Below are 46961 nucleotides of genomic sequence, written 5' to 3'. Positions count from 1 at the left end.
TCTTCCTGATTGCAAATTACTTACAAAATCAAAAAGTAGGTGAATGATACATTTTTCGGAGTTTGACACTTTATAGAAGCCAAAAGATTCTAAAACATTGCTTTAACAATGTTTTAGGAGCCTTGTTTTCGTTTAAAAAATGCCTATTTTTTCTATTGCTTAGTAAATTTGAAAATATTTTTCATATTTTTTCGTTAATAATTTCAAAATCAGTTGAGCGTTTTTTGTCGAATGCTGAAGGATACTTTAATTTATCTGGTTTATTTATATATCTACGTTGAATCATTTTACTTACGTTTGCTATGAATATGATGATAATTATAGTTAGGATTACGTTTTTTAATATTTTGATGTTTGCGGGAATAGAGTAAACGGCACACAAAAAAATAAAAAAATAAAAACAGAAAAAGTTGGAGCGCTGTAGCTTTGGTACTATAAGCCACAAGGGCTTATAGTACGGGAAAAATTGAGACCGAGGCTCAATTTTTAGCCATGAGATTCGCATAGCGAAGCTGCTGGCGTCCCTAGCTACTCAAGCGTAGACTTTTTCTGTTTTTATTTTTGTCTAATTGTCTAACTGTCTAGTAGTCTTTCAAATCTTCCACTTCAGCAATAGAGAAGTCTTTTTTCTCTAGAGCTGTAATAATTTGATTCAATGTTTCGTTTGAAACTCCTGCTGGAAGCGTAATTAACAAACGTCGAAGTGTACGATCTTTCTCTGTATCTAATGTCATAACATTGGCAATAGAAGCATATTGATTAATGATCTTAGAAATTTGAGCTAATGAACCCTTTTCACCAGCAGAAATAATCGTTAAAACATAAGAACCATTATTCACACTCCAAGACTCTTGAAGCATATTTAATAAACTACTATGCGTTAAAATACCATAAAAACGTTGCGAATCATCTAACACAGCAATATAAGGTAATTCCTTAATCGTAAAGAACACTTTGAAGAACGAACTCGTAATATTAATAAATTTCGTAGTGTTTTTAATTAAATGAGTAACCGGTAAGCTCATATCGCCTCCATTTGCTTTATGACGATAGATGTGCATTTTATAAATATTTCCACGGAAGAAAGTTTCTGTTTCATCTAAAACTGGAACGCAACGATATCCAGAGTTTTCTAAAATAACAATCGCTTCTTCAAGAGTACAAGATTCTTTAACAACCGTTAAACTCTTTTTAGGAATAACAAGTGATTTTAATAGCATAGACATGCCCCTTTCTTGAAATCAATTTTCGTGTTTTGTAAAATATAGACACGTTTTCATTATTGATAATACCACTTTTTGATTAAAAAGTAACGAGAAATTTATTAAAATAGGGGGCAAAAATCTCTATATAATGGACATATCTTGCATTTTCACACAAAAGTGAGTATGATATTTGTATATTTTTAAAAAATTAACAAAGTAAAGGGGATAACTGAATGATGACAGCAGATTCTGATGGGAGTTCGCTGGGAATCCAGATTTTAATTATTGTACTATTAACTGCCATAAATGCATTTTTCGCAGCAGCTGAGATTGCCTTTGTATCAGTCAATCAAGGAAAGATGAGTCAAAAAGCGAGCGAAGGAGATAAAAAGGCGCAACGAGTGATGCGTTTATTAGAAAATTCAGATGAATTTTTAGCAACCATTCAAGTAGCGATTACGTTAGCAGGATTCTTCTCGAGTGCTTCTGCAGCAACAAGTTTTGCTTCTCGTATTCAACCATTATTGGAGAATGTACCGGGTGCAGAAACATTAGCAATTTTGATTGTGACTATAATCTTATCTTATTTAACATTAGTGTTTGGGGAATTGTATCCAAAACAAGTTGCCTTACAATTGGCGGAACCGATTGCTTTACATACGGCAGGAATTATTTTATTTGTCAAAAAAATTTCCAAACCATTTGTTTGGATTTTAACTGTTTCAACAGGTATTTTAAAACGAATGACGCCGATTGAATTTAATAATGAACAAGAAAAATTAACACGTAGTGAAATGAAGTCTCTTCTAGCGAATAGTCGCAATGATGGTGCGATTGATAAAGAAGAATTTACCATGCTTCAAGGGGTTTTATCTCTTGATTCAAAACTAGCTAGAGAAGTGATGGTGCCAAGAACGGACACATTAATGCTTGATGTGGAAGATGATTTAGCAGAAAATATCGAAATCATTTTAAGCAGTTCTTATTCTCGTTTCCCAATTTATGAAGAAGATAAAGATAATGTCATTGGAGTTTTACATTCTAAAGACGTTTTAAGAGCAGCAAAAGAACAAGGATTTGATCAAATCCAATTAATGGATTTAGCGCATCAGCCATTATTTGTTCCTTCAACAATTTTCGTAGATGATTTATTAGTGGAATTTAGAAAAACACGTCAACATATGGCGATTTTAAAAGACGAATATGGTGGAGTCGAAGGTGTTGTGACATTAGAAGACTTAATTGAAGAAATCGTCGGAGAAATTGAAGATGAGTATGATGTGGAAGAAATGAGTTACCGTGAAATTGATGAGAAGAATTTCTTAATTGATGCGGGAATGACATTAGAAAAATTCAATCAAACGTTCCAAACAACCATTGATTCAGATGAAGTGGATACGATGGCGGGAATTATTTTAGAAGAATTAGGGTATTTCCCTGAAGATGACGAAGTAGTAGAAGTTCGTCAAGAAAATGTTCTATTAAAACCAACTTTAGTAGAAAATGGAAGAATTCGTCGTATTCATGTTCACTTACTAACTCCAGAAGAAGTAGAAGCATACGAACAAGAAGAAAACGAAGAAGAAACAGAAGAATAATAATCGTAACTATCGGGTCAATGGGCTCGGTAGTTTTTTACATTTATGGGCGCTAATCTCGCCAAATTTAGTTTTTCTACGCCAAAACGTCAAAAATGGCGTAGATTATTCTCGCCATTATTAGTTTTTCTACGCCAAATATGCTATAATGGCGTAGAAAAAAGATGGAGGGGATATTTTGAGACAATTTAATTATGTAAAACTAATGGAACTATCTTTACCTGTAAATATTTATCATCATATTGCTAAAATTCATGAATATAAAGGGAAACAAGAGCTTTATGTAGAAAATTATCCAGATGTACTGGAAAAAATGATGGATGTGGCTAAAATTCAAAGTACAAAATCTTCTAATGCTATTGAAGGGATTTATACGAATGATGCAAGACTGAAGGAATTGATGAATCAAAAGGCAGAGCCTCAAAATAGAAATGAAGAAGAAATTGCAGGATATAGGCATGTGCTTGATTTAATTCATGATAACTATGAATATATAGAATTTAGTAAAAACGATATTTTAACACTGCATAATCAGTTGTATTCTTATTCTTTCGTGAATCATAACGGGAAGTTTAAGAAAATGGATAATAGTATTATAGAAGTAGATGCTTTTGGAAATAAAAAAATTCGATTTCAACCGGTAAGTAGCTTTGAAACAGAGATGTATGTTGATGCAATGGTGAAGGCTTATGACGAAGCTATAAAAGAAAATGTTCCTCCCCTTATTTTAATTCCAGCACTCATTCATGATTTTTTATGTATTCATCCTTTCGATGATGGAAATGGAAGAATGAGTAGAATTTTAACATTACTATTACTCTATAAGTTTGGATATTTTGTGGGACGGTATATTAGTATAGAAATGCTGATTGAAGAAACAAAAGATTCTTATTATGAGGAATTGCAACATTCAAGTGCAAAATGGCATTCTGGGGAAAATGATGAATTACCATTTATTAAATATATGTTAGGAGTTATCTTGAAAGCTTATAAAGAATGTGATGACAGATTCAGATTAATAGGAGAAAAACAATTAACATCTCCTGAAAGAGTATTGACAGTGATCCAAAAATCATTATCGCCTCTTTCTAAAAAGGATATTATGATTCTTTGTCCAGATATTTCCCAAAGAACAATCGAACGAGCATTAAAAGAATTACAGCTTGCTGAAAAGATACAATCAGTAGGAAATGGTCGTTCTACAAAATATATGAAAATCTAGATTTAAACTAAAAAACTATCGGGTCAACGTCTCGATAGTTTTTATTTTAGTGATTGGATAATTTCTGATAAATTGGGGCGTGGCTTTGGATTCTTTGGTAAATTCTCAATAATTTTTTCTGCCATATTCTTTACTCCTTTTTAAAAATGATTATAATAAAAACTAAAATATTGTGTAAAAAGTAATCTTATAGGATGACTTGGGGGAGAAGGTATGGGACATGGAGAATTTATTAAAAAAATTAGACAAGAAAAGCATTTAACTCAAAAAGAGTTAGCTGAAGGTATTTTAAGTAAAAATTTTTTATCAAAGTTTGAAAGAGGAGAAAGCAAAATAACGAGTGAAATATTTTTGAATTTGTTAGAACGATTAAATGTCTCCTTAGATGAATTCGAACAATTAGTGACTTCAAAACATTCTCAAAAAGAATTTCTACAAAAATTAGAAACTGTTAAAAGTCAAAAAGATGGATATTTATTAGAAAATTTAAAGACAGAAGAGAAGCAATTGTTTCAAAGCGATAGAAATAGACGACATCTTCATAATCAAATTTTGGTGGAAGCTCATTTACAGTATTTACAAGGTAAAAATATTGACGTGAAACAAAAAAGAGTGATTCAATCTTATTTATTTGAAGTAGAAGAATGGGGAGATTACGAATGGGAGTTATTTGGAAATATTGTTTTCTGTCTTTCTACTGAAGAGACACATTTATATCTGGATTCTATCTTTAGAAAAGCTCGTTTAGGAAAACGTGACACAATGCATAAACGAATGTTGTGTCGAATTTTATTAAATATTTTTTTAGAAGATATTGAAGCAAATTCATCTGAAGCTAGCCAAGTAGAAGCGTATTTAACAGAATTATTAGAAGATGAAGAATTTTATTATGAGAAAATTCGTTTTAACTATATGCAAGGAATTCTTCATATTTATCAAGGACATGTAGAAAAAGGAAAACTTGAGTGTATGAAGATGATTGATATTTTTAAGGGGTTAAAAGAACGTAAAAAGGCTACTCAATATCAAGAATATTTAGACTATGTTTTAAGTGAAATAGAATAAATCCAACTATAGGATGATTTTTTTCGAAGTGTTTGTGGGGAAAGTATAATGTAAGTAAACATTCGGTTTCTAAAAGGGGAGTATAACATGATTCGAAAGTTAAAATTACAATTCATCATCATTTTCATCATTTTTTGTAGCTTGGAAGGTTTAGAGCTATGGACGAGCTTTATCCATGCAGATTTATTAAATTTTTTAGTGGATTTGGACTTTCATCAATTCGGAATGGGAGCTTTATTATTAGTAGTAGTGTATGCTGTGTTTCTAGCAGTAACTTATATGGATCTTCGATACCGCTCCTTTGTGAAGCAAAAAATTGCAACGCTTTGGAGAGATGAAGTGAGTGAAGCTATTTCCAATACGTCTTATGCGCATTTTCATCAAAAGAAGAATCATGATTATATTGCTTGGTTTACAAGTGATATGGATCAAATTCAAGAAATGGCAGTCAATCCAAGCTTTTCTTTGTTAAGAGGGATTTTAGGAATCGTATTTTCAACGATTGGGTTATGGAGTATTCATTGGAGTTTAGTTGTTGTTGTGATTGTTGAAATTGGTATTTTACTTCTGTTGCCAAAAGTTTATGCTAAAGAACTATCTAAGAAGACCGTGCATAAAACAAAAGAAAATGAACGATTTAACCAAATTATTTCTGATGTTTTATTAGCGTACGATACGATTTTTGTGTTTCAACAATGGAAATACTTTAAAGAAAAAATTCATCAAGCTTCTGAACAATTAGGCTTTACTCGAAGAAATTATAGTAAATCTTTTGCAAAAGTAGCAGTTCTAGGTGGTTTTGGGAATGTTCTTAGTCAAATTTCCATCTTTTTATTTACGGGATATTTAGTGACAAAAGGAATGGTAACCGTAGGGGCTATTTTGGCAACAACAAGTTTAGCAGGAACTATTTTTAATGCTGTTGGAAATATGAGCCAAGAATTAGCGATGGTGACTAGTGCTAAACCATTATTTGAAAAAATTCATACATTAACGCCTTCAGCACGGGCAGAGGAGAATGCAGTAGAAACACTTGATGATGCAGAAGTATTATATAAGATAGAAAATCTTCAGTTTGCTTATGGGGATGCTATTGTGTTGAAACCTTTTAGTAAAACCTTATTCAAAAATCATAAATATGTCATTATGGGAGAAAGTGGAACAGGGAAATCCACTCTGCTCAATATTTTAGGTGGAAAAATCGAAGGATATCAGGGAAATGTAACTTTATATCAAAAAGAACTAAATACGATTCCCTATTCAAAACTGTACGATTCCGTTACTTATGTGGAACAAAATCCTCATATTTTCCAAGGAAGTATTCGTGAGAATATTGTGTTCCAAGAAGAAATATCGGATGAGAAAATTTGGAGTGTATTAGATAAGGTATTGTTGAAATCCATCGTGGAACAACTACCGCAAGGTTTAGATACAATGATTGGAGATACTTCCTCAACATTGTCAGGAGGACAATTACAACGCATTTCTCTAGCAAGAGCATTAGTTCGAAATCCGCAAGTGTTATTATTAGATGAAGTGACAGCAAATTTAGATGCTCAAACTGGAACAGAAATGATGCAATCTTTATTACAAGAGGAAAATTTAACCATTCTTTGGGTGACCCATCATCTTCCAGAAGAATTAAAATCTCTATTAGATGAAGCAATCATTTTATAAATTGAGGGAGGATAATTTTTCTTCCTCTCAAAAGCAGTGAAAAAGAAGTGTTTTCTAAACAGATACAAATGTATCTAATTCGTGGATTTTTATTGACAGAATAGGGGTTGTTTGTGTATGATTGTCGCTATATTAATAGAATAGGGGCAAGAAGATGAAACAAGTATTAAGTTTTTGGAATCAATTAAGTTTGATTAACCGAATCGTCATTGGTATGATTATTGGTATTTTATTAGGAATTTTCGTTCCTCAAGCTGTAGCGGTAGGAACTATCGGGACAGTTTTCGTAAGTGCGTTAAAAGCAATCGCACCATTATTAGTATTCTTTATTGTGTTAAGTGCTTTAGCACAACATAAAGAAGGACATGAAACAAATATGAAATCAATTGTTATTTTATATTTATTCGGAACTTTTGCAGCAGCATTAGTTGGAGTTATTGCTAGTTTTGCATTTCCAATTACATTAACATTAACGGATACTGTATCAGAAATTGCAGCGCCGGAAGGAATTGCTTCAGTATTACAAACCTTAATTTTAAAATTAGTAGATAATCCAGTGAATGCTTTAATGAGCGGAAACTATATTGGTATTTTATCTTGGGCAGTTGTGTTTGGATTTGCATTCCGCAAAGCAGATGAAAGTACAAAATCATTTTTACAACAAATTGCAGATGCAACAAGTCATGTTGTTAAATTAGTGATTAGTTTTGCACCATTTGGGATTATGGGATTAGTTTATACAACTGTTTCAGAAAATGGAGTAGGTGTATTTGCAACTTATGGTGAGTTAATTATGGTATTAGTTGGAAGTATGTTCTTTGTAGCATTAATTATGAACCCAATTATTGTATTCTTTATGATTAAAGAAAATCCTTATCCATTAGTATTCCGTTGCTTGAAAGATAGTGGAATTACAGCATTCTTCACTCGTAGTTCAGCAGCAAATATTCCAGTAAACATGGAATTATGTAGAGATTTAGGATTAGATGAAGATAGCTATTCAGTATCAATTCCTTTAGGGGCAACCATTAATATGGCGGGCGCAGCTATTACAATTACAGTATTATCATTAACCGCTGTAAATACTTTAGGAATTCAAGTAGACTTCTTAACAGCGTTAGTACTAAGCGTATTATCAACAGTAGCAGCATGTGGTGCTTCTGGGGTAACAGGTGGATCATTATTATTAATTCCAGTTGCATGTAGCTTATTCGGAATTTCAAATGATATTGCGATGCAAGTTGTTGGGGTTGGATTTATTATTGGGGTATTACAAGATTCTTGTGAAACTGCCTTAAATTCATCAACAGATGTTTTATTCACAGCAGCAGCAGAATTCCGTCAATGGAAAAAAGAAGGACGAGTAATTAACGTTAGTCCTGAATTAGCAGAATAACATTTCTAGGGAAGACTTTTTAGTCTTCCTTTTTTGTGTGTTGACTTTTTTAAAATAAGAGGTATAATCAATTTACGAAGTTTACAAATGTAAATTTAAGAAAGGTGTTTTTTTTAATGATAAAAGAATTTAAAGTAGAAGGATTAAAATGTTCAGGTTGTGCGAAAGCTGTTGAGAATGCAGTGAGTGCTGTTGAAGGTGTTGAAAAAGCAAGTGTTGATTTTGAAGCTAAAAAGCTGACTGTACAATTTCAACAAGATAAAGTAGAGGAACAAAAAATTATTGAATCAGTATCAAAAGCAGGATATCAAGCTGAATTAGCATAATAGTAAGGAGGAGTTGTTAATCATGAAGAAAGAAGAATTTGCATTAGAAGGATTACAATGTGCCGGTTGTGTCAGTACGGTTGAAAAAGTTGTCCGAGATCTTCCAGGCGTTAAAGAAGCCAATGTGAATTTAGCGACTGAAAAAATGATGGTGCAATTTAATCCAAAGGAAGCAGATGTGCAAAAAATTATGGAAACTGTTTCTCTAGCTGGATATCAGGCTATATTGATAAATGATGAAGAAGATGTGTTAGAAAAAACAGCGATTAAAAAAGAAAAACAATTACACTCGCTGAAAGTAAGAGCGTGGGTATCAGGTGTGTTTGCCATTGTATTACTTTATATTGCGATGGGTGAAATGATTGGACTTCCTCTTCCACAAATCTTACAGCCGATGGAACATCCAATTGTATTTTCTGTAACGCAATTGATTTTAGTAACTCCTATTTTATGGGTGGGTCGTAGTTATTTTGTGAATGGATTTAAGGCATTGATTAGAAAGCATCCGAATATGGATTCATTAGTTGCATTGGGAACGAGTGCTGCCATTTTATATAGTGTATGGAGTACGATTCGTATTTTTGGTGGAGAGTATCATTATGTGATGCATCTCTATGTAGAATCTGCAGCAGTGATTTTAGCTTTTATTACAGTTGGAAAATATTTTGAAACTTTAACAAAAGGAAGAACTTCTCAAGCGATTCAATCATTAGTTGCTTTATCTCCAAAAGTTGCAACAGTGATTCGTGATGGAAAAGAAGTAGAAGTGCCTGTAGAGGAATTACAAGTTGGGGAAGTAGTTTTCGTTCGACCAGGTGAAAAAATTCCGGTTGATGGTGTGATTCTTTCTGGTGAAAGCTTTGTTGATGAATCCATGATTACTGGGGAAAGTGTACCAGTCTTCAAAAAAGAAGGAAGCAAAGTTGTTGGTGCTACATTGAATACAACTGGTTCATTCCAAGTGGAAGTGAGTCAAGTTGGGAAAGATACAACTTTATCTCAAATTATTCGTTTAGTAGAAGAAGCGCAAGGTTCTAAAGCTCCAATTGCTGCCATTGCAGACCGTGTAGCAGGAATTTTTGTTCCAATCGTAATGGGACTATCTCTTTTAGCAGGCCTTTATTGGGGATTGATTGGTGGAGAATCATTTGAATTTGTCGTAACTGTGATGATTTCTGTGTTAGTCATTGCATGTCCATGTGCATTAGGATTAGCCACTCCAACTGCCATTATGGTAGGAACAGGTTTCGGTGCTAAAAGAGGAATTTTAATTAAAAGTAGTGCAGCTTTAGAAGAAGCTGGACATGTCGGTGTTGTTTTACTAGATAAAACAGGAACGATTACAAATGGAAAACCTAAAGTAGTCGATATTCAAGTATTCAACGATTATTCAAAAGAAGAAGTGCTAAAAGTAGCAGCTTCTATTGAAAAACATTCTGAACATCCATTAGGAAAAGCCATCGTGGAAGAAGCTGAAAAACAAGAATTTGACGTTTTACCAATTGAACAATTCCAATCTATTTCTGGTATGGGAATTCAAGGGATTGTAGATGGAAAAGAAGTATTACTAGGAAATCATTTATTATTACAAAATCAAGAAATTGCGGTGGATGATTTTAACGCAGTGATTGATGAAGTAGCTTCTCAAGGACAAACAGCAATGTTCGTAGTCATTCAAAAACAAGTAGCTGGCATTATTGTAGTTGCGGATACAATTAAAGCAACTAGTAAAGAAGCAATCCAACAAATGAAAGCTTTAGGACTTCAAGTTAGAATGGTCACAGGAGATCATGAAAAAACAGCAAAAGCAATTGCGAATGAAGTAGGAATTGAAACGGTATATAGTCAAGTATTACCAAATGAAAAAGCAAGTGTTGTCCAACAATTATTAGACGAAGGCTATCAAGTAGCTATGGTTGGAGACGGCATTAATGATGCACCGGCACTTGCCAAAGCAACAGTCGGAATTGCGATTGGTTCTGGAGTAGATGTTGCCATTGAAACTGCCGATATGGTGATGATGCAAGATGATTTAAGATTAGTGGCTAAAACGATTCAATTAAGCAAAATGACAATGATGACGATTAAGGAAAACTTATTCTGGGCATTTATTTATAATGTGATTGGAATTCCAGTAGCGATGGGTGTCTTACATTTCTTTGGAGGCCCATTATTAAGTCCAATGATAGCAGGAGCTGCGATGAGTTTCAGTTCAGTATCAGTTGTGCTAAACGCATTGCGATTGAATCATAAATTATCTAAATTGGAAAAATAAAAAAGATGAAGCGACCCCAAAAAGTTTAATTTTTTGAGGTCGCTTCAATTATTCCTTCATTATTTTATATCCATGTCTTTGTTTCTTGGGAATATAACATTGTAGTAAAAACTAGCAATACAAAATATAACAATTACTGGTTTAAGAAATGGAAATGAATCGAGAATATTGGTAAACCAAACTAATAAGGCTAAAAATATAAAAGTAATACAGATGATTATTTCATAAAACTTCATATCAATTCCTCCTAACATTTATATACCATGCCATCTCCTCTACTAAGTGAAATGACGATGATGACCATTAAGGAAAACTTATCCAAGAGTCGCTTCAATATTTCATGGAAACTACAGCTAAAATAAATATTAATAGTAATACAAATATTAAAAAACTCATTGGATTAAATTCTTGAATTTTCTTTTTATAGACTAATACAATACTTATTGTTACTGAAATCAAACCCATAACAAACACAAATACTGTTACCATTTATAATCACCTCGGGTAGCAAGAAAAGGTTGACTGCTAATTCAAATCTAAAATAACACCATCACAATCTAAGCTGTGATAAGTAACATTTTAAGATTTATTTTTACTCTTTTTGTACACAAATTTTAAAAAAGCATACAGTAATGCTAGATAAAAACAAATGGTAGATAGATGAACAAATAATAAGAAAAAGTCAGGTAAGAAATAATAAATAAGAAGTAGTGTTGCTACGCCGAAAAAAGCTCCATAAAATAAATAATTACTAAATAAAAACTTACTCATTTTTATTCATCTCCACTCTGATTAGGTGTCTAGTTTTCCTTATCTTATCCATATTCTAAAATATCATTTCAGAAAAAAATAGACTTATATTTCTAAAATAATTGGTGTATAATTAATCTTTGTAAGGGCTTTATAAAAGAAGTACACGCTAAATAATCTCAAACCAAAAAAGTCTGTCTCAGGAGAACTTCTCCTAGGACAGACTTTTGTTCTTTTCTGAAAAAATCAACAATGATTAGTCTTCTAAGTTTACATTGTGGTAAACTTTTTGAACGTCTTCATTATCTTCTAATGCGTTAATCATACGTTCGAATAAACGTAAGTCATCGCCTGTTAATGTTACTTCTGATTGAGGAATCATTTCGATTTCAGATACTGTGAATTCTGTAATTCCTAATCCTTCTAATGCAGCACGAACTGTGTTGAAGTCGTTTGGTTCAGCATAAACGATTGCTTGGTCGTCTTCTTGAACAACGTCACGAACGTCTACTTCTGCTTCCATTAATTGTTCTAATAATTCATCTGCATCTTTGTTTGCAATACCGAAAATTGCTGTATGGTCGAATAAATAAGTAACAGAACCTGGTGCACCCATGTTTCCGCCGTTTTTGCTATAAGCAGCACGAACGTCTGCAGCAGTACGGTTTACGTTATTTGTTAATGCATCTACGATAATCATAGAACCGTTAGGACCGAATCCTTCATAACGTAATTCTTGGTAATCGCCATCTCCGCCACCTTTAGCTTTTTCAATTGCACGTTCGATAATATGACGAGGTACATTATAAGTTTTAGCACGGTCAATTACGAATTTTAATTTTTGGTTAGAATGTGGATCTGGTTCACCTTGTTTTGCTGCTACATAGATCTCAATTCCGAATTTTGCATAAATTTTACTGTTGTTAGCATCGAGTTTAGTTTTCTTTTCTACGATGTTAGCCCATTTACGTCCCATTTTCTCACTCACTTTCTAAAAATATCTATAAGACATTCTTCATTATACAGATGGAAGCTAGGTTTGTTAAGTATTTTCTATTCAGAAATGCATTTTACAAGAAAATTTTTCTAAAAATGTTACACTATAGGGGAGGTGAGTTTATGAAAAATATTAAAGTAATCTATTTAGGAAGCGAAACTTGTGGTGTTTGTCATGCATTACAACCACGAGTAGAGGAAGTCACAGAGCAAGAAGGAGTAGCGTTAGAAATCATTAATGTCACGCAGCATCCTGAAGTGGCAAGTCAGTATCAAGTACTAACAGTTCCCGTTGCAATTGTGTTTGTAGGAGAAAAAGAATTCGCTCGCCAAGCGAGATTTATTGATATAGATTTGTTTGAAAAACAACTACAACAAGCGAAAGAATTTGCTCAAATGGAAGACTATTCATCGTAATTTTAGAAATGGTTTTCATCCTTTAAATTTAAGCATTTCATAAGAATTATTTGGTTGTATTTAAAAAGAAAAGTGCTATAATGATGGCAACGAATGGGGGTGGTCTTTTGTATGTAGACTTACTATTACTGTTTGTAGCTGTCATGGGTGTTTTTATTTCTTTGTTCTCCAAATGGAACTTACTCGGTAGTGTTATAACAGTAATAAGTTTTACAACCTACATTTTCCTTCATCCAAACTGGAATTTCTTCGTTATCATCCTATTTGTATTTGGTTTCCTATTTTTAGGATTTGAAGTATTAATTCCAGGAATTGGTGCTTTAGGAGTGTTAGGAACAGTGTTAGTCATAGGAGGGATGTACTGGGCAAACCAGGCTGTCATGGATTTAGTCGTTTTAATCTTAATGTCACTATTGTTGGCAATAGTCTTGTTAGTTTTATTGGTGAAAAGAGGAAATCATTTTTCTCATAAGAAAGGATTAGTATTACTTTCTTCTCTAAAAAAATCAAAAGGCTATTCAACCTCAAAAGTATATGACGAATTAGTTAATCAAATAGGGAAAACATTGACGGTATTACGTCCAAGCGGAAAGGCTGAACTAAACGGTGAAATCGTTGATGTAGTTAGTACGGGATTTGTCATTCCAGAAAATACAAGGATACAAGTTGTAAAAGTGGAAGGCAGTAAAATTGTCGTACAAGCTTTGGAGAACAAATAATCAGTAGGAGGGAGTAACATGTTAGAAAAAGGGTTATTGAATAATCCAGCAGGAGTCATTGGACTCATTGTGATACTATTTCTAATTTTAACAGTAGTGATGTTATTTTTTAGATTTGTACCAATTGGATTATGGATTACAGCGTATTTTTCTGATGTAAAAATTGGAGTAGGCACATTAGTAGGGATGAGATTACGTCGAGTAGCTCCTCAATATATTGTGCGTCCAATGATTAAAGCAACAAAAGCAGGGCTAAAAATTGATATTAATGAATTAGAAGCCCATTATTTAGCAGGTGGGAATGTCAATGTAGTGATCGACGCATTAATTGCAGCTCAACGTGCGAATATTGACTTAGAATTTGAACAAGCGGCTGCCATTGATTTGGCAGGTAGAAATGTATTTGAAGCCGTTCAAGTGTCTGTTAATCCAAAAGTCATTGAAACTCCGGTTATTGCAGGGGTTGCGATGGACGGGATTGAAGTTCAAGCAAAAGCAAAAGTAACCGTACGTGCCAATATTGAACGATTAGTTGGGGGTGCTGGCGAAGAAACGATTATTGCTCGTGTTGGTGAAGGGATTGTTACCACAGTTGGTTCAGCAGCTCACCATAAATTAGTTTTAGAAAATCCTGATTCTATTTCCCAAACTATTTTGAGAAAAGGATTGGATGCAGGTACAGCGTATGAAATTCTATCCATTGATATCGCAGATGTTGATGTTGGTAGAAATATCGGAGCAAAATTACAAGCAGAACAAGCAGAAGCAGATAAGAAAATTGCACAAGCTAAAGCTGAAGAACGTCGTTCTCTTGCCGTAGCGCAAGAACAAGAAATGTTAGCAGAAGTACAACGGATGCGTGCAAAAGTTGTAGAAGCTGAATCGCAAATTCCATTAGCAATGGCAGAAGCTCTTCGTAATGGAAAGCTTGGAGTCATGGACTATTATCAATTGAAAAATATTCAATCAGATACAGATATGAGAGAAGCGATTAGCAAATCTTCTGTAGAGAGTGAATCATGAAAATTGTAATCTTTCTCTTGTATGTAGTAATCCTTGTGATCATGTCTGCTGCTAGTTATATTAATTTAAAACTAAAGAGTAAAGAGCATGGATTTGACCAACTGCACGATTGGTTCAATCATTCTTTTCAAGAAAAACCAGTTTCGTCTAAACATCATCATCCAAAAAATCAAAAAGTAGTAGATGTTGTTGTAGAAGAAATGCCAGAAACTAAAGCGACATTATCCCATACAGAGAAAATGAGACAACAATTTTTAAAGATGGTACAAGTGTTTCAACAATTTTCACCAGAGGATTATTCTTTATCCGTATTTGATAAGGAACTCATTCAAAGAGTGTCGATTATTTCTCCAGAAGAAATTGATACGATGAGAAGAAGTGCCATTTTAATTCATACTGAAAAATTAAAAAGATTATACTTAAATAATCCGAATTTACCAGAAGAATTATTAGAATCTCTTCGAGCTTTTGTAGAAGAAATGGAAGCCATTCAATTACAGGAAGAAGAAGTTCAACATATGGGTTCAAAAGGCGATTTAGTCGTTGAAACCGTTAAAAGTGCAACAAATTATACAAAGAAAAATCGAGTGTTGAAACATCACTTACAATGGAAAAAAGCGATTGTCGCAAGTGAAGTGTTGTCAAAACCAAAAAGTATGCGATAAAAAGCGTAGAAAAAGGTTAGGCAGAAATGTTTATCCTTTTTATTTTGTGTTAAAATATGCCTAGTAGAGAGGTGAATATCATGTTAGAACAAGAAATGATTTCTCAGTTAAAAATAAAACAAGGGAATAATACAGCATTAACACAAGAAGAATTAGAATGGTTATGGGAGAATATCGGAAATCCGAATCCAGAAATTAGAGACGACTTAGTTTTTAATTTATTTGGACAATTTATTTTTGAACAATTAATAACAAAAGAACAATTACATTGGCTGATTGAAAAAATGAATGTCACCAATCCTTTGGAATATAGACTAGAAGAGACCGGTAGTGCAACAGCCTATCGTTCATTCTCAGCACTTGTTATGGGAATGATTTTACAAGTCGATGGGGATCAAACAAGTGGATATGATTCTTGTTTAACAACTCCAGAGAGAGTCACTTGGATGCAAAATGGAATTCGTTATTTGAAAAGAGAAAAAGACAGAACGGGCTACGATGAGAAGCTAGGATGGGTACATGCATTTGCTCATGGTGCCGATTTATTAGGAACCATTATTTCACATCCGAAATGTACCCAAGAATATGTAGTAGAAGTATTAGAAGTCATTAGTGATATTTTACAAAAGAGTCAACAACCATTTATGGATGAAGAAGAGAAAAGATTAGGCTTAGCAATCTTTTTTGGAATAGAGTCTGGAAATCTTTCTCAAAAACTTTTGTGTGAGTGGATGAAAAAGCAAAGATTTGAAGAATTAGATGGAAGCCGTGAAAGTTATTATCGTTTAGCGATGTATAAAAGTTTTTTAGCAACAATCTATTTTAGATTGGAGTCTTTAAACCTTTGGGAAAGTTCTTCGAAAGAGGAAATGATGATTATTCTCCAAGAATATTAAAAAAACCACCGACACAGTGGTCGGTGGAAAAAAGGATTTTGAAATATTTAACTTGGGAGGATAATATTTCTTATTTGGGAATGACTAAAGTATAGAGTGAAATTTTGAAAATTATATGAAGACTCCAATAAGAAAGTAAGAAGAATCTTTGGAGAATTAAATAAAACAGAAAAAACCATCACCGTAGCACATGAGACTCGTATAGCGAGGTTGCTGGCGACCTTGCTACAGTGAGAAAAGTTTTTTCTGCTTTATTGTAGTTATTTTATGCTTATTATTTATTTGTACAAGCGACAAAGCTTTCTCTTAATGTATCTTCTGGTAAGTTTTTACCAATAAACACTAAAGTCGACTTACGCTCTGTATCATTCCAATCACGTCCACGAGAAATATCAAAGCTCATTTGAACACCTTGGAAAATGATTTGATAATCCAAACCTTCTACACTTAAAATTCCTTTATAACGATATAATTCAGGTCCATAAATATAAACTAATTCATTCAACCATTCATTAATATGGGCTAAAACAAGAGGTTTCTCTGTTTCAATCACAAATGAATTAATACCACTGTGGTGGTGATGTTTGTGATGATGATGTCCATGATGGTGATCATGATCGTGTTCGTGGTGGTGCTCTTCATCATGATGGTGGTGATCGTGTTCACCGTGTGCATGAGCATGTCCACATTCTTCGCAATGTTCTTCATCGTGATGATGGTGATGATCATGTTCGCCATGCGCATGAGTGTGTCCACACGCTTCACAATATTCTTCTTCAGAATTTTCTTGCATTTCTAAAATTTTCTTTTCAGAAGCATAGAATAATTCAAGACCAAACATATCTTTCATTTCAACTGGACGAGCATCTAAGTCTTGAATTTCTGCAAAAGGATTGATAGAACGAACTTCGTTAATCACTTTTGTATAAATCGTGTCATCTACTAAACTATGTTTTGACATAAAGATTTTGTCTGCAAAACCGACTTGTTTTGCTGGTTCAGTTTGATGAGTGGTTTGATATAAGAAATTTTTTGAATCGACAACTGTTAAAACAGCATCTAAGATAAAGTGTTCATTTAAAAATGGTACATTGATAAATGTTTGAGCAATTGGTGCAGGATCTGCTAAACCAGTTGTTTCAAATAATACACGGTCCACTTTAATACCGTTTTGTTCTTTGACCATTAAAATAGATTTTAACATGTCTGCAATATCTGTACGAAGAGTACAGCATAAGCAGCCGTTATCCATTTGATAAATTTCTTCTTCTACATCTAAGACGAATTGGTGGTCGACACCAATTTCTCCAAATTCGTTAATAACTACGGCAATATGTTCGCCGTGTTTTTCTTTTAATACTTTGTTAATGAGCGTTGTTTTACCTGCTCCTAAAAATCCGCTGACAATGGTTACTGGAATTTTACTACTCATCATGATTTCCTCCATTCATGTAATTAAATCGGGATAATTACGATTCTATTCTATTGTATCATTGCAGGAAAAAATGTCAAAATAAAAAACTGTTATTTTGATGGAGAAAGAAAATCAAACAGAAAAGTAATTTTATGGTATACTGACAATTGAGAATAAATGGAGCAGGAGTGTGGATGATGCAAAAGAAAATCGACTGGAGTCGAGACTTTATACAAAAACATCAACATTTATTTGCATGTCCCTATTGTCATGCAGCTATTGAAACAATCGACGGGTATAGTATGGTTTGTACGAATCGTCATCGTTTTGATATTAATAAAAAAGGAACGCTCCATTTGATGAAACAAAAAGCGAATGAGGATTATGATGCAGAGTTATTTATGCATCGGTATGAATTAGCGCAGAGTGGTTTCTTCAATCCACTATTAGATGAAGTTTTGTCACTGATTCCAAAACAGGAGAATAAAATGCTTGTTGATATTGGTTGTGGAGAAGGAAGCCCACTTGCTTATTTATCGTCATTTTTAGAAGATATTCCTTTAGTAGGGATGGATATTGCTAAGGAAGGAATTTTGGCTGCTAGTAATCATCATTCTCAAAAAGCTTTGTGGATTGTGGCAGATTTAGCGCAGCTGCCTTTCGGGGATGAATCCTGTGGTACACTCATTAATATGTTAACTCCTTCGAATTATAAGGAGTTCAACCGTGTGCTAGCACCAGGAGGAACATTCATTAAAATTATTCCTGGAAGTAACTATTTAATTGAATTAAGACAACAATTATATAAAAGTAACGAAGAAAAACAACACTATTCGAATGAGGATATTGTAGAACGATTTAAACAAGAATATCCATCTATGAAGATGAAAGAAGTTTCGTATCAAGTAAAACTGACAACAGAAATGTATGAACACTTATTACAAATGACTCCTTTATATTGGGGAGCTAGTAAAGAAGACCAAGAATATAGTAGAAATCATCCATTAGAAACAATAACGGTTCATTTATGGATATTAGTTGGAGAAAAGAATTAACGACGGAGGAACGAACATGGGATTAAAAAATTTATTTAAAAAACAAGAAACAGAAGAAACAGCACAAGAAAAACCAGCATTCAAACTAGGGGTAGAAGATGTTTATAAAATTAGTGACGACTCACTAGACTTAGTAGTAACAGGGAATCTTGAAGGAACATTAAAAGTAGGGGACTTTGTTTGGTTGACAAATCTTGGAGATGACAATGGAACTGTCACAACTTCTGCAATTTACGCAATGGAAAATGCTCAGCGAGAAAAAGTGTTTGAAGTAACAAATGAACCAGTGGCTCTTTGGTTAGAAGATGCGATGCCTTTAGGAATTAAAAAAGGAACCGTATTACATGAAGAAGGTGCTAACAAAGAAGAAATCTATAAAACATTTGTTAATACATTAGGGAATGTCTTCGTGGGACGTCAAGAAGGTGTTTTAACACAAAGAGATATTGATACATTAAGCTTAGCGGATTTATCAGAAATTGCACGTGTATTTTTACTATACTGTCATATGAATGCTTCTCAAGAAACACCAGAAGAGCATACTGAAAATGTTGGTAAGATTGAACAATTAATGATTGCTGTACGAAATAAATTATTACAAGCAGATGAGTTAGTAACGGTTTATTCTAAAAAAACGAAAGAACCTTATTTATTCTCTCAAACACAACAAAGAGAAGAAGGTGGATTCATTTGTAGTTCTCCAATGATCTTTATTGCGCCAGTAGCATATGAAGAAAGACTAGCTTCTCGATTCGCAGATACAGAAATTTTTGAATTACGTCGTATTCAAAAAGGAGAAGACGGAAAAGGAATTGAGAATTTCTTCTTAGAAACGTTTTACCAAAATGGAGCGACAGGGGTTCATTTAGTAACAGAACAAACGTCTCTTGCGGCAGAAGGAATTATTGCAGCACCTGATTATACAGGAGTAGCAGAAGAAGAGATTCCTGTGACTAATCCTGATGCGATGAGATGGATCTTGTTGTTAGGACAATTAGGATTCCCGCAAACAGAAGAGCAAAAAATTATGCACGGCTTATACTATCGTTTCTTATGTTTAGAATTACCAAAAGCAAAATTCTTAACACCAATTAAATTAGAAAATGCCGATCCAAATGCTCAAGTTGATTTACACTCTGGAGAAAAATTAAATGTTGCGATTTTACCAGGAAAAGATGAAAAAGAAGCAATGGTCTTCTATACAGATTGGAAGAGATTGAGAGAAATTTATGATGAAAGCTGGAGCGGTATGATTCAAACTTTATCTCAAGTAACTAAAGCTTTCGATGTAGTCATTAACCCATCAGAAAATCCAGCTCTTGGATGTTATGTTAACGATGAAATGTTTGAAGAAATGAAAAAAGTAGATTAATCATTCAAAGAGAGTGTTCGAGTAAGAACGCTCTTTTTTATTTATTTTTAAAATTTCTATATAGAAGTAATTGACAAAACGGATGGATAGGTATATAGTTCTATATAGAAATAAAAAAGAGAGGAGATGAATGTCATGGGGGCTAAAAAGAATGGAGGATATTTAATTCACCATATTCGTTTATTGAATGGAAGACTTTATCAAAAGTTATTAAGTAAGGAACCAGACGCTCTTTTTAGAAGTGAACAAGAGAAAATATTGTCGATCTTATGGAATGATACGGACGGGTATATTACCTGTTCGGAATTGAGCTGTAGAACAGGACTAGCGAACAACACATTAACGAGTATGCTAAAAAAATTAGAAGAACAAGGCTTAGTTTGCATGCAAGATTGTCCGAAAGATAAACGTAGAAAATATGTGAACTTAACGGAATTAGGAAAATCTCAAAAAGAAATCGGAGAAAGAGTTAGCCAAGAGTTGTATGAGATTTTCTATACAGGTTTTTCAGAAGAAGAAATTCAACAGTTTGAAAAATTTCAAGAAAGAATTTTATCAAATTTAAAAGGGAAAGATGGGTAAGTGATGTCAAAGCAAGTAGAAAATGCACAAAATTTATATTTACATGCGATTCAAGATGGGCATGTTGCTGAAGCACAAGCCAACTGTGTTGGAGATACTTATATTCAACATTCAACAGGCGTACCAGATGGAAAAGAAGGTTTTGCAGCTTTCTTTGCCAACTTTTTTGAACGTCATCCAGAACGTGAAATTAAAATCGTTCGAACAATTGAAGATGGAAATTTAGTGTTTGTCCATGTTCATCAATTTCTTAATGGTGGAGAAGCTCAGTGGGTAACGACAGATACATTTCGTTCAGATGAGAATGGTCGTATTGTGGAGCATTGGGATGTAATTGATTACTATCGAACTCCTGAACAAGGACAGTTGGATCAAATATTTAGTGATTTTGAAGTAACAGATTTGGAACAGACAGTTGAAAATAAAAAAATAGTTCGTCGTTTCTTAACAGAAATTTTCCAAAATAAAGAATTAGAACAATGGAGTCATTATGTAGAGGAGCATTTAATTCAGCATAATCATGAAATTGGTCAAGGAAGTCAAGCGTATAAAAAATATGTGGAAGATCATGATGTAACATATGATTTTGTTTTCCAACTTTTAGGACAAGGAAATTATGTTGTCAGCTATGGACAAACCGTAATCGATGGTGTGGCTTATGCACAATATGATATTTTCCGTTTAGAAAATGGCTTAATTGTTGAACATTGGGACAATAAAGAAGTGATGCCTAAGGTAGAGGATTTGACGAATCGTGGGAAGTTTTAAAAAACAATAACGTGAAATCGTCTGTCTTTTTGTAAAGATAACGATAAAATGAGGGGTATATATGATTGAATACAAAAATGTAGCATTGCGCTACGCAGAAAAAACTGTCTTAAAAGATGTCAATTTACGCATTGAAGACGGCGAATTTATGGTCTTAGTGGGACCATCAGGTTCAGGAAAAACGACGATGATGAAAATGATTAACCAATTAATTGAACCAACAGATGGAAATATTTACTTGAATGATAAGCGTATTAAAGATCATGATCAAAGAGAATTACGATTAGAAACAGGATATGTTTTGCAACAAATTGCGCTTTTTCCAAATTTAACGGTAGCAGAAAATATTGCCTTAATTCCTGAGATGAAAGGTTGGAAAAAAGAACAAATTCAAGAACAAACGAAGGTGTTATTAGAGAAAGTTGGACTCTCTTTTGAAGATTACGCGCATCGTTATCCAAAAGAATTATCTGGAGGAGAACAACAACGAGTAGGGATTGTTCGAGCAATTATTGCGACTCCAAAAATCTTATTAATGGACGAACCTTTCTCGGCATTAGATGCGATTAGTCGTAAACAATTACAAGATTTAACCAAACAATTGCATCAAGAATTTAAGATGACAACTTTATTTGTTACACATGATACAGATGAAGCTGTAAAATTAGCCGATCGAATTGCTGTATTAAAAGATGGAGAAATTGTACAAGTAGACACTCCTTACGAAATTCAAACAAATCCGGCTAATACATTCGTCAAAGAATTATTTAAAGGGGGAGAACATCATGAATGAATTCATTCGAACTTTTCAAGAGAGAAATAGTGAATGGATGTTAGCTCTTGGACAACACCTTCAACTGTCGTTATTAGCGTTATTATTAGCGGTATTGATTGCTATTCCTGTTGCAGTATTAGTGAGTCCATCGAAAAAGATTTCTGGATTTTTATTACAAATTGCAGGGATTATTCAAACATTACCATCCTTAGCGTTAATTGGATTATTTATTCCGTTAATGGGGATTGGAACATTGCCAGCCTTAACGACTTTAGTGTTATATGCTTTATTCCCAATTTTGCAAAATACAATTACAGGACTTCAAGGCATTGATGAAAGCTTAGTCGAAGCAGGAATTGCGTTTGGGATGACAAAAGTAGAACGTCTTAAAAAATTTGAAATTGCATTAGCAATGCCTGTCATTATGTCAGGAATTCGTACCGCAGCTGTATTCATTATTGGAACAGCGACTTTAGCCGCGTTAATTGGTGCAGGAGGATTAGGAAGCTTTATTTTATTAGGAATTGACCGAAATAATTCAAGTCTTATCTTGATTGGAGCGATTTCTGCAGCGATTTTAGCCATTTTATTCAACTTCTTATTAAAATGGATGGAAACTGCAAAATTAAGAACGATTTTGGCAGCCTTTTTAGTCTTAATTATTGGCTTAGGAACTTCCTATGCTCCAACAATTGCTAAAATGCATACATCAGATAAGCTAGTTATCGCAGGAAAATTAGGACCAGAACCTGAAATTTTGATGAATATGTATAAATTATTAATCGAAGATCAAACGAAATTAAAAGTTGAAGTGAAGCCAAATTTCGGGAAGACGAATTTCTTATATGAAGCATTGAAAAAGGGAGATATTGATATTTACCCAGAATTTTCAGGAACCATTACAGAAAGTTTATTGAAAAATAAACCAAAAGTTAGTCATGAACCTGAAGAAGTGTATGAAGTAGCTCGTAAAGGGATTTTAGAACAAGATGGTTTTGTATTCTTAAAACCAATGGCGTATCAAAATACTTATGCCGTTGCTGTGCCAAAATCATTAGCTGAAGCTGAAAATTTAACAAAAATTTCTGATTTGAAAAAAGTAAATCGACCATTAAAAGCTGGATTTACATTAGAATTTAATGACCGTGAAGACGGAAACAAAGGATTACAAAGTATGTATGGCTTACAATTGGATGTAGCTACCATGGAACCTGCACTACGTTACCAAGCAATTCAATCAGGTGATATTCAAGTAACAGATGCTTATTCAACAGATGCAGAAATTTCACGTTACCAATTGAAAGTGTTAGAGGATGATAAACAATTATTCCCACCTTATCAAGGGGCTCCTCTAATGAAACAAGAATTGTTGAAAAAACATCCTGAATTAGAAGGGATTTTAAATCAATTAGCTGGTAAAATTTCTGAAGAAGAAATGAGCCAAATGAACTTTGAAGTAGGGGCAAATGGAAGACCTGCTGAAGACGTTGCTAGAGAGTATTTAGTGAAGATTAATCTTTTGAAAAAGTAAGAAAGACAAGAGAAAAATCTTTTTGTTTGTGAGTCTCATGGCTAACTTTCGCTACAAAAAATTTATAAATGTTAAAAAAGCATGAATCGTACGCTTACGATTCATGCTTTTTTCTATTTTTTAGAGAAAACTTCGCTGACGGCGTTGGTTAGTGGAAATAAAAAGTCTGTTATTTCTTGAGGACTTTCTTTTTTACCGTGAGCAATCCATGTTTGACAAACACCGAATAGTGCATTGGCTAAGTAAACGCCACAATATTCTAAGTCTGTTTCATTTAACGGGCGATTTGCAGAGCGTGTTAAAATATCTGTTTTCAGTAAAATAAGTAGTTTATTGCGAAGGAAATTTTGAATTTCTTTTGTGCCATTTTCAGATAATAATGCGGCTAAAAGAGGCTCAGAATGTAAATATTCAAACACTTCTAAAATAGCTTGTTGTTTATTGTTAGCGTATTTCCCAAATATATATTCTAGCGTATGAAATAGTCTACTTTGGTAGTGATCAATCATGTCGTATTTATCTTTGTAATGCGTATAAAAACTTGAACGACTGATTCCAGCTGTTTCAGCTAATTTTACCGTACTAATTTGATCGAAAGGTTGTTCTGTTAGTAATTGTACCATGGCATTTTCAATGGCTTGTTTTGTTTTTTGTCGTTTATTACTCTCTGTCATAATATCTCCTTCATAAACATTTTTACACACTGTGTCTAAAAATGGATTTTATTACTTGATATCTGTTTTTACTGATGTATAATCTATTTTATCAAAAATTAGACAATATGTACAGAAAAGAGGAGTTATATGTTTAGAGAGTGGAAAGCCATTTTGAAAAAACCAACTTTCATTATTGTGATGATAGGAATTGCACTAATTCCTGCCTTATATAATATTATATTTTTATCTTCTATGTGGGACCCATATGGAAAGTTATCTGAATTACCAGTAGCAGTTGTCAATAAAGACCAGGCTGCTTCGTATAATGGAGAGTCGATGAATATTGGTGAAGATATGGTTTCGAGTTTGAAAGATAATGATGCGTTAAATTTTCATTTTGTAACGGAAGAAGAAGGGGTAGAAGGACTAGAAAATGGTACTTACTATATGGTCGTGACCTTACCTAGTGATTTATCCCAAAAAGCTGCATCCATTTTAACGAATCATCCAGAACAAATGAATATTGATTATCAAACTTCTAGTGGTCATAGTTTTATCGCTAGTAAAATGAGTGATTCAGCAATGGTTCAATTAAAGCAAACTGTTGCGAAAAATGTGACAGAAACTTATACAAAAGCCTTATTTGAAAAAATGGGTACTTTAAAAGATGGAATGAAACAAGCTTCGCAAGGTAGTCAAACTCTTGCTTCAGGTACCGATCAATTAAAAGAGGGAAGCCAACAATTAGCAACTAATTTACAAACTTTAGCTCAATCAAGTGTTACATTTTCAAATGGAGCAGAGCAATTTACTAGTGGATTAACGACTTATACAGATGCCGTTAAAAAAATTGATAGCGGTGTAGCCAGCTTCCATAATGGATTGTTAACTTATACAGGGGCTGTATCTCAGTTAGATAATGGCTTAAATCAATTATCTTCTAAAACTCCAGAATTAGCATCTGGAATTCAACAATTAAATGATGGAGTTCAAGCATATGCTGGAGGAGTTGTAAAACTAGACTCTGGGTTGAATCAATTATCTAGTGGAGTTCAAGCTTACACTTCTGGAGTGGATAGCTTATCTTCAGGGGCAAGTCAATTGGCAGGTCAATCAGAAACTTTGCGAAATGGAGTTCAACAATTGAACCAAGGGATTCAACAATTATCGAGTCAATTAGAGGCGTCTGCACAAAAGAGTAGTCAAGTTTCTCAATTAGCAGCGGGGTTAGATCAATTAAATCAAGCCATTCAATCAGCGAATGCAACTGAAAGTACAGCATTAATGGGGGAAGTAACGAATGCTTTATCTACAATTGCTGCTTCAGCACAAAGTGTAATGGTGAATAGTCAAGCTTCTCAACAAGCTGCATTAACAGCTATTCAATCAACCAATGCTTATAGCACTTTAAGTGCGGAACAACAAGCAGAATTAACAGCAGCTGTATCGAATCAAACGAATACGAGTGTGCAATCTGCAAAAGAAATTTTATCAACGATTCAAGCATTAAAAGGGAATTTGGGAAATGCAAAATCTCAAGCAGAGAGTATCGCAAAATTACAATCTGCAGCAGGACAAGTGTTGCCATTAGCGTCTTCTTCATTAACACAATTATCAGGAGGCCTTGGAACACTACAATCTGCAGTCAGTCAACAACTTGTTCCAGCTAGTCAAGCAATTCAAAGCGGTGTAGGTGCTTATACAAGTGGAGTGGATAAAGTGGCCCAAGGAGCTAATACTTTAAGTTCTAAAAACAGTACTTTAAACGGTAGTGTGAGTCAGTTAGCGTCAGGTTCTTCTCAATTAGCGCAAAAATCTTCTACGTTAACTTCAGGAGTTGGACAATTAGCACAAAAAGCTCCTGAACTAGTCGCAGGGATTAAAAAAATTTCTTCTGGAAGTAATCAGTTAAACCAAAAATCTTCAGAATTAGTATCTGGAATCACTACCTTACAATCTGGAACAAGCCAGTTAAATCAAAAATCTGAACAACTCCTTTCAGGTTCTTCTAAATTAACAGATGGATCACAAAAAATTGCAGAAGGTTCAGAAAAACTTGCTGATGGAGGAAATACCCTTTCAGCTGGATTGGAAACTTTATATGGTGGAGTGACTACTTTAAGTACAGGATTAATGGATGCCAATGAACAATTAGCATTAGCTTCTACCGAAGAAACAAATGCGAAAACTTTATCCAATCCATTGGCATTATCAAAAACAGATCATGATGCCGTAGCAGTCAATGGGATTGCGATGGCTCCATATATGATTTCTGTTGCATTGTTTGTGGCAGCATTATCAACGAATATGATCTTTGCAAAACTACCATCTGGAAGACATCCAGAAACACGTTGGGCTTGGTTTAAAGCTCGATTAGAAATTAATGGAATGATTGCTGTATTAGCAGGAATACTTGTTTATGGTGGAGTACACATGATTGGATTAACAGCAGTCCATGAAATGAAAACTCTAGTTCTTATTCTATTAGCAAGTGTCACATTTATGGCAATGGTAACGGCATTAACAACATGGAATTCTCGTGTGGGAGCATTCTTCTCATTAATACTCTTATTATTACAATTAGCCTCAAGTGCAGGAACTTATCCTCTTGCATTGACGAATGATTTCTTCAAGAGTATTAACCCATGGCTTCCAATGAGTTATTCAGTATCAGGATTACGACAAACTATTTCGATGGCAGGAACAATTCAAGAACAGGTTGTATTCTTAATTGTGACGTTAGTCATCTTTATGGGATTAGGCGTGATGGCGTATCGACCTGGTGCGGGGGAAGAGTAGAATTTAGGATAAATTAGAATGGAAGAAGCTAGTGAAAATCATTGCTAGCTTCTTTTTTTATAGCATTAAATTTTGAAAATAATATTTATGAAATGGAAAAAATAATCGTTAACACCTAATTATTTCGTTGTTTACAGGAAAAACACATAAATTATTAAAAAATAAACAAATTCGGTTGACGGCAGTTAAGAAAACGGTTACTATTATGTTGGATAAACAAAAAAATTTTTTCGGGTACGGCTGAAAAATTACAGTTAAAGAAGGGGAATAATTATGGGGTATCCTAAATTTATTGAAGGCTTATGTCAAGTGACATATGATATGTGGAATAAAGGCTGGGACGAATATAACGGAGGAAATGTTAGTTATCGTTTAACAGTTGAAGAAGCTGAAAATCTTGAAAGCAGCTTAGCTGGTACAGAGTATACGTACTATGCTGATAATAGAAAAGAAGTGGATGTTTTAGATGTTCCAGAACATGTAAGAGGAGAATATATTTTAATTACAGCTTCTGGAAGTCATTTTAGAACATTACATTCACAACCACATGTGGATACTGGTGTTATTAAATTAACGGATAAAGGATATCAAGTAGTTGCAGGTTTTGTTACAGGAAAACGTCCTACAAGTGAAATCTTCATGCATGTATTATCTCATGCAGCTAGATTAAAACAAAACCCAAATCATAGAGTAGTTATTCATAATCATGCAACAAATGTTGTGACATACTGCTTATTAAATGATGTAACAACTGAATCTTTATCATTAGATTTATGGTCAGTGTTAACTGAATCAATCGTAGTTTTCCCTGATGGAATTGCTGTTCTACCTTGGGAAGTGCCAGGAACTCAACAAATTGGTTCTGCTACAGCCAAAGAATTAGAAACTCATCGTTTAGTTGTTTGGAGTAAACATGGTGTTCTTTCTACTGGTGTAGATTATCAAGACTGCTTCGGATTAATTGAAACTGCAGATAAAGCAGCCCATATTGCATTAGATGTTCAACGAATCAGTGGTAAGAGCATTTATGAAAGTAATGTTCTATCAAAAGAAGATTTGAAGAAAATCTGTGCCGTTCTAAAAGTACCAGAAAGATATTTAGATTAATATGATTAATCTTAACCTGTTGGTGAATCCAGCAGGTTTTTTTAGTTTAAATACTAATTTAGTAAACCTGTTGTTGAAACAGATTTGTCATAGATAGAAATTTTCATAAAAAAAAAGAGAAATCCAAAATTTGATTTCTCTTCATAGATATAAGTGCCATATTTCATATGATTTTTTAGTGACATCGTAAGTATAAATATTTTATGGAGGTAATGATTAAAGCTTAAATTTTATTATAATCAGTAAGCGATATAGTAGTAAATTATTGGAAACTAATCCTCGCTAGTTTTTGAAAGTGAAATAGCTCTCCGGATTTTTTTAAGAACTTGTTCATTTTCTTCTTCATCTTTGAACATAATGATGGTATAAAGAATGTCCATTACAGTTTGGTAAAGAAGTCGAGAAGTTAGACTTTCTGTTCTATATTTTGCTTCTTGAGAAAATGCAATTACAGATTCAGTAGATAGTTTTAAAATTTTTCCAACAGGATTTCCTGTAATACATATAATTGGGCAATTATTTTTTTGTAAAATTTTTGCAAGGTTAATAGTCTCTAATGAATCGCCAGAGTGTGAAAATAAAAAAACGCAATCTTTTTTTGTTAATTTACTACAAATACTCAGTTGTATATGATAATCAGAAACATAATGACAGTTTAATTTAGAACGTAAAAACTTATGATATGAATCTAAAGCAATGACTGAAGACCCACCCTGTCCAAAAAAATAGATATTTTGGCTTTTTTCTAGCAAGCGTACAATTCGTTGTAAAGTCTTTTCGTCTAAGAAGTTAACTAAATTTTCTAATGATTGTTGATTAAAATGGATAGTTTTTTTAGCAACATCTATATATGAATCAGTGGGATCAATTTCTCTATAGTTAACAAGTCGTTCAGGTTGAGTAGGGCTTATAGAATTAGAAGCTAGTTTGATTTTAAAATCTTGAAAACCATTAAATCCTAATTTTTTAACGAAGTTATATATAGTAGTTTGAGAAATTTCTGTTTCATTGGCCATATCGGCTAATGTTTTATTGACTAATTCATCGTTTTTTAATTGTAAAAAATAGTCCACTAATGAATCTTCAGAAGTACTAAATTTATTTTTATTTTGTTTAATTATATTTAATAAATATATATTTTGCATAAGAAACCTCCACGTTTTCTATATCTACAGAGATAATAACATAACTAAAGTATAAAAGTAAATAAAAAATATTTTTTTATAAAAGTGTTTACAAAATAAAATTTAATGGTATACTTTTGATATAAGTTAACTTTGAATCAATTTATGGAAGGTGAAAAAATTGAAATGGACGTTTAGATGGTATGGCAATAACGATCCGATTACTTTAGATCATATTCGACAAATTCCTAATATGTATGGTGTTGTGGGAACGTTAGTAAAAAAATTACCCGGGGACCTTTGGACAAAGGAGGAAATCTTAGAATTAAAAACCTCGGTGGAATCAAAGGGACTTACTTTAGCAGGGATTGAAAGTGTTTCGATTCATGATTCAATAAAAGCTGGAACGCCTGAACGAGATCACTATATCGAAGTATATAAGGAAAATATTAAAAATCTTGGAGAACTTGGAGTAAATGTGATTTGCTACAGCTTTAAACCGATTTTTGGTTGGGCAAAAACAAATCTTGAATATGAATTACCAGATGGTTCTCATACGCTTGAATATGATGATAAAGTAGTCCAACAAATTGAACCTAAGCAAATGTTTGGATTAATAAGTGGACAAACTTCTGGATTTCAATTATCAGGTTGGGAGCCGGAGCGTCTTGCTAAATTTCAAAAATTAGAAGATATGTATAAAGGAATTACTGAAGAAAAATTATTCGAAAATCTTTGTTACTTTTTGGAAAGAGTGATTCCTGTTTGTGAAGAATATGGAGTGAAAATGGCGATTCATCCAGATGATCCACCGTTTGATATGTTTGGTCTTCCTCGTATTACTAAAAATAAAGAAGACATTTTAAAAATTGTAAATGCAGTTGATTCAGATTATAACGGAGTGACATTATGTACGGGTTCTCTTGGAGCCAATCCAGAAAATGATTTAGTTGAAATTATTCACTCGTTGAAAGGAAAAATTCATTTTGCTCATTTAAGAAATGTACAAATCCTTGGAGATAAACATTTCCTAGAATCAGCCCATCTAAGTAAAGAAGGTTCACTAGATATGTATGCTATTGTGAAGGCTTTGCATGATATCGAATTTGATGGAATTGCTCGTCCTGATCATGGGCGTACAATCTGGGGAGAAGTTGCAAGACCTGGTTATGGATTATATGATCGCGCCATTGGTATTTCATACTTACAAGGACTTGAAGAAGCAGTAGAAAAACAAAATTAAAGCTTAAAAGGGAGCTATATAATATGAAAATAGGAATTATAGGTCTCGGTAAAATGGGATTAAATTTAGCGTTAAATGCTAAAGAACATGATTTTGAAGTAGTGGGCTTTGATGTGTCGACAGAGTCAGTAGAAAAGGCTAAAAAATCAGGATTAAATGTTAGTAACTCTATAGAAGAACTGGTTGGAAATTTAGATGATGTTAAAGTAGTAATGCTTAGTCTTCCAGCAGGAAAAATTACAAATGAAGTTGTTAATGAATTATCAAATGCTTTAACAAGAGGAGATGTTGTTATTGATAGCGGAAACTCTAATTATAAAGATAGTTTAATTAACTATCAAATTTTAAAGAAAAAGGGAATATTTTTCCTTGATTGTGGAACTTCAGGAGGAATGAGTGGAGCAAGAAATGGTGCTTGTTTGATGATTGGGGGAGATCAAGAAGCTTTTGATAAAGTTAAAGATTTTTTTGAAGCAATTGCAATTGAAGATGGATGTCTGTTTGTAAATCAACCTTCTGCGGGACATTACTTGAAGATGGTACATAATGGAGTGGAATATGGAATGATGCAAGCCATTGGAGAAGGTTTTAACATTTTGGAACACTCTGACTTTAAATTTAATCATGAAAAAGTAGCAAAAGTTTGGAATAATGGCTCTGTTATTCGTTCTTGGTTAATGGAATTAGCTCAAGAGGCTTTTCGTAAAGATCCTAAACTTGAGAGAATTGAAGGTGTGATTGGAAGTAATGGAGAAGCAAAATGGACGCTAGAAGAAGCTCTTCGATTAGGTGTGCCGACTCCAGTGATTGCAGATTCGTTATTTGTAAGAAATTCTAGCTGTAGTACAGATGAGTTCTCAAATAAGCTAGTTTCCTCTTTAAGAAATGAATTTGGTGGACATGAAATGAAGATGAAATAAACATAGGGGGGGATTTTGAATGAGCAATCATAAAATTGCAATTGTAAACTCTAGTAGTTTTGGAAGAATATTTTCTAAACACTTAGAAAGATTAAGAGCAATTGGTGAAGTGGAATACTTTACATTTCCACAAGAAATTCCAGGAAAGGAACTGGCAGAAAAATTAAAAGGGTACGATATTATTATCGCAAGTGTAACTCCTTTCTTTAATGCGGAATTCTTTGAACATAAAGATGAATTACTGTTAATTTCAAGACATGGTATAGGATATAACAATGTAGACTTATTAGCGGCAAGAAAACATAATACAATTGTTTCAATTATTCCAGCACTCGTAGAAAGAGAAGCAGTTGCTGGTAATAACATAACAAACTTATTAGCTGTTATGAGAAGAACAGTTGGTGCTTTAGATGCTGTTGAAGAAAATCAGTGGGAAAACCGAGCTTCATTTATTGGACATTCTTTATATAACAAGGTAGTAGGTGTTATCGGAATTGGAAATACAGGAGGATGTGTTGCGGAAACACTAAAATTTGGATTCAGATGTAGAGTATTAGCATATGATCCTTATAAGAGTAAATTAGAAATTGAACAACATGGTGCAGAAAAAGTAGGATTTGAAGAATTGATTCGTAATTCAGATGTCATTTGTTTATGTGCAAATCTTACTGATGAAAATTATCATTTTATTTCTAAAAAAGAGATTGAAATGATGAAACAAAATGTATATATTTCCAATTCAGCTCGAGGAGCATTAGTTGATGAAGAAGCAATTGTAGAAGGATTAAAGTCTGGTAAAATTGCAGGATTTGCAACTGATGTGCTAGAAGTTGAACCAGGACGTGCTAATCATCCATATCTAGCGTTTGATAATGTAGTGATTACTCCACATACTTCTGCGTATACCATGGAATGTTTAGAGTCAATGGGTGAAAAATGTGTAGAAGATTGTGAGGTGATTGTTAAAGGGAAGCTTCCGGTAAGGTCTGTTCAAAATGAAAGTAACTATATTAAAATCAAGTCATAATAATTTTATGTTAATAAATAGTACTTGTGAGGATGTTTTTGTAGTAGATGGTATTATTTTATTTATGGTTAGTTGATTAAAAGAACACTTACTATTAATTAAGTCTATTTTTAATTATATATACTAATACAGAGTTAGAAAAATATATTTCTAATGAATAAAGGAGGAAAAAGGTAATGGAAACATTATCAGTAGTTCAAAGTTTGTTAATTTCCCTATGGGTTGCAGGCGTTATGTCTAGATGGCTTGGTGGTGGTGCGACGTTAACACTTCGTTTTTCACCATTAATGACTGGATTGATTTGTGGAGTTGTGATGGGTGATGTTGCGAATGCAATGATTGTTACAGCTGCTCTTCAATTGATTTATATGGGAGTGTTTTCTCCTGGGGGAACAATGCCGTCAGAACCTTCAATTGCTGCAGCGATTGCTGTGCCGGTTGCTTTGTTAGGGAAACTTACTCCAGAAGCAGCAATTGGGGTTGCCGTACCAGTTGGTTTGTTAGGAAGTTATTTATATCAATTAAGATTCTTTGTTAATACATTTTTAGGAAAATATATGGATCGTGCAGTAGAAAATATGGACGATGGTGCAATTAAACGTTCAATTATTTGGTATCCTACTATTGCTTCATTTGTATTATTTGTACCATTAGTATTTGGGGCTTTATATTGGGGAGCTCCAGTTATTGCAGATGTTATCGTTCAATTAAAAGAAACAGTAGTTCTTCACGTATTAGAAGTTGTCGGCGGTGGTTTAGCTGCAATCGGTATCTCTACAACAATCTATGTAATCGGACGTAAAGATTACCTCGTATTCTTCTTATTAGCATACTTCATGAGTGTAATCTTCAAACCTTTAAACATTACAATGGTTACTTATGCAATTATTGGTGTACTTGTGGCTGCTATTTTCGTAATGGTTACAAAAAGCAACAATCAACCAGTAGCTGCTAGCCCGGCTGCCTCATCAAATGCTCAATTCGATGATGATGGCGGCGACGATGATTTTTAATTGGAGGAATAGATAATGAATACTGAAACAACTCAAAAAAATCCTGCATTAGCTCCTGAAGAAATTACTCAAAAGGATGTTACTAAAGCATATTTAAGATGGCACTTCGCAAATGAAATTCCACACTCATTTGACCGTTATCTTGCACCATCATTGCTATATGGAATGATGCCTGTTCTTAAAAAATTATATAAAGATCCAGATAAAAGAAGAGAAGCATACAAGAGACAATTACTCTTCTTCAACACTCAATTAACATGGGGTGGTGGGGTCATCACTGGTTTAATGTCTTCAATGGAAAAAGAAAGAGCTCGTCAAGAGTATGAAAATGAAGAAATTACAATGACAGATGACTTAATGTACAATACGAAAGCTGGTTTAATGGGCGCTCTTGCTGGTATCGGGGATGCGATTGACTCAGGTACAATGCAATATATCTTTATTGCGATTGCTGTTCCTTGGGCTCAAGAAGGTAGTGCGTTAGGTGCATTATTCCCATTCATCGCATTTGCGTTATACCAAGTCTTTATCGGGTTATTCTTTGCTCGCCAAGGTTTTTCTTTAGGTAGAAATGCAACAAGTTTAGTTCATAGCTCTGGCGTTAAAGACATGATTAGTTTATTGTCAATTTTAGGTTTATTCATGATGGGTATCTTAGCCGGTAACTACGTTAAAGTATCTTCAAGCTTACAATTTACACTTTCTGGTAAAAACTTCGTCATTCAAGAATTACTTGATAAAATCGTCCCTGGTATTTTACCGTTAGCAGTAGTAATGGGTGTATATTATTACTTCGTTAAGAAGGGACTCAAAGTTACCCAAGCATTATTATGGTTAACATTGATCCTAATAATCCTTGCATCTGTTGGAATTTTATAATTTGGAGGTACCTATAAAATGGGTAAAGTTAATTTAGCACGTGTGGATGAACGTTTAATCCACGGACAAGTAATGATTACACTATCACAAAGAAATGGAGTAAACTCTATCTTCGTTGTCGATGATGTCGTTTCAAGAGATCCTTTCATGAAGGATTTATATAAGAGCGCTGGTAACCGTACTGGCCAAAAAACAATTGTAGTTTCTGAAGATAAAGCGAAATTCTATTGGGATGAATACAAATTCAAAGATTACAGCTGTATTCTAATTGCGAAAACTGTTGGTACAATTGCTAACCTTGTAAGATATGGCGTACCAGTAGAAGAATTAAACGTTGGTGGTGTTGCTAAGAAAAATGATGAAGATGTATTAGTAACGAAATCTGTATATTTAAACAAAGCAGATGCTGAAACTCTTAAAGATCTTCATGATAACTTTGGAGTTAAAGATATTTATTTCCAAGCTACTCCTTCAGCAGGTAAAACATCTTTAGAAGATGTACTTAAAAATTTTAATTTATAAGAGGTAGAACCATGGAAAGTAATCGCCAAATGAACGATTGGATTGTTCGTTATGGATTTCTTTATAAAAAAAGAAGTTCAAACAAACAAAAGGATAAATTTATTCAAGCTTTTCTCTCAGATGTTTTAACAATTCGAGATGATATCAATGTTATAGAAATAGAGGAGAAAAAAAGAAAATATCACAATATATATATTGGGGATATTTCTAATGCGGATAAAATTATTTCTACGTATTTCGATACGCCAATTGTTTCATTTGGCGATTATTATTTATCAGATTCAGAAAAAAATAGAAATAATATATTGATGCGAATTGCTTTTGAAAGTGTTATTAGTCTATGTATAGGGTTAGGAATTCTCTTTTTATTATTTCGTGTTTTAGAAGGAACAATTCTTACAATAGTTTTAACTATTTTTACTCTGCTATTCTTTTATTTTTTTAACAGAATAGTTAAGGGAAGAGCCAGTGCTAATACACAAATAAGAAATACATCATCTCTCATTATAGTGCTAAGTATGCTTTCTAAATACAAGAATGATAAGAAAGTAGCATTTGCTATTGTAGATGGAGGTAGTACTAATGAGGTAGGTCTTGTAGTTTTGAGGAACAAAACTAAAGTTCATTCAAAATTATACGAGTTAGATAGTGTAGGAATAAATAAAGATTTAAAAGTGAAAGAAATTATTTTAGATAGTATGAATAAAAAAATTATTAAAATCTATCCGAACATAGACCGTATAGGAAAGCTAAGTCTTTTAGGGAAAATAGATGGCGAAGTTTTAACTAGACAACGTCAAAAAATAGAAAATATATTGGAGGAAAAATAATGCAAATTTTAATTGTAACTCATGGTGAATTGGCTGCCGGATTTAAAGATGCAGCTGAGGTGATTTTTGGAGATGTAAAAGGAATCACAACAATTGGATTACATTCAGGTGAATCTGTTGAGGTATTTGGAGAGAAAATTTACAAAACATTATCTGCTTATGATGAAAATGAATCTATTCTTATTTTAGCTGATTTATTAAGTGCTTCTCCATATAATCAATCTGTGCTCTCTGTGAATAAATTAGCTGAAAACCGTGCTGAAAATATAAGATTAATTGCTGGAGTGAACCTTCCGATGGTACTTGAAGGAATTAATCAGCAATTGCTTAAAAGTGATTTAGATGATGTAGTAAAAGAGTTGAAAAAATATATAATCTCTGATGAGTATTTGTGGAAGAAAACAATTGTTTTAGAAGAAGACGAGGATGAAGATTTTTAGGGGGGAGACTCATGAGTAAAAGAGTCGCAATTTTCGATATGGATGGACTTTTTATTGATTCAGAACGAATTTATGCTGAAGGTTGGCATGCTGGACTTAATTATTATGGAATTGTTGCTCCGGATGGATTTGTTGAATCATTAGCAGGACAAAGCGCAAAAGAAAATGATTTGAAAGTTGCGGAATTAATTCAAGACAAGGATTTAGCAAAGGAAGTTCGAAAAATACGTGAACAATATTATCAAAAAAAATTACAAAATGGTGAAGTTTCAGTAAAAAAATTTGCTAAAGAAATTGTTGAACATTTAAAAATAAAAGGATTTAAAGTTATTTTAGCATCATCTTCAACCAAACAAAGGATAGATGAATTGCTAATGAAGAATTCTGTTAATAATATTTTTGATGCAATAGTTTGTATAGATCATGTTAAAGAACCTAAACCCGCACCAGATATTTATTTAGCAGCATTGAGTTTTTTTGACACTAAGGCAGAACAAGCTATAGCTTTTGAAGATTCAGTTATTGGGGCGACTGCGGCAGTAAGTGCTGGAGTTGATGTTTGCTTAGTGAACGAATCGTTAAATAAATATGGCTTAACAATAGATGATAGTAAATGCCTAGGTGTGTTTAATGATTTAGAAGAAACATACAATTTTTTGGAGGCGAATCGGGTATGTTAGTTGAACAATTAAAGGAAAACTATTTCTTTGCGGTTATTAGAGGGAAAGATAAAGAAGATGCAAAAAATATTGCACGTTACGCAATTAAAGGTGGTATTTATAATATTGAAATTACTTTTTCAACACCAAAGGCAGATGAAGTTATCAAGGAATTGATTGAAGAATTTAAAGATGACAAAAAAGTAATCGTCGGTGCAGGAACTGTAATGAATTTAGAACATGCATCTTTAGCAAAAAATGCTGGGGCTAAATTTTTAGTAAGTCCACATTTTTCAGAAGAATTGGCAAAATATGCTGTCAAAAATAATGTTGAATACTCTCCTGGTTGTGGAACAGTTACAGAAGTTGTTAATGCTATTAATGGTGGTGCTAAAATTGTTAAATTATTCCCTGGAGGAACTATTGGAAAAGATTTTATAAAAGCGATTCATGGTCCGATTCCTGATGTCGATTTAATGCCTTCTGGTGGTGTTTCAGCATCAAATGTAAAAGAATGGAGAGATGCAGGAGCTTGTGCAGTTGGTATAGGTAGTGCACTTTCTGCTAAAGTTTCAACTGAAGGATATGAAAGTGTTGAACGTGTTGCGAATGAATTTATAAAAGCTCTTGATTAAAAAGATTTGTAAGAATGAAGAAGATTTGAAGAAAATCTGTGCCGTTCTAAAAGTACCAGAAAGATATTTAGATTAATTTGATTAATCTTAACCTGTTGGTGAATCCAGCAGGTTTTTTTAGTTTTACGGATTTTCTATAAAAAATTTTGCAAAAACTGTGAAAATAGTAACAAATGATAACAAACTGATTTTTTCATAGGAATAGAATGTAAACAATCAATCAAAGGAAGTGATTTTATGAATTTTTCAGGAAAAGTTGCTATTGTGACAGGTGGAGCAAATGGGATTGGAAAAGAAGTAGTAAGAGGTATTGTTGAAGGTGGAGGTTTTGTAGTTATTGCAGATATTAATGAAGCCGCCGCTACGAAAACAGTAGCCGAGCTTGGAGCAGAACATACTGTGTTTGAATATATGGATTTAGGGAATCATGAGTCCATTGTTGCAAGCATGAAGAAGATTCTATCTGAACGTAAAGTAGATATTTTAGTCAATTGTGCAGGAGTTATTAGCGCGAAACCTTTTGATCAATTAACATATGAAGAATGGGAAAGAACTATTCGTATTAATCTTTCTGGATGTTTCTCAACGATTAGTACGATTTTCCCTCACTTTATTGAAAATAAAGGTGGTAGAATTGTTAATGTTTCTTCTGTTGCTGCAAAATTAGGGGGAGGACTTCTAGGTACAGCGGCATATGCCTCTTCTAAAGCAGGTTTAAATGGTTTAACAAAAGCTGTGGCTAAAGAAGGTGGAAAATACAATATTGCTTGTAATGCAGTATGTCCATCATTTACAAGAACAGATATGACAACTGTACTTTCTGAAGATAAAGAAAAGAGTCAAAAAGTGATTAGTATGATTCCTTTAGGACGTCGTGCAGAACCTGTTGAAATCGCTCAAATGATTTTATTCTTTGCGAGTGATTTAGCAAGCTTTATTACAGGGGAAATTGGCGACTGCGATGGTGGTATTACATTAGATGGTTGATTCTTCTTCCGTTTAGTAAAATTTTCAAAAAGGTATGTGAATGCAATGAAAAAGATTAAAATTCCTGGGGATACTATTATTGTTCCAATGTTTATTGGATGTTTTATTAATACATTTATTCCTCAAATTTTGCAAATTGGTGGGTTTACCACTCCGATTGTAAAAGGTGCAGGGCCATTAGTTGGGGCGTTCTTATTTGTCATTGGGGGAACAATTTCCCTTAAAAATACACCGAAGGCTGTTGTTCGTGGGGCGTCTATTATTATCGCAAAAATTATTGTATCGATTATTCTAGGATTATTGGTAGCGAAAGTGTTCAATGATAATTTCTTAGGATTGAGTGCAGTAGCGGTGATTGGGGCGATTTCAGTAGCGAATAATGCCATGTATGCGGGAATTGTCGAAGTTTATGGAGATGAAATTGATGCTGGTGCTGTTGGGATTACGACTTTAAGTGTTGGTCCAATGGTAACAATGGCAGTGTTAAGTACAGCAGGGCTTGCGAACATTTCCATTTGGAATTTGATTGGAACGATTTTACCGCTAGTTATTGGGATTATTTTAGGGAATGCCTTCCCTTATATGAAGAAGGTTCTATCAAATGGGATTACAGCAATTATTATTGTTGTAGGATTTTGTCTAGGGGCAAATATGAACTTTGGACAAATTCTTGAAGGTGGACTTCCTGGTATTTTACTAGGGGTGATTACAACCTTAATTGGTGGGGTTGCAGCGATTGCTGCAGATAAATTATCTGGAGGAAATGGAGTTGCAGGTGCTGCGATTTCTAGTACAGCTGCAAGTGCCATTGCAACACCAGCGGCGCTTTCTGCAGTAGATGCTTCATTCAAAGCCATTGAAGCAACTGCTACAACTCAAATTACAGCTTCTGTTATTGTAACGGCTATTTTAACACCAATCTTAACAGCGTATATTGCTAAAAGAGTTCAACAAAAAGAAAAGAATGCATAATAACAAAAACCACTCCGTAACGTTAAGCGGAGTGGTTTTTATTTTAATCTAAGAAATACGTATGTTTAGCTTTCCATTCTAGTACTTTAATACGAATCCAAAATCCGTAAATTCCTAATGTAATAATACATAAGAAAAACCATTTGATCCAGTTTCTAAATAGTTCAAGAGCAGTGCCATCAAACCCAAGACGACGTCCTTCAATCACGGTGTGTTCAATTTCCCATTTATACATGATGCAGATTGCCCAAGGAGTTCCTAGTCCAAAGGTAAGTGTAATAATAAAAAATGAAATGATATAACTTAGAATATAGGTTAACATTCCACCATCAAAATAACTTTTTTGCATGATAAATCCTCCCTCCATTAGTTGTGTGTAGTGTAGCATGTAGGAGGATTTTTTGTCAAAAAATTATGAAAAGGTAAAATATCAGACGAATGGATGACGTCAGTTGTAATGTTTTCAGAAAAGGTATAAACTAAAGAAGATATAGAAATGGGGGTTGAGTGATGCAATTTAATTGGAGTAGTTTAGGTGCATGGAGTAGCATTCGGAATATTGTTGATATTGTGATTGTGTGGTACCTATTATATAATCTATTACTCATCATGAAAGGCACAAGAGCTGTACATTTGATGAAGGGCTTGGCAGTGATTGCAGGGGTAAAATTCATCAGTTATATGTTTGGGTTAATTACTCTTGACTGGATTATGAATTTAGTAATCCAATGGGGAGTTGTGGGAGCTATTGTCGTCTTTCAACCAGAAATTCGAAGAGGGCTAGAACATATTGGTCGTTCGAACTTTTTCTCAAGGAGAGCTTCGGGAACGAATCAAGCTCAAAGGATGATTGAAGAGTTAAATATTTCTGTACAATATATGGCGAAACGAAGAATCGGTGCATTAATTTGTATTGAACAATCGAATTCTTTAGAAGAATATATTAATACGGGGATTCCTTTACAATCACGAATTTCAAATCAATTAATGACGCAAATTTTTATTCCGAATACACCTCTTCATGATGGTGCGGTGATTATTCGTGGTCATGAAGTGGAAGCAGCGGCATGTTATTTACCATTATCAGAAAGTAAATTTATTCCTAAAGAATTAGGAACAAGACACCGTGCAGCTATTGGTTTAAGTGAAGTAACAGATGCTTTAATTATTGTTATTTCAGAAGAAACAGGGAAGGTTAGTGTCGCATTGCGTGAAAAATTATTACGTGAGCTAACTCCGGATGAATTTGTAGAAGTGTTAAGTAAACATTTAATTACAAAAGAAACTTCTCAAAAAGATTCGACTATCCTAACAATGATTATCGATTTCTTTAGAGGAGGTCGTATGAATGATTAGTAAATGGATGACGAAAAAATCATTTTTAGTGTTTATATCCTTTATTTTGACAATGGCTTTATTTGTATACGCAAGTGAATCAAGTCCAAGTAGACAGTCGTCTTCAGTGTCAGTTCAGACAACTTCGAATACAATTGGCAATGTTCCGGTGTATGTTGATATCGATAGTCAATTATATACAGTTACTGGCTTGCCGGAAGCTGTTACGCTAAGGGTAGAAGGATCTAGTAGTTCCTTATTAACGGTTGTAGGAAATGGTTCCTATCGTGTAAAAACTCCTAATTTAAATGAACTAGGAACAGGAAAACATATGATTACCTTACAAGTAACAGGTTTACCTTCAGGAGTAAAAGGATCCGTTTCTCCAGAGACGGTTGAGATTATGATTGAAAAGAAAGCGACGGTTGAATTGCCCGTTTCAGTAAATGTAAATCGTGCAAATTTACCAGGAGCTTATAAAAATGGACAAGCTTTAGTGAGTCCTGCTAGAGTAACGATTTCTGGACCAGAATCACTGATCAATCAAGTAGAAAAGGTTGTCGCAAATGTGACAGTACCGGAAAATACAAAAGCAGACTATACTTCTTCCGTTGCAGTACAAGCGTTGGATGCAACCGGAAAACCTCTGGCACTAAAGATGGAACCGGAACAAGTTCAAGTAAGAGTACCAATAACAACGAATAGCAAAAAAGTTCCTATTATATTGACGACAACAGGAAGTGCGGGTACACAATATTCCTATCAGTTGAAATCTGATACCAAAGAGGTTACAATTTTAGGAGCTCAAGAAGTGTTGGATAAATTGACAGCCATTCCTGTAGTGGTAGATGTCAGTCAAGTAACTAAAACAACAACACAAGTTGTGAAGATAACTCTTCCAACTGGAGTGGATAGTATCAATCCAGAAAATATTTCTGTTGAAGTGGTTGTCACATCTACAACACCAGAAACAACAGAAACGACGCAGACAACGCAAACTACACAAACAACAAGACAATAGAAATTGATAGAGATTTAAAGGAGATTGAACATGGGCAAATATTTTGGAACAGATGGTGTAAGAGGAGTAGCAAATGCAGAATTAACACCAGAATTAGCGTTTAAATTAGGACGTTTTGGTGGCTATGTCTTATTACAACAAGCAGGTGGGGATAAACATCCACGTGTGTTAGTCGGAAGAGATACTCGTATTTCAGGACAATTATTAGAACATGCTTTAATTGCGGGATTATTATCTGTAGGGATTGAAGTCATGCAATTAGGCGTTATTCCAACACCAGGGGTTTCTTATTTAACACGTGTGCAAGGAGCGGTAGCAGGGGTTATGATTTCTGCATCTCACAATCCAGCACAGGATAACGGCATTAAATTCTTTGGAGCAGATGGTTTTAAATTATCTGATGAAACAGAAGCAGAAATTGAAGCTTTATTAGATAGTCCAGAAGATACATTACCACGTCCTTCAACAGATGAATTAGGAACAGTGGATGATTATTTAGAAGGAACAATGAAATATAGTCAATTTTTACAACAAACAATTGACGGCCCTCTAACAGATATGAAAGTAGCGTTAGATGGTGCAAATGGAGCAACTTCAGCAGTCCTAAATCGTTTATTTGCAGATTTAGAAACAGAGTTTTACACAATGGGAAATAAACCAAATGGTGTGAACATTAATGATGGAGTGGGTTCAACACATCCAGAAGCTTTAGCAGAATTTGTAAAAGAAAATGGTGCAGATTTAGGATTAAGTTTCGATGGAGATGGAGACCGTTGTATTGCTGTTGATGAAAATGGTGAGATCGTGGATGGCGATAAAATTATGTTCATTTGCGGAAAATACTTACGCAGTGTAGGACAATTGAACCAAGATACCATTGTTTCAACAGTCATGAGTAACTTAGGATTCCATAAAGCAGTTGAAGAAGAAGGAATGATCGCTCTTCAAACAGCGGTAGGAGATCGCTATGTTGTAGAAGAAATGCGTAAAAATGGCTATAACTTCGGTGGAGAACAATCAGGACATATTGTATTCTTAGATTTAAATACAACAGGGGATGGATTGTTATCAGGAATTCAATTAATGAATGTTATGAAACAAACAGGTAAAAAATTAAGCGAATTAGCCAGCGAAGTACCAACTTATCCTCAAGAATTAGTGAATATTCGAGTGAGCGATAAAAATGGTGCAATGGAAGTTCCAGCGATTAAAGAAATTATCGACACAGTGGAAGCTGAAATGGCAGGAAATGGTCGTGTGCTTGTTCGTCCAAGTGGAACAGAACCATTAGTACGTGTCATGGTAGAAGCACCAACAGATGAACTATGTCATGATTATGTAACACGTATCGCAGATGTCGTTCGTCAAGAGATTGGATTAGACTAAGAAGTGAAGTTTAAAAGGGAGAGCAACGAGAGTTGCTCTCTTTTTTTGTGTGGGGAATTTATGGTTTGTAACAAAAAAATCCCCCGCAATTATGCGAAAGACTAAAGTTTATAATTCGACCATTTATAACCCGCGTGTTGGTCAGTGGTAGATGTAATATGTGGAAGAAATAGAAGTAGTTTTTTTCTAATATTTTTATTAAGAAGACCAGTTAACTTTTCTTGCTTTCGTAGGTTTGAAACGTTTCTTGTCAACGAGTTGTAATTTTATTTCCTTACAATTTTTGATAGAGTTATCATTGATTTTAAGACTTCTTGGGAAGTAAAGATTTCCTTGCTCACGTGATAATTCAACGGTATAACTTATCTCGTTATTTAATTTGAAAACTACAAAATAAATGTTATCTCTTCTAAATCGTTTGCCAACTTCTTTGTTCAAAATATTATTTGTTGTGTAGAATTTACATTGGATTAAATGCAACATTTGGTAAAGTAATAGAGTTCCAATAATTTTGAACTTGTTTTCATTAAACCACCCATTATCCGCTTTTTGCAAACGTTCTAGTGTCCAATCATCTTTTAAACCTTCAAAAATGTTTCCTGCATTATTTGATGGTAAATTCACATGATGTTCTCTTGATAATCCTAATAGATGAGGAATGGACGAGTTAGGAACAGAGAGAATTATTTCAGGATAGTCTATCATATTTGTTAGATAAACATACTTGTACTGTGAAACATATGTCTCAATCACATTGGCTAAGCAAGACATATTAACGTTATGAATATTGATATTTCCATCAAAATTTTTAATCCATTCCAAAGTATATGTCATTTGAATCTTCTCCTAAAATATAAAAAAAGAAGGGCGCATCTGCACCCTTCTCTTCCACGTATTGAGTTTCACCTCACGCTAGATATGCCCTATCTATTCCTCAAGGGTAGGCAGTCCTGTTATTTTTTTTCTCATCAAATAGTTAAATTGATTGATGAGCCCACAGGCGGGTGCAGACCATATCCACTAGCCCACAAGTAATTTTTAATTTTTATTTGTTTATATTGTACTTGTAAAATCCATGATTGTCAAAGTAATAGAATTACTAACAAAAAAATAATACCGCTCTAACTTTGGAAGAGTGAGCGATGTTATTTATAATATCGTAATTCAGCCACCGTCTTTTTATCGGGCTACATTAGAGTCGAGTTGGCGCTCGGCTTTTTTTGTATCTTCATTATACCCAAAACAAAACGAATTGCAAACTTCGCAAATTCAAGTGAAATTGTCTCAATGAAACACAAGTAAAAATGTCCTATATCATGAAGTGCTCTCTTTTTCAATATACTTGGTCATCGGTCTCGTTAAGATTTTCTTTTAAATAATCTAATATAATCTTGTTTACTATGTATAATGTTAGAAATGAAGATGGCTTTTCTATCTTCTAAGATATGATAGAAGGCTAAATAATTTCCTAAAACGATACAGCGAGTTTTGTATGGGGGATAGATGATTTTTCCGACTCTTTCATCTGCATTAAACCCGGCTTCAGGGAAAATTGTTAAGCGTTCTAATCCGTGAAGAATATTATTAACCGTATTAATTCCTGCTTGCTCTGAAAAGTACATAGTTTCAATGTAGTTTTTAATAGTTCGAAGTTGATTTTGAACATATTCTGGAATTATTAAGCTATACGAGTTTGATTCAAATTCCAAGGTTAGCCCTCACTTCGTTTACAGTATAGATTCTACCTTGTTCTAAATCTTTGAAACTTTGAGTGATTTCAGATCTTAATTGTGTCAATAATTCTTCTCGTTCTTTATCGGTATCTGTCTCAAAGGGTAATTTTTTATTTTGTACAATATTTTCTAAAAAAAGATTGAAACTAGCTGTCATATCCAGATTATGTTCAGAGATAATTTCTTTTGCTCTTTCAAGCAAATCACTATTTGTTCTAAAGTTAACTTGAGTATTTTTTTCTAAGCTATACATTCTAATTCCTCCTTTTAGCTTATTTTATCACTAATAACTATTTCTGTATAGCAGGAGCTATACAAAAGCTTGTTGAAGTTAGTTAAGTAATTTTAGAGTACCTATTCCAACTTCAAAGCCGTACTTTTTGAAAAAAAGAAAAGGAATGGTACAATAATGGTATCGAATATTAGAGGAGTTAGTATGAATACAACAATCAAAACATGCGCACAGACACGTGCAATTCAGTCTAGAAGAATTTTTCCATTTGATGTAAATATGCATCAAACATTATTTGGAGGGAATTTAACACGTATTATTGACGATTGTGCATCGATTACGGTGTCTCGTCACTGCCGTCGTTTAGCAGTGACTGCTTCAGTTGATGCGATGAACTACTTAAAACCATTACCATTAGGACATTCTGTTTGTGTGGAAACGTATATTTCTGGTGTTGGAAAGAAAAGTATGGAAGTCTTTTGTAAAGTAGTAGGAGAAGATGTTTTAACAGGTGAACGTTATTTGGCAGCGACTAGTTTTTGGACATTTGTAGCTTTACCTCGAGAAGGGGAAACGGATTTTGCAGTTCCAGCGATCGAACCGGAAACTGCAGAAGAGAAATTCATTTGTAGTGGCTATGAAGACAGACGTTTAGCTCGATTAGAACAATTGAAACGACAAGAAGAATTAATGAATCATGTTTCTATTCATAAACCTTGGATGGAATCATTGTGACAGTAATGTAAGATTATCACTGTTTTTGTTAGAAAAAATCAAGGATTTTTCATATTTGATTTGTTAAAGTAGTCTTATCAAATGATTCACACTGAAAAGATTACTGGAGGAAATTATGAATAAACAAAGTGCCATTGAATTTAATAGAAAGTTGATTCAATTCTTTACAATAGCGGGAATTATCCTAACGATTTATTTAGGATATATCATTGCCAAACATCATTATTTTGAAGTTGGAGGAGCGTTCCAGCAGTTGGTTGGCAATTTGGGAATGTATGGAGTATTATTCTTTATCTTCATTCAAATTGTACAAGTCGTTTATCCGATTATTCCGGGTGGCTTAACTTGTGTCGTTGGGCATCTTGTATTCGGACCTTTATATGGGTTTATTTATAATTTTATTGGCATTATGATTGGCTCAATGATTAATTTTTGGCTAGCAAGACGGTATGGAGAGACAGTTGTTCAAGCATTTGTTTCTCAAGCAACTTATGATAAATATATTGGCTATTTAAATGATGGGAAGAAATTCGAACGTTTCTTCTTCTGGGCATTAGTGTTGCCAGGATTCCCTGATGATTTCTTATGTATGGTAGCAGGATTAGGGAAGATGACATTTAAAAAATTCGTAGCGATTTGTTTAGTGGCAAAACCTGTCACACTATATGTGTATACATTAATAGCAGCAGAAGGAGTACAAGTTCTTTTTAAATGGATTCAAGGGTAGAGGTGTTTCAGTGAAAAAAATCATGATTGGATTGGTTCGAGGATATCAAAAGTGGATTTCTCCATTATTTCCACCAACTTGTATCTATCGACCAACTTGTTCCACGTATATGATTCAAGCAATTGAAAAACATGGAGTTATTAAAGGTGTAACGATGGGAATTGGAAGAATTCTAAGATGTCATCCGTTTATTTTAGGAGGGCAAGATCCCGTTCCAGATGAATTTACACTTAGACGACACAAAGATTATCG

45 protein-coding genes and 1 pseudogene are annotated in these 46961 nt (G+C 33.7%); 37 read left to right on the top strand and 9 right to left on the bottom strand.

Going from position 1 to position 46961, the window contains the following annotated elements; translation table 11 throughout:
- Window positions 1-581: 581 nt before the first annotated feature.
- Window positions 582-1220, bottom strand: a complete 639-nt coding sequence (gene cbpA, locus RWZ86_RS02210; protein ID WP_314679655.1) for a cyclic di-AMP binding protein CbpA — start codon at window positions 1218-1220, stop codon at window positions 582-584.
- A 218-nt stretch (window positions 1221-1438) separates the two neighbouring features.
- Between cbpA and RWZ86_RS02205 the strand changes: the two genes are divergently transcribed.
- From RWZ86_RS02205 to RWZ86_RS02175, 6 genes and pseudogenes are all read left to right on the top strand, one after another.
- A complete protein-coding gene (locus RWZ86_RS02205) occupies window positions 1439-2803 on the top strand; it encodes a hemolysin family protein (protein ID WP_314679654.1) in 1365 nt (454 codons plus the stop codon).
- Window positions 2804-2981: 178 nt separating this feature from the next.
- On the top strand, window positions 2982-4025 hold the full coding sequence (locus tag RWZ86_RS02200) for a Fic family protein (protein ID WP_314679652.1): 1044 nt from the start codon (window positions 2982-2984) through the stop codon (window positions 4023-4025).
- Between the two features lie 213 nt (window positions 4026-4238).
- Window positions 4239-5090 carry a helix-turn-helix domain-containing protein gene (locus RWZ86_RS02195; RefSeq protein ID WP_314679649.1) on the top strand — a complete coding sequence of 284 codons (852 nt, stop codon included), beginning with the start codon at window positions 4239-4241 and terminating at the stop codon, window positions 5088-5090.
- A gap of 87 nt (window positions 5091-5177) precedes the next feature.
- A complete protein-coding gene (locus RWZ86_RS02190; RefSeq protein ID WP_314679648.1) occupies window positions 5178-6767 on the top strand; it encodes an ABC transporter ATP-binding protein in 1590 nt (529 codons plus the stop codon).
- 154 nt (window positions 6768-6921) lie between these two features.
- Window positions 6922-8163 carry a serine/threonine transporter SstT gene (gene sstT / locus RWZ86_RS02185; RefSeq protein WP_314679646.1) on the top strand — a complete coding sequence of 414 codons (1242 nt, stop codon included), beginning with the start codon at window positions 6922-6924 and terminating at the stop codon, window positions 8161-8163.
- A 116-nt stretch (window positions 8164-8279) separates the two neighbouring features.
- A pseudogene (locus RWZ86_RS02175) lies at window positions 8280-10764 on the top strand (heavy metal translocating P-type ATPase).
- A 1006-nt stretch (window positions 10765-11770) separates the two neighbouring features.
- On the opposite strand, the gene RWZ86_RS02170 reads toward RWZ86_RS02175, so the two are convergent.
- The gene (locus RWZ86_RS02170; protein ID WP_314679640.1) at window positions 11771-12490 is read right to left on the bottom strand and encodes a YebC/PmpR family DNA-binding transcriptional regulator; all 720 of its coding nucleotides are present in this window, start codon (window positions 12488-12490) and stop codon (window positions 11771-11773) included.
- Window positions 12491-12633: 143 nt separating this feature from the next.
- Here RWZ86_RS02170 and RWZ86_RS02165 point away from each other — a divergent pair, with 143 nt between their 5' ends.
- The 5 genes from RWZ86_RS02165 (at window position 12634) to RWZ86_RS02145 (ending at window position 16230) form a co-directional block, all read left to right on the top strand.
- Window positions 12634-12927: a thioredoxin family protein gene (locus tag RWZ86_RS02165; RefSeq protein WP_314679638.1), complete on the top strand. Its 294-nt coding sequence runs from the start codon at window positions 12634-12636 to the stop codon at window positions 12925-12927.
- Window positions 12928-13010: 83 nt separating this feature from the next.
- Entirely contained in the window at window positions 13011-13646 is a 636-nt protein-coding gene (locus RWZ86_RS02160) for an NfeD family protein (protein ID WP_314679636.1), read from the top strand.
- An 18-nt stretch (window positions 13647-13664) separates the two neighbouring features.
- Window positions 13665-14669 (top strand): flotillin-like protein FloA, encoded by a 1005-nt coding sequence (gene floA / locus RWZ86_RS02155; protein WP_314679634.1) that lies wholly within the window; start codon window positions 13665-13667, stop codon window positions 14667-14669.
- Window positions 14666-15334: a hypothetical protein gene (locus RWZ86_RS02150; RefSeq protein ID WP_314679632.1), complete on the top strand. Its 669-nt coding sequence runs from the start codon at window positions 14666-14668 to the stop codon at window positions 15332-15334. Before floA ends, RWZ86_RS02150 begins: the two co-directional genes overlap by 4 nt.
- A gap of 80 nt (window positions 15335-15414) precedes the next feature.
- Window positions 15415-16230 carry a DUF2785 domain-containing protein gene (locus RWZ86_RS02145; protein WP_314679630.1) on the top strand — a complete coding sequence of 272 codons (816 nt, stop codon included), beginning with the start codon at window positions 15415-15417 and terminating at the stop codon, window positions 16228-16230.
- A gap of 274 nt (window positions 16231-16504) precedes the next feature.
- Here the strand turns inward: RWZ86_RS02145 and RWZ86_RS02140 are convergent, their stop codons facing one another.
- Window positions 16505-17665, bottom strand: a complete 1161-nt coding sequence (locus RWZ86_RS02140; RefSeq protein ID WP_314679628.1) for a GTP-binding protein — start codon at window positions 17663-17665, stop codon at window positions 16505-16507.
- A 176-nt stretch (window positions 17666-17841) separates the two neighbouring features.
- Here RWZ86_RS02140 and RWZ86_RS02135 point away from each other — a divergent pair, with 176 nt between their 5' ends.
- The 6 genes from RWZ86_RS02135 (at window position 17842) to RWZ86_RS02110 (ending at window position 23727) form a co-directional block, all read left to right on the top strand.
- Complete coding sequence (locus RWZ86_RS02135) at window positions 17842-18699, top strand: methyltransferase domain-containing protein (protein ID WP_314679626.1); 858 nt, start codon at window positions 17842-17844, stop codon at window positions 18697-18699.
- Window positions 18700-18715: 16 nt separating this feature from the next.
- Window positions 18716-20071: a hypothetical protein gene (locus tag RWZ86_RS02130; protein WP_314679624.1), complete on the top strand. Its 1356-nt coding sequence runs from the start codon at window positions 18716-18718 to the stop codon at window positions 20069-20071.
- 135 nt (window positions 20072-20206) lie between these two features.
- Window positions 20207-20653, top strand: coding sequence for a MarR family transcriptional regulator (locus RWZ86_RS02125; RefSeq protein WP_314679623.1), 447 nt, complete (start codon window positions 20207-20209; stop codon window positions 20651-20653).
- Between the two features lie 3 nt (window positions 20654-20656).
- The gene (locus RWZ86_RS02120; protein WP_314679621.1) at window positions 20657-21421 is read left to right on the top strand and encodes a nuclear transport factor 2 family protein; all 765 of its coding nucleotides are present in this window, start codon (window positions 20657-20659) and stop codon (window positions 21419-21421) included.
- Between the two features lie 61 nt (window positions 21422-21482).
- Window positions 21483-22214, top strand: coding sequence for an ABC transporter ATP-binding protein (locus RWZ86_RS02115; RefSeq protein WP_314679619.1), 732 nt, complete (start codon window positions 21483-21485; stop codon window positions 22212-22214).
- Window positions 22207-23727, top strand: a complete 1521-nt coding sequence (locus RWZ86_RS02110; RefSeq protein WP_314679617.1) for an ABC transporter permease/substrate-binding protein — start codon at window positions 22207-22209, stop codon at window positions 23725-23727. The genes RWZ86_RS02115 and RWZ86_RS02110 overlap by 8 nt, the downstream gene beginning before the upstream one ends.
- A gap of 113 nt (window positions 23728-23840) precedes the next feature.
- On the opposite strand, the gene RWZ86_RS02105 is transcribed toward RWZ86_RS02110, so the two are convergent.
- On the bottom strand, window positions 23841-24401 hold the full coding sequence (locus tag RWZ86_RS02105; RefSeq protein ID WP_314679615.1) for a TetR/AcrR family transcriptional regulator: 561 nt from the start codon (window positions 24399-24401) through the stop codon (window positions 23841-23843).
- A 129-nt stretch (window positions 24402-24530) separates the two neighbouring features.
- Between RWZ86_RS02105 and RWZ86_RS02100 the strand changes: the two genes are divergently transcribed.
- Both RWZ86_RS02100 and rhaD read left to right on the top strand, forming a co-directional pair.
- Window positions 24531-27182: a YhgE/Pip domain-containing protein gene (locus RWZ86_RS02100; RefSeq protein ID WP_314679613.1), complete on the top strand. Its 2652-nt coding sequence runs from the start codon at window positions 24531-24533 to the stop codon at window positions 27180-27182.
- Between the two features lie 273 nt (window positions 27183-27455).
- On the top strand, window positions 27456-28289 hold the full coding sequence (rhaD, locus tag RWZ86_RS02095) for a rhamnulose-1-phosphate aldolase (protein ID WP_314679611.1): 834 nt from the start codon (window positions 27456-27458) through the stop codon (window positions 28287-28289).
- Window positions 28290-28561: 272 nt separating this feature from the next.
- Here rhaD and RWZ86_RS02090 read toward each other — a convergent pair whose 3' ends face one another.
- Entirely contained in the window at window positions 28562-29434 is an 873-nt protein-coding gene (locus RWZ86_RS02090) for a MurR/RpiR family transcriptional regulator (protein WP_314679609.1), read from the bottom strand.
- Between the two features lie 160 nt (window positions 29435-29594).
- On the opposite strand from RWZ86_RS02090, the gene uxuA reads away from it, so the two are divergent.
- The 12 genes from uxuA (at window position 29595) to RWZ86_RS02030 (ending at window position 39540) form a co-directional block, all read left to right on the top strand.
- Window positions 29595-30656, top strand: coding sequence for a mannonate dehydratase (gene uxuA / locus RWZ86_RS02085; protein WP_314679657.1), 1062 nt, complete (start codon window positions 29595-29597; stop codon window positions 30654-30656).
- Between the two features lie 23 nt (window positions 30657-30679).
- Window positions 30680-31576 (top strand): phosphogluconate dehydrogenase (NAD(+)-dependent, decarboxylating), encoded by an 897-nt coding sequence (gene gnd, locus RWZ86_RS02080; protein ID WP_314679607.1) that lies wholly within the window; start codon window positions 30680-30682, stop codon window positions 31574-31576.
- A gap of 19 nt (window positions 31577-31595) precedes the next feature.
- Window positions 31596-32603 carry a D-isomer specific 2-hydroxyacid dehydrogenase family protein gene (locus tag RWZ86_RS02075; RefSeq protein ID WP_314679605.1) on the top strand — a complete coding sequence of 336 codons (1008 nt, stop codon included), beginning with the start codon at window positions 31596-31598 and terminating at the stop codon, window positions 32601-32603.
- A 176-nt stretch (window positions 32604-32779) separates the two neighbouring features.
- Window positions 32780-33616: a PTS sugar transporter subunit IIC gene (locus RWZ86_RS02070; protein ID WP_314679604.1), complete on the top strand. Its 837-nt coding sequence runs from the start codon at window positions 32780-32782 to the stop codon at window positions 33614-33616.
- A 15-nt stretch (window positions 33617-33631) separates the two neighbouring features.
- Window positions 33632-34495 carry a PTS system mannose/fructose/sorbose family transporter subunit IID gene (locus tag RWZ86_RS02065; RefSeq protein ID WP_314679602.1) on the top strand — a complete coding sequence of 288 codons (864 nt, stop codon included), beginning with the start codon at window positions 33632-33634 and terminating at the stop codon, window positions 34493-34495.
- Window positions 34496-34513: 18 nt separating this feature from the next.
- On the top strand, window positions 34514-35017 hold the full coding sequence (locus tag RWZ86_RS02060; protein WP_314679600.1) for a PTS sugar transporter subunit IIB: 504 nt from the start codon (window positions 34514-34516) through the stop codon (window positions 35015-35017).
- Between the two features lie 11 nt (window positions 35018-35028).
- Window positions 35029-35847 carry a hypothetical protein gene (locus tag RWZ86_RS02055; protein ID WP_314679598.1) on the top strand — a complete coding sequence of 273 codons (819 nt, stop codon included), beginning with the start codon at window positions 35029-35031 and terminating at the stop codon, window positions 35845-35847.
- Complete coding sequence (locus RWZ86_RS02050; RefSeq protein ID WP_314679596.1) at window positions 35847-36287, top strand: PTS sugar transporter subunit IIA; 441 nt, start codon at window positions 35847-35849, stop codon at window positions 36285-36287. The genes RWZ86_RS02055 and RWZ86_RS02050 overlap by 1 nt, the downstream gene beginning before the upstream one ends.
- An 11-nt stretch (window positions 36288-36298) precedes the next feature.
- Window positions 36299-36967, top strand: coding sequence for an HAD family phosphatase (locus tag RWZ86_RS02045; RefSeq protein WP_314679594.1), 669 nt, complete (start codon window positions 36299-36301; stop codon window positions 36965-36967).
- Window positions 36961-37581, top strand: a complete 621-nt coding sequence (locus RWZ86_RS02040; protein ID WP_314679593.1) for a bifunctional 4-hydroxy-2-oxoglutarate aldolase/2-dehydro-3-deoxy-phosphogluconate aldolase — start codon at window positions 36961-36963, stop codon at window positions 37579-37581. The genes RWZ86_RS02045 and RWZ86_RS02040 overlap by 7 nt, the downstream gene beginning before the upstream one ends.
- A 237-nt stretch (window positions 37582-37818) precedes the next feature.
- On the top strand, window positions 37819-38568 hold the full coding sequence (locus RWZ86_RS02035) for an SDR family oxidoreductase (protein WP_314679591.1): 750 nt from the start codon (window positions 37819-37821) through the stop codon (window positions 38566-38568).
- Between the two features lie 45 nt (window positions 38569-38613).
- On the top strand, window positions 38614-39540 hold the full coding sequence (locus RWZ86_RS02030) for a 2-keto-3-deoxygluconate permease (RefSeq protein ID WP_314679589.1): 927 nt from the start codon (window positions 38614-38616) through the stop codon (window positions 39538-39540).
- A 43-nt stretch (window positions 39541-39583) separates the two neighbouring features.
- On the opposite strand, the gene RWZ86_RS02025 is transcribed toward RWZ86_RS02030, so the two are convergent.
- On the bottom strand, window positions 39584-39889 hold the full coding sequence (locus RWZ86_RS02025; protein ID WP_314679586.1) for a DUF898 family protein: 306 nt from the start codon (window positions 39887-39889) through the stop codon (window positions 39584-39586).
- A 161-nt stretch (window positions 39890-40050) separates the two neighbouring features.
- Here RWZ86_RS02025 and cdaA point away from each other — a divergent pair, with 161 nt between their 5' ends.
- Genes cdaA through glmM form a run of 3 tightly spaced genes read left to right on the top strand, consistent with a single transcriptional unit; the run spans window position 40051 to window position 43282 of the window.
- Window positions 40051-40896 (top strand): diadenylate cyclase CdaA, encoded by an 846-nt coding sequence (cdaA, locus tag RWZ86_RS02020; protein ID WP_314679584.1) that lies wholly within the window; start codon window positions 40051-40053, stop codon window positions 40894-40896.
- The gene (locus RWZ86_RS02015) at window positions 40889-41896 is read left to right on the top strand and encodes a CdaR family protein (RefSeq protein WP_314679582.1); all 1008 of its coding nucleotides are present in this window, start codon (window positions 40889-40891) and stop codon (window positions 41894-41896) included. The genes cdaA and RWZ86_RS02015 overlap by 8 nt, the downstream gene beginning before the upstream one ends.
- Window positions 41897-41926: 30 nt before the next feature.
- Window positions 41927-43282: a phosphoglucosamine mutase gene (glmM, locus tag RWZ86_RS02010; protein WP_314679580.1), complete on the top strand. Its 1356-nt coding sequence runs from the start codon at window positions 41927-41929 to the stop codon at window positions 43280-43282.
- A gap of 198 nt (window positions 43283-43480) precedes the next feature.
- Here the strand turns inward: glmM and RWZ86_RS02005 are convergent, their stop codons facing one another.
- From RWZ86_RS02005 to RWZ86_RS01995, 3 genes are all read right to left on the bottom strand, one after another.
- The gene (locus tag RWZ86_RS02005; protein WP_314679578.1) at window positions 43481-44116 is read right to left on the bottom strand and encodes a hypothetical protein; all 636 of its coding nucleotides are present in this window, start codon (window positions 44114-44116) and stop codon (window positions 43481-43483) included.
- Window positions 44117-44640: 524 nt separating this feature from the next.
- The gene (locus tag RWZ86_RS02000; protein ID WP_314679576.1) at window positions 44641-44991 is read right to left on the bottom strand and encodes a type II toxin-antitoxin system RelE/ParE family toxin; all 351 of its coding nucleotides are present in this window, start codon (window positions 44989-44991) and stop codon (window positions 44641-44643) included.
- Window positions 44981-45268: a type II toxin-antitoxin system RelB/DinJ family antitoxin gene (locus RWZ86_RS01995; RefSeq protein ID WP_314679574.1), complete on the bottom strand. Its 288-nt coding sequence runs from the start codon at window positions 45266-45268 to the stop codon at window positions 44981-44983. The genes RWZ86_RS02000 and RWZ86_RS01995 overlap by 11 nt, the downstream gene beginning before the upstream one ends.
- Before the next feature lie 183 nt (window positions 45269-45451).
- Here RWZ86_RS01995 and RWZ86_RS01990 point away from each other — a divergent pair, with 183 nt between their 5' ends.
- The 3 genes from RWZ86_RS01990 to yidD form a co-directional block, all read left to right on the top strand.
- A complete protein-coding gene (locus RWZ86_RS01990) occupies window positions 45452-45982 on the top strand; it encodes an acyl-CoA thioesterase (protein WP_006703654.1) in 531 nt (176 codons plus the stop codon).
- Between the two features lie 115 nt (window positions 45983-46097).
- Window positions 46098-46709, top strand: a complete 612-nt coding sequence (locus RWZ86_RS01985) for a VTT domain-containing protein (protein WP_314679572.1) — start codon at window positions 46098-46100, stop codon at window positions 46707-46709.
- A 10-nt stretch (window positions 46710-46719) separates the two neighbouring features.
- Window positions 46720-46961 (top strand): membrane protein insertion efficiency factor YidD (yidD, locus tag RWZ86_RS01980; protein WP_314679570.1); only part of this gene is annotated, 242 nt, incomplete at its 3' end.

This window comes from uncultured Granulicatella sp., from assembly GCF_963545075.1.
Taxonomy (GTDB): domain Bacteria; phylum Bacillota; class Bacilli; order Lactobacillales; family Aerococcaceae; genus Granulicatella.
The sequence above is the reverse complement of the archived record's forward strand: the minus strand, read 5'-3'. Positions and strand labels throughout refer to the sequence as shown.

Coding starts and splice junctions, on each gene's coding strand:
- cbpA (WP_314679655.1), bottom strand. CDS start 1,220: ATGCTATTAAAATCACTTGTTATTCCTAAAAAGAGTTTAACGGTTGTT.
- RWZ86_RS02205 (WP_314679654.1), top strand. CDS start 1,439: ATGATGACAGCAGATTCTGATGGGAGTTCGCTGGGAATCCAGATTTTA.
- RWZ86_RS02195 (WP_314679649.1), top strand. CDS start 4,239: ATGGGACATGGAGAATTTATTAAAAAAATTAGACAAGAAAAGCATTTA.
- RWZ86_RS02190 (WP_314679648.1), top strand. CDS start 5,178: ATGATTCGAAAGTTAAAATTACAATTCATCATCATTTTCATCATTTTT.
- sstT (WP_314679646.1), top strand. CDS start 6,922: ATGAAACAAGTATTAAGTTTTTGGAATCAATTAAGTTTGATTAACCGA.
- RWZ86_RS02170 (WP_314679640.1), bottom strand. CDS start 12,490: ATGGGACGTAAATGGGCTAACATCGTAGAAAAGAAAACTAAACTCGAT.
- RWZ86_RS02165 (WP_314679638.1), top strand. CDS start 12,634: ATGAAAAATATTAAAGTAATCTATTTAGGAAGCGAAACTTGTGGTGTT.
- RWZ86_RS02160 (WP_314679636.1), top strand. CDS start 13,011: ATGGCAACGAATGGGGGTGGTCTTTTGTATGTAGACTTACTATTACTG.
- floA (WP_314679634.1), top strand. CDS start 13,665: ATGTTAGAAAAAGGGTTATTGAATAATCCAGCAGGAGTCATTGGACTC.
- RWZ86_RS02150 (WP_314679632.1), top strand. CDS start 14,666: ATGAAAATTGTAATCTTTCTCTTGTATGTAGTAATCCTTGTGATCATG.
- RWZ86_RS02145 (WP_314679630.1), top strand. CDS start 15,415: ATGTTAGAACAAGAAATGATTTCTCAGTTAAAAATAAAACAAGGGAAT.
- RWZ86_RS02140 (WP_314679628.1), bottom strand. CDS start 17,665: ATGATGAGTAGTAAAATTCCAGTAACCATTGTCAGCGGATTTTTAGGA.
- RWZ86_RS02135 (WP_314679626.1), top strand. CDS start 17,842: ATGCAAAAGAAAATCGACTGGAGTCGAGACTTTATACAAAAACATCAA.
- RWZ86_RS02130 (WP_314679624.1), top strand. CDS start 18,716: ATGGGATTAAAAAATTTATTTAAAAAACAAGAAACAGAAGAAACAGCA.
- RWZ86_RS02125 (WP_314679623.1), top strand. CDS start 20,207: ATGGGGGCTAAAAAGAATGGAGGATATTTAATTCACCATATTCGTTTA.
- RWZ86_RS02120 (WP_314679621.1), top strand. CDS start 20,657: ATGTCAAAGCAAGTAGAAAATGCACAAAATTTATATTTACATGCGATT.
- RWZ86_RS02115 (WP_314679619.1), top strand. CDS start 21,483: ATGATTGAATACAAAAATGTAGCATTGCGCTACGCAGAAAAAACTGTC.
- RWZ86_RS02110 (WP_314679617.1), top strand. CDS start 22,207: ATGAATGAATTCATTCGAACTTTTCAAGAGAGAAATAGTGAATGGATG.
- RWZ86_RS02105 (WP_314679615.1), bottom strand. CDS start 24,401: ATGACAGAGAGTAATAAACGACAAAAAACAAAACAAGCCATTGAAAAT.
- RWZ86_RS02100 (WP_314679613.1), top strand. CDS start 24,531: ATGTTTAGAGAGTGGAAAGCCATTTTGAAAAAACCAACTTTCATTATT.
- rhaD (WP_314679611.1), top strand. CDS start 27,456: ATGGGGTATCCTAAATTTATTGAAGGCTTATGTCAAGTGACATATGAT.
- RWZ86_RS02090 (WP_314679609.1), bottom strand. CDS start 29,434: ATGCAAAATATATATTTATTAAATATAATTAAACAAAATAAAAATAAA.
- gnd (WP_314679607.1), top strand. CDS start 30,680: ATGAAAATAGGAATTATAGGTCTCGGTAAAATGGGATTAAATTTAGCG.
- RWZ86_RS02075 (WP_314679605.1), top strand. CDS start 31,596: ATGAGCAATCATAAAATTGCAATTGTAAACTCTAGTAGTTTTGGAAGA.
- RWZ86_RS02070 (WP_314679604.1), top strand. CDS start 32,780: ATGGAAACATTATCAGTAGTTCAAAGTTTGTTAATTTCCCTATGGGTT.
- RWZ86_RS02065 (WP_314679602.1), top strand. CDS start 33,632: ATGAATACTGAAACAACTCAAAAAAATCCTGCATTAGCTCCTGAAGAA.
- RWZ86_RS02060 (WP_314679600.1), top strand. CDS start 34,514: ATGGGTAAAGTTAATTTAGCACGTGTGGATGAACGTTTAATCCACGGA.
- RWZ86_RS02055 (WP_314679598.1), top strand. CDS start 35,029: ATGGAAAGTAATCGCCAAATGAACGATTGGATTGTTCGTTATGGATTT.
- RWZ86_RS02050 (WP_314679596.1), top strand. CDS start 35,847: ATGCAAATTTTAATTGTAACTCATGGTGAATTGGCTGCCGGATTTAAA.
- RWZ86_RS02045 (WP_314679594.1), top strand. CDS start 36,299: ATGAGTAAAAGAGTCGCAATTTTCGATATGGATGGACTTTTTATTGAT.
- RWZ86_RS02040 (WP_314679593.1), top strand. CDS start 36,961: ATGTTAGTTGAACAATTAAAGGAAAACTATTTCTTTGCGGTTATTAGA.
- RWZ86_RS02035 (WP_314679591.1), top strand. CDS start 37,819: ATGAATTTTTCAGGAAAAGTTGCTATTGTGACAGGTGGAGCAAATGGG.
- RWZ86_RS02030 (WP_314679589.1), top strand. CDS start 38,614: ATGAAAAAGATTAAAATTCCTGGGGATACTATTATTGTTCCAATGTTT.
- RWZ86_RS02025 (WP_314679586.1), bottom strand. CDS start 39,889: ATGCAAAAAAGTTATTTTGATGGTGGAATGTTAACCTATATTCTAAGT.
- cdaA (WP_314679584.1), top strand. CDS start 40,051: ATGCAATTTAATTGGAGTAGTTTAGGTGCATGGAGTAGCATTCGGAAT.
- RWZ86_RS02015 (WP_314679582.1), top strand. CDS start 40,889: ATGATTAGTAAATGGATGACGAAAAAATCATTTTTAGTGTTTATATCC.
- glmM (WP_314679580.1), top strand. CDS start 41,927: ATGGGCAAATATTTTGGAACAGATGGTGTAAGAGGAGTAGCAAATGCA.
- RWZ86_RS02005 (WP_314679578.1), bottom strand. CDS start 44,116: ATGACATATACTTTGGAATGGATTAAAAATTTTGATGGAAATATCAAT.
- RWZ86_RS01995 (WP_314679574.1), bottom strand. CDS start 45,268: ATGTATAGCTTAGAAAAAAATACTCAAGTTAACTTTAGAACAAATAGT.
- RWZ86_RS01990 (WP_006703654.1), top strand. CDS start 45,452: ATGAATACAACAATCAAAACATGCGCACAGACACGTGCAATTCAGTCT.
- RWZ86_RS01985 (WP_314679572.1), top strand. CDS start 46,098: ATGAATAAACAAAGTGCCATTGAATTTAATAGAAAGTTGATTCAATTC.